Here is a 55,357-nt window from a genome sequence, read left to right on the forward strand (position 1 = left end):
CTGCTGCGGACCCGGTCCTCGGCCCGATGCTGGTGACCGACCGCGGCGCCGTACGGCACGAACCGACCGGTCGGCTGCTGATGGCGGCGACCGCCGCCGCCGGGCTTCCGTAGGACCCCTCGGTCAACGGTCACCGGCAGGCCGTAGCCGCCCGATCCGGGCGAGGGCCAGCAGCAGGAGGTGCTCGACCCGGGGGATCAGCGGCGGTGCCGCCAGGGCGACGGCGATCGAGACGGCGACGCCCGCCCAGGCCACCGGGCCGAGCGGGGTGCACCCGAAGAACCGGCTGACCCCCGGCGTCTGGATGACGGCCGCGAGCGCGGCGGCGGAACCCAGGACGGTCGCGAGGACGAGGGGACTGTGCCGTCGCCCGGTCAGGGTCTGGGCGAGCTGGGCCCCGACCACCCCGCACAGGGCCATGGTGCCGGTGCGCCGGGCGGAGCCGGGGGTGGCGGCGCCGATGAGCCAGGCGGTGGTCGCGCCGAGGGCGGTCACCAGACCCCGGTGCCGGATCCGACGGGCCAGCGGCGCGTCGAGGGCGGCGGTGCCCACGCGCGGGACGCCGTCCTCGGAGGGCGGTTCCTCCCGTGGTGTGACCGCGACGGCCATCGCCGGGAACATGTCGGTGAGTAGGTTGACCAGGAGGATCTGGCGGGTCGACATGGGGGCGTGGCCGGCCAGCAGGGTGGCGAGGACGGAGAAGCCGATCTCTCCGGCGTTGCCGCCGATCAGGATGGTGATCGCGTCCGCGACGCTCCGCCACAGCTCGCGGCCCTCCTCGACGGCGTCGATCAGGACGGTCAGCTCCTCGTCGGTGACCACCAGGTCCGCCGCGTTGCGGGCCGCCGCCGAACCGCGGGCGGCGATCCCGATCCCGATGTCGGCGGAGCGGATGGCGGCGGCGTCGTTGGCCCCGTCCCCCACCATCGCCACGACCCGCCCCGCCTCCCGCAGCGCCTCGATGACCAGCACCTTCTGCTCCGGTGCGACCCGGGCGACGACGTCGCAGTCGCGCAGGCGCCGGGCGCGGTCCCTCCGGTCGAGATCGGCCAGCTCGTCCCCGGTGGCCAGCTCGACGTCCTCGGGCCAGCCCAGGGCGACGGCCACCGCGCGGGCCGTGGCCGGGTGGTCGCCGGTGAGCATGACCGGCCGCACCCCGGCCCGTCGCAGTCCCTCGACCAGCGCGGCGGAGCCGGTGCGCGGGGTGTCCGCCAGGGCGACGAAGCCGATGAGCTCCAACTGCTCCAAGGGCCGGTCTATCGCTTCACCACCGCCGGAGCCTTCGCCGCCGGAGCCTTCGCCGCCGGAGCCCTCGCCGGTGAGGGTCCGCGTGGCGACGGCGAGGACCCGCAGGCCGTCCGCTCCGAGGGCGGCCACGGTTGCGGTCCCCTCCTCCTCGGCGCCGGTGCCGGTACCGCTGGCGCCGGTGCAGGCCGGCAGGACGCTCTCGGGCGCCCCCTTGACCACGAGCAGTTCGCGACCGTCGTCATCGGTGCCGGTCGCGGCGGCGTAGCCGCGGCTGGCCTCGAACGGCAGCACCTGCGCGGGCGTCCAGCCGAGCTCGTCCGGGGCGGCGGCGACGATCGCCTCGTCGGTGGGGTGGGCGTGGACGGCGGTGTCGTCGTCGGCGGGCGGGCAGGCTCGGGCCGCCATCCGCAGGACGGATGCCGCCGCGGGGTCGTCGGCGGGGTGCCGGGCGCCGTCGGCCGTGGCGACGCGGGCCACCGTCAGACGGTTCTCGGTGAGCGTGCCGGTCTTGTCGAAGCAGACCGTGTCCATCCGGCCGAGCGCCTCCAGCGCGCGCGGGGTACGGACCAGCACGCCGTTTCGGCTGAGTCGGCGTGCTGCCGCCAGCTGGGCGACCGTCGCCACCAGCGGCAGTCCCTCCGGCACGGCGGCCACGGCGACCGCGAGCCCGCCCCGGACGGCCTGGCGCACCGGGCGCCCGCGCAGCACCGCCAGGCCCGTGACGGCGGCTCCGCCGAGGAGGGTGAACGGCAGGCTGCGGTCGGTCAGTTCGCGCAGCCGGGCCTGGACGCCCGGCGCGGGCGGCGTGCGGGCGGCGAGGTGCTCGGCTCGCCCGGCCTCGGTGTCGTCCCCGGTGCCGACCACGGCGGCCCGGGCGTGTCCGGCCACGACCGTGGTGCCCTCGAAGACCATGCAGCGGCGGTCGGCGACGGCCGCCTCCGGGGTGGCGTCGAGCTGCTTCGTGGTGGGGAGGGACTCGCCGGTCAGCGAGGACTCGTCGACCTCCAGGTCATCGAGGTCGAGCAGCCGGGCGTCGGCCGGCACCACATCCCCGGTGTTGAGCTCGATCACCTGACCGGGAGCCAGATCCGTCGACTTGACCGAGCGGGTCCGGTCCCCGTCCACCACCGGGACGTTCCGACGCTGGGTCACCTCGAGTGCGGAGAGGGCGCGTTCGGCACGTGTCCGCTGCACCGCGCCGATCAGCACGTTCACCGCCAGCGCTCCGACGACCAGCAACGCGTCCACCGTCGAGCCCAGCAGGGCGGACGCGGTGGCCCCGACCAGCAGGACCGGCGTCAGCGGGTCGTCGAGTTCCGAACGCATCGCGCCGACCAGCCGGCCCGCCCGGCGCACCGGGGCGAAGGCCGGCAGCCGCCGGGCCCGCCGGAGGGCGTCCGACAGCGTCCGCAGGCCGGCGGGGCGCGCCGGGCGGCGGACGGCCTTGAGCCGGGCCAGCGCTTCCTGAGGTGCGAGGGCGTGCCAGGCCGTGCGCGGCGGCGGATGGGGAGCGGTGCGGACGCTGATGCGCAGGGCGGCCCGCCCGCCCGAGACGAGGGCTGCGGCGGTCGCGGCGTTGACGGGCGAGAGGCGGACGCCGACCGGAATCATGCCGTGCGGGCGTCGCCCGCGGGCGAGGACCAGGAGCCCGGACAGTGCGGCGCTCGCCTGGGCCAGGGTCTTGGAACGCGCGGCGACGGTACGGGCGGCGGGGATCGCGGCCAGCAGCCGCCACGCGGACTCCAGTCCACCCGTCAGGAGGAGGTCCGCGCCCCACACCACCGCGCTGCGGTCATCGGTGACCGCGACCGCGAGGTCGCTGCGCAGCAATCCGGCGAGCAGTTCCCGGGCGCTGTCCGGGAGTTCCGAACGACCGTCGGCCGGAATGCGCGCCACCGTGAGCACCACCCGTCCGCGGTGCTGGAGTTGTCTGATCACCTCTGCCAACGGCCGCTCGGCGCCGACCAGTTGATCGGCGAGGGCGCCGAACTCGCCGAGCGTGCCGTCATCGGTCACCAGGACGCGCAGTCCGGCGCGTCGGGCGGCGTCCAGCGCGGCCTCGGCGAGCGGAGCGATCTCCCAGCCGACCAGGACGGTGCCCACGTCCGCCCCGTCGGCGGCGGCGACCATCAGGCCCGTCCCCGTGTCCTGACGGCCGGACGGGTCGGAGTCATCGGGCACGTGGCGCAGTTCGAGCTCCGGGCGGTCGTCCCCGTCGCGGGCGTCCCGGGCGTTCCGGTTGTCCCGGGCGTTCAGGGCAGCGGCGGCGGACTGCCAGAGCCGGTCGTGGTCCCAGCCCGGCGCATTGGGGTGGACTTCCAGGACGGTCCGCGTCGTGCCGCGCAGGGAGTCGGAGTGCAGCACGACGGTGTCGACCAGTTCCAGTCGGCGCAGTCGCTCCACGTTGCGGACCAGGATGCCTTCGCGGGCGAGTCCGGTGCCCAGCACGGCGGTGAACGCGGCCGGACCGTAGCGCGCGGCCTTCGGGTTTCCGGCCACCAGGCCCTCGGCCGCCTCCGCGGCGTCGCGGGTGAACAGCAGGGCGGCGGCGGAGCCGAGGAGGGTGCCGCCGACCGCCTGGTCCGCGTACTCCTCGCCGGGCAGCGCTCGCAGCGCCGGGCGGACGGTGTCCTCGCCGGCCACGCTCAGCCGTCCGCGTGCGCAGAGCGCGTCATGGGCGGCGTCGAACGCGGTGGCGCCGGCGATCGTCTCCATCAGCCGACCCGTGCGCAGCACCGCGTCCAGGACCAGCGCGGTGGGCGACTGCCCCACGCCGTACGCCGCGGCCCCGGCGGCCGCCAGCGCGAGGTCGGCGCCCGTGTCGCCGAGGCGGCGGCGGAGCAGGGTGCGGACCTCCGGGTCCTCCCGCACCAGGGCGGTCACGGCGGTGGCCAGCCGCGGTGGCTTCCTCAGCCGGACCGTCCGCGCTCCGACGGCGGTCGCCAGGCCCACCGCGTCACAGGCGAGGGCGATCGCCTGCGCGCGCACACTGCCGGCCCGGCCGGGATGCGAGGTCTCCAGGACCTCCTCGGCCACCCGTTCCAGGCGCTCCTCGGCGGCGAGTTCGCCGACGCGGTCCACCACGCGCTCGGTGACCGCGTCCTGGGTCAGCTGCACGACCAGCCGGCCGAGGCCGCCGTCCCAGTAGGCGGCGACCACGTCCGGGCGCTTCGCCAGCGCGAGCGCCACCTTCCGCGCCGCCGCCTCCACGCTCCGTCTCCGGCCGGTGGCACCCGGCCGTGGGCGGAGCGGCAGCTGGAGCCGGGAACCCGCCTGCCAGTAGCCCCGGCCCGCCTCCGCAGCGTTGCACGCCACCCGGCCCACGCGCCGCGCGGTACCGGCAGCCGTGACCGCGGTGTGCGCGGCGGACCGGGCCGTGGCGCGGGCCGTGGGGACGGCCGTACGCGCCAGCGCGACCGGTACGGCCAAGGTCAGCCCCAGGCCGGCCGCCGGCAGTCTGGTCAGCAGCCGCAGCACCGCACCTCCCGTTCCGCCGACCCCACCCGGGCGCGTTCGCGCCCGGGTTCTGATGAATGGCCCGACCATGACGCCGGCCCTACGGCGCGCGTACCCGGGAAGCCGGCGGACAATCCCGCTGTCCGCTCCGGCTTCAGGCGTGGGCGTGCGAGAACAGCACGGCGTGGCGGGCGATCGCCGCGGCGCGGTCGGCGCACTGCTGGTAGCAGCAGGCCAGCAGCACGAGGTCGGTGGTGTCGACCGGGTCGGACCAGGCCTCGTGCAGCAGCAGCTCGTACAGCAGCCGCTGCCGCTGGCCGACCTCGTGCAGCGAGGTCAGCAGGTCGGCGACGCCCTCGGGGGCCCCGGACTCCAGGACGTCCGCGGACCGTGCCAGCAGGTCCAGTGCCGTCGCCGCGAGCCCGTGCAGCGGAGCCCGCAGCGGTTCCGGGAACGGCTCCCGCCCCTGGCGCGCCCAGGCCGCCTCCAGCAGCCGCTCGGCCATCCGTCCGAGGGTCTCCACCTCGCACCCGACGTGGACGCCCGCGACGACCCCCACCCGGCCCCCGGGCGCGGCGGCGGCGTCCTCCTCGATCCGGTCCAGCAGCTCCGCCAGGGCCTTCTCCGCCGCCGGGATCCCGTCCCCGCGACCGGCCGGGTCCGTGAGGACGGCCGTCGCGCCGCCCAGCGCGGTGTGCGCCAGCCGCACCAGACCGGCCAGCTCGCCGACCAGGGCGCGGTACCCGCCGTCTCCGCCGTCAGACATCCGCACACTCCCGTCCTACGGCCCCTCGACCAGTCTCGCCCCATCGACGGCAGGACGCTTCGGGCGGCTTCGGGGTGCTTGGCGCGGGCGGCCGCGCGGTCACCCCAGGCGGCGGGCGCCGACCTCCTGGTCGAGCCGCCAGGTGCGTCCGCCGTCGGTCGAGCGTTCGTTGCGCCAGCGGAAGGCGCCGGCGGTGATGTCGCTGAAGGTCCAGCGGACGAGGGCGCCGACGGCGGCGCGTTCCATGACGATCTCGTCGCCGATCTCGCGGGCGTACAGGTGCGCCAGGTCGCCCCGGGCGGTGCCGTGGAAGGTGAACCGCCACAGCTGCAGGCGCGGATCCCAGATCCGTACGCACAGGCCGCACTCCTGGTCCGGAGCACGACCGGCGGCGGGGAGTTCCGCGCGCCCGGGCCACTGCCAGACGTCCAGGACCGCCCTGCCCTCCAAGGCGTAGCCGAACTCCCACTCGCCGCTGACGCTCCGGGCCGGTGAGCCGTCGGCGGGGTGGTAGGTGATCCGGGTCGCCCAGTGGCCGGTCAGCCGTCCGAACTGCTCCATCTCGGTCGCGTACGGGGTGCTGGGGCCGTCGGCGAGGAGCGTCTTCATGCGTGGGCCTCCACGGTGGCGAGCGGGGCGAGGGCCTGCGCGGCGGAGACGAGGCAGTCCACGATGGGGGCGGCGTACGCACCGTCCGGGTCGAGTTCCGGGTCGTAGATGGCGAGGTCGAGCCCCACCACCCGGCCGGTCGCGGCGAGGGTCGAGACGAGCTCGGTCAGCCGGGGGAAGTCCAGGCCGGGGCGGCCGGGGGAGTCCACGGCGGGCAGGACGCGTTCGTCCAGCACATCGAGGTCGACGTGGAGCCAGACCCGGTCCAGCCCGCGCCGCTCCAGATGGTGGAGGATCCGCTCGCCCAGCTCGGCGATGCCGATCCGCTGGATCTCCTGGGCGGTGATCCGGGTGACCGGGGGTGTCGCCTCGTCCTCGCGGTCACCGATCTGGATGACGTCCTCGTCGGCGACCAGCGGCCGACCCACCGCGGGCCAGTGGGTGAGCAGCAGTTCACCCCGGCCGGTGGCCAGGGCCAGGTCCATTCCGGCTGCCGAGTCGAGGGACCAGCCGGTGTCGGAGTTCCCCGGGTGCCGGAAGTCGCTGTGCCCGTCGAGGTGGACCAGGCCGCAGCGTCCGTGGCGCCGGGCGCCCAGCAGGCACCCCAGCAGGATGCTGCAGTCGCCGCCCAGGACGACGGGGAACCTGGCGGCGGCGAGCGCGGTTTCGACGGCCTCGCCGAGTCGCAGCGTGTGCTCGCGGATGGTCACCCCGTTGCGGATCCGGGTGGCCGGCTGCGGGTCGAAGTCGTAGGGCGGGCGGTCGAGTTCCACCGTCCGGGCCGGTCGCAGACGCGTTTCCAGCCCTGCCGAGAGGAGCGCCTGCGGCGCTCGCCAGGTTCCGGGCTCATGTCCCGGTGCGGGCGGACGCAGTCCGAGGTTCCAGGGGGCGGTGATGAGCTCGATGGCGGCGGCAGCCATGGGTGACTCCTGTCAGCCGGGAGAAAATCCAACCGGATAACATCAGTACACCGGTTGGATAGACTGGGGCAACACCTGAACGTGGCAGGCTCGGGAACCGGTGCGAGCCCAGGAAAGGCGGTCATGCGTGACGGGAACCAGTCGGCCCCACACCTTCGGACCCCGCGACCTGGTCGGCGGGCACATCGTCATCGACCTGGTGAACACGGTCACGGCGCGTGACGCCGAGCCGATCGACCGGCTCGACGGCTACCCGCGCCTGCTGGAGTGGGCCGCCCTCACCGGTCACTTCGCCCCCGCCGACCTGACCGCTCTACAGCGGCTGGCCGACGCCGAGCCGGGGCCGGCCGCGCTGGCCCTGGACCGCGTCCGCGAGCTGCGCGAGGCGCTGCACGACCTGATCACGGCGCTGGTCCACCGGGACGCGCCGCCTCCCGCGGAGGTCGTCGAGAGGGTGGAGGGCCACTGGAAGCGGGCGGTCGCCGCCGCGCGTCTCACCATCCACGGGAACGCGCCGCACCTCCGGGTCGGCGTCGAGGCGTCGGGGCTCGACTACCTCGACCACGAACTCGCCCTCCAGGCCCTCGACCTGCTCCGGGCGCTGCCGCTGGAACGCACCCGGGTCTGCTCCGGCGGGCACTGCGGCTGGCTGTTCATCGACGGCTCCCGGGCCGGCCGCCGCCGTTGGTGCGATATGGCCACCTGCGGGAACTCCGCGAAGGGCAGGACCCACTATCGACGGAGACGGGCCGGTGAGACGAACGTTGGTTGAAACGGTCCCAGGCGAGCACCCCTCAGGGGGCTCGCCCGGGATTCGGATCGGGTCGCGTCCCGGTCGGGGTCAGTAGACGCTGACGCCGTACCTGGCGAGCGCCTCGTTGGCCGGCTGGAAGAAGGTCGTGCCCCCGCTGCTGCAGTCGCCGCTGCCGCCGGAGGTGATGCCGAGGGCCTTGGTGCCGTCGTACAGCGGGCCGCCCGAGTCGCCGGGTTCGGCGCAGACGTTGGTCTGGATCATGCCGCGGACGGTGCCGCCGTCGGAGTAGCGCACGGTGGCGTTGAGCCCGGTGACCGTGCCGCCGTGCGTGCCGCTGGTCGACCCGGTGCGCTTGACTGACTCCCCGACGTACGCGTTCGGGGCGGAGGAGAACCCGCCGCTGTGGCTCAGCGAGCTGTTGTCGTACCGGACCAGCGCGTAGTCGTTGCCCGGGAAGCTGGAGTTGACGGTGGCTCCGATCAGCGTGGTGTGACCGGAGTTGGTGTACCAGGTGTTCGCGACGTTCCCGCAGTGCCCCGCGGTGAGGAAGTAGTACGTGCTGCCGCTCACCACGTTGAAGCCGAGCGAGCAGCGGTACTGGCCGCCGTAGATGGCGTCGCCGGCGGCGAGCAGCGGGCGCAGGGTGCCGGGCGTGCGCTGGATCCGCAGTCTGGTGCCGTCGGAGCCCGCGGCCTGCTTGATCTTGGCGATCGCGGCGGGTGAGACGGTGCCGTCCGCGGTGACGACGACGCGGCCGGCCGCCTGGTCGACGTACCAGGCGATGCCGTTGACGTCGGTCCGCTGGACGGCGTCGCTCACCGCGGCGAGCGCGGCCGGACCGGCGGACCGGGCGGGGGCGGCGACCGCACTCGGCGCGGCGACCGCGGTGGCGGACAGCAGGCCGACGGCGGCGGCGAGCAGCCGAGTGGTCCTCGCGGTGCGGGTGTGGGGGATGGTGCGCGTGGTCCTCACTGGTCTCCTCCTGGGAGTGAGAGGCCCCTCAGGGTCGGAGGGGCCGTGAGGCGCGGTCAGGGAGTGCGCACACACACGCAGTTGCTCATGGGAGCCACCGCGGATGATCTGCCCCTGACAGGCGCTGCCCGGAAGTATGGGCAGGCCGGTGGCGCGGCACAAGGCTTCGGACAGGCCTGCACACCATCTCGACAATCTTCCGCACCGCCCGCCTCGCGGTGCGGGGTTCCGACCCGCAGCCAGGGGCCGCCGTCACAGCTGCGCGGTGAGCGCGACCAGCAGTGCCGCGAGCCCCACCGCCAGCCACGCCACGTAGTCCCCGAGGAGCCCGGAGTGCAACCGGCGCAGCGGCAGGATGGTGGCCCGGTGGAGCCCGCCGGTGCCGCGCCGCGGGTCCCGGCGGACGGCGGCGGTGGCGAAGGCGGCGGCGAGCAGGGCGGAGAGCAGTCCGAGTCCGACGCCGGAGCCCGTCCACCAGGCCTCGGGCACCGCTGCCGCAGGCGCCGTCACGGACGCGCCCGGTTGCCCCAGGGCGTCGGCGAGGTAGCCGGCGCGGTCGGTGAAGGCCGCCGCCCCCGCCGCGAGCGCCCGGCCGACACCGGGCAGCACGCCGACGGCCAGGCAGCCGGCGAGCAGCAGCCCGGGCACCAGCACCATCGGCGGGGGCAGCCGTCGGCCCGGTGAGCGGATCTCGGGCTCCTCGCCCTCGCCGGTGGTGTCGGTGACCTCGGGGTGCTCCTTCGGCGGCGCGCCGAACCCGCCGAAGACCCGCAGGCCCGCCCGCAGCACCGCCCCTCCGGTGAGCGCCGACACCAGCACGAACACGGCGGGCAGCCAGGCAAGTTCGTGCCCGGCGGCCTCCTCGGCGACGGCCTTGCCCAGCCCGGTGCCGAACGGCGGCAGCCCGGCCAGTGCCAGCGCGCCCAGGCCGAACAACAGCCCGGGCAGCCGCAGTTCACGGGCCCGGCCGTGCAGCCCGTGCTCGTCCACTGAGCCGTACCGGTCGAGCAGGACGCCGGTGAGCCCGAACAGCGCTGCCTTGGCGCCCGCGTGGCCGGCCACGTACACCGCCGAGCCCGCCAGCCCGGCCGGGGTGAGCAGGGCCGTGCCGATCAGGAACAGCCCGATGTGCCCTACCGTGGAGAACGCCAGCATCCGCTTCAGGTGCCGCTGCTGCCAGCACATCACGGCACCGACCAGCGCGGTCAGCACCCCGGCGGCCAGCAGGGTGTCCCGGACGACGGCGTCGGGCAGGCCGCCCGCCCCGGCGAAGACCACCCGGTGGATCCGGGCCACGCCGTACACGCCGAGTTCGACCATCACCCCGGACAGCAGCATGCAGACCGGGCTCGGCGCGACCGCGTGCGCGTCCGGTAGCCAGAAGTGGAACGGCGCCGTCGCGGCCTTCACCAGCGGACCGGCCAGCACCAGGACGAAGGCGAGCACCAGCAGGGCGTCCGGGCCGTGCCCGGGCGCGGCGAGCCGGTCGAGCTCGGCGCCGATCTGCGCCAGGCCCAGCTCGCCGGTGCGGGCGTAGAGCAGCCCGATGCCGAGCAGCGAGAGGTAGGCGGCGGCGGAGTTGACCAGGCCGAAGGCGAGCGCGCCGTGCAGCGGGCGCGGGTCCTCGATCCGGTAGCCGGTCAGCGCGTAGGCGACGGCGCCCATCAGCTCGAAGAAGACGAAGGCGTCGAAGAGGTCCCCGGTGAGCGCGAACCCGCACATCCCGGCCTCGAAGAGCAGCACCAGCGCGGGGAACATCCCGCCGTGCTCGCCGGAGGGCTCGTCGAAGTACCGCCAGGCGTAGCCGAGGACGGCGAGCACGAGGACCGCCGCGAGCAGCGCGAGGCCGCAGCCGAGGCGGTCGGCGACCAGCACGATGCCCACGCTGTGCCCGTCGCTCGGGGTCCAGCCGCCGAGCCAGGACACCGCCCGGCCGTCCGGGCTCGTCCGCGCCCACAGCAGGGCCAGGCAGCCGAGGTCGGCGGCGGCCAGGGCGGTGGCGAGGGCGTCGCGGCCGGAGCGGGGCAGCCACCGCCCGGCGACGGACACCAGGGCGGCGCCCAGCAGCGGGATCGCGACCGCGAGCGGCAGCAGATCGGCGGTGTCCACCGGGCTCACCCCCGCAGCCCGGTGAGTTCCTCCGGGTCCACCGTGCCGTGCCGCTTGCGCAGTTGGATCACCAGGGCGAGGAGCAGCGCGGTCACGGTGGCGCCGACCACGATGTCGGTGAGTGTCAGGGCCTGGACCACCGGGTCCACCACCGGGGCGTCGGTCGGCAGGTCGGAGAAGACGGGGGCGGTGGCGCCGCGGCGGTAGCCGACCGCGAGTAGCAGCACGTACGTGGAGGACTGCGCGACGGCCAGGCAGCCGACCGCCTGCACCAGGTTGCGGCTGGTCACCAGGCCGTACAGCCCGGCGAGCAGGATCCACCCGGCGACCAGGTACGGGAGCACGGTCATGACTTCCTCCGGGGGACGACCTCGACCGCCTGGTCCAGGAAGTGCGCGAGCAGCACCACCACGCCGGAGGCGACCTCCACCCCGACGGCGGCGTTGACCACCGGGACCAGCCCGCCGGAGGAGAGCTGGTTGAACGTCCCGAGCGGCAGGGTGTTGGCGAGGTAGCCGGCCCCGGAGACCAGGCCGACCAGGCCGAGCGCGGCGAACGCCCCGGCGGCCAGCGCGTCCGCGACGTCCAGGGCGGCGAGCGGTCGGACCCGTTTGAGCACCCGGTAGTCGGCGGCGACGTACGCCAGGTGCAGCGCGGTGGCGAGCGCGACACCGCCCTGGAAGCCGCCGCCCGGGCTCAACGCGCCGTGCGCGACGAGGTACCCGCCGGTCAGGACGGCGATCGGCAGCAGCGTGGCGCCGAACAGCCGGGTCGTGGGCAGCACCGGCTCGGCGGCGGGGCGGCGCTTGCGCTCGTCCCGGGCCAGCCGCAGCAGCATGCCCGCGCCGACGACCGAGCCGAACAGGATCGACTCCTCGCCGAGGGTGTCGAAGGCCCGCTGGTCGAAGTTGACGGAGGAGACGATGTTGGCCGTCCGCCGCTCCAGTCCGGCGGCCACCGCGCGTTCGCCGTACGGGTGCCGGAGCCCGCCGAAGTCGGGCAGCCGGTCGACGGCGGCGATCAGCCCGGCGGCGAGGACGGCGGCCGCGAGGAGGAAGAGCCGCAGCCGGGTGGTCCGGCTCACTCGGAGCGGTCCGGGCGGTCGTCGATGTGCTCATCGCGGCGCACCCGGCGCACGGTGAGCAGGATGAGCAGCGGGGTGATCGCGCTGCCGACGCCGAGTTGGGAGAGCGCGACGTCGGGCGCCTGGAGCACGGTGAAGAGCACGGCGAGGCAGAGCCCGAGCAGGGCGAGGACGGCGGCCTGCCGGACCGGGTCGCGGGTGAGCGCCGCCGCGGTGGCGGTGATCCCGGTGAGCAGCAGGGCGATCACGATCAGGGCGTCGGTCACCGCTGCGCCTCCCGCTCGGAGCGGCGAGTGGCCCGGGCGACGGCCATCGTGGTGACGGTGCCGCCGACCGCCAGCAGCAGCCCGATCACCAGCAGCTTGACCGCCGCGCGTCCCGGCCCGGTGTCCACGGCGAGGGCGAACGCGACCAGCGGCGCGCCGAGCGCGGCGGCGGGGGAGAGGGCGTGCAGGCGCAGGTACGGGCCGGGCAGCACGGCCAGCGCGAAGGCGGCGAGCAGCAGGGCGGAGGTGCCCGCGCACAGCAGCACCAGCGCCAGGGAGTGGCGGTCCATCAGCGCTCCTCGCCGGCCAGGAAGCGGGTGAACACCAGCGTCCCGGCGGGTGCGAGCACCGCCAGGTCGAGCGCCAGGTCGGTGTACGAGCTGCGGCTGAAGCCCTGGGCGAGCAGCAGCAGGACGACGCCGGTGACCAGCGCGGCGAGGTTCAGCCCGGCGAGCCGCCGCGGCGGCTCGCCGAACAGCCCGAGCACCAGGCACGGGGCGATGCCGCCGACGGCGAGGAGGGCCGCCGCGAGCAGCCAGGCGTTCACTCGGCACCGGCCGTCAACGCCCGCTCCAGGGAGGAGGCTCGGCGGCCGAGCGCGTGGACGGTCAGGGTGCCGTCCGCGGCGTCCACGGCGTAGGCGCCGGGCGTGGCGGACAGCAGCGCGGCCGCCCAAGCCGGACCGGTGCCGGGTGCGAGCCGGACGGTGCGGAAGCCGGCCTCCCGGTGCCGGGGGGAGACGACGGCGAGCGCCAGCCGCCCGGTGTCGGCCAGCAGGGTCCACGGGAGGGCCCAGAGCGCCGAGGCGAGGCGGGCCGCTCCGCCCGGGGTGGCGCCGGAGGCACGCCGTACGGCGACCGCGCCGACGGCCCCGAGCAGGGCGATGCCGCCGCCCACCGCCACTTCGAGCGGCGACACCGAACTGATCAGCACGGTGTTCAGCAGCAGCAACAGCCCCCACCAGAGCAGGAGTTCGACCGCCGTCCGCATCTTGTCACCCCCGTCCCGGCCCTCGGATCCGCGCCGCCGTCGCGGCGAGCGGCCCCAGGTGTACCGCCCGGGCGGCGACCGCGTCCCGCGCGCAACGCCGCCGCGCGCGGGATCGCCGTGCCGGACCACCCGTTCGCCGGAGCGCGGCACCGGAACCTCCGATGATCGGCCCGGGCCGGATGGGCCTGCGGTTCGGCCGGCCGTCGAGCCGGAGGTTTCAGTCGGGCGGCTCGGCCGGCTCCGGCTCATGTGCGGGCTCGGTCACCTCGTACTCCGGGCCGTCCTCCGGGCCCTTCTCCTCCTCCGGTACGGGCGGAGGCCCGCCCTCGCCGGTCATCCGGGACTCCGGAGTCTCGACGCGCACCGGTGGATCCTTCGGTACGGGCCGGTCCTGGTCGCTCATCCTGCTCGCCTCCCGGGTACGGTCAGTGCTTTCCGGCGTCCTTGACCTTCTCGGCGGCCTGCTTGAGGTCGCTCTTGACCTGCTTGCCCCGGCCCTCGGCCTCGACGACACGGTCGCCGGTGGCCCGACCCGCGGTCTCCTTGATCTTGCCCTCGGCCTTCTCGGCCATGTTGCGCATCTTGTTCTCGGTGCCCATCGTCCGACTCCTCTCGGTGGCGGGGCGGTTGGTGCCCCCGCGCCGCGTCTGCCCAGGCCGGGCGGTTCCACACGCGAACAGTGGAAGGGCTCCGCGAGCGCGCGGATCACCGTCCCCGGGCGAGCGCACCCGCGGCGGTGCCCAGCAGCGCCGCCGCCGCGCCCGCCGCGAGCAGGCCGTGGTGCTGGGAGGCCCACAGCTGGGCGCTGTGCTCGCGGGCCTCGGCGTCGAAGCGCCCGTGCGCGCCGTGGTCCTCGGTAGTGTCCTGGGGCTCCCAGAGGTTGGACCGCTCGTCCGTCCGCCGGCGCCGGTCCTCCTGCTGGGCGTCGATGCCGGTGCGCGCGAGGTAGCGGTCGAGCAGGCCGGGTGCCAGGGCGTTGGCGACCAGCGTGGCGGCGGTGCTCGTGCCGACCCAGTACTCCCGCCGCCCGGGGTGGTCGGCGGCGAACCGGACCGCGCGGGCGGCCAGTTCGGGCTGGTGGACGGGCGGGACGGGCCGGGCGCGGCCGGGCAGCCGGTTGAGCACCCAGTCGAACTGCGGGGTATTGACGGCCGGCAGCTGCACCATGGTCACCCGCACCCGCGAGCCGCGCGCGAGCAGCTCGCAGCGCAGCGCCTCGTGCCAGCCCTGGAGGGCGTGCTTGGCGCCGCTGTAGGCGGTCTGCAGCGGGATGCCCCGGTAGGCGATCGCCGAGCCGACCTGGACGACCGTGCCGTGGTCGCGCGGCAGCATCCGGCGCAGCGCGGCCCGGGTGGCGTTGACGTACCCCAGATAGGTGACCTCGGTGACCCGGCGGAACTCGGCCGGACTGATCTCGGTGAAGGGCGCGAAGACCGAGACGAAGGCGTCGTTGACCCAGACGTCGATCGGTCCGAACTCGGCCTCGGCCCGGTCGGCGGCGGCCTCGCAGGCCTCCGGGTCGGCCACGTCGGCCCGGACGGTGCGCACCTGCGCGCCGCCCGCCCGCGCCTCGGCGGCAGCCGCGCGCAGTCCGGCCTCGCCCCGGGCGACCAGCACCAGCCGGTCGCCCGGGTCGGCGAAGGCGCGCACGCAGGCCCGGCCGACCCCGGCGGTCGCGCCGGTGATGACCACGGTGCGGGGCTTCGGGTGCGTGCGGATCGTCATGGCGGGTGTCCTAGGAGTTGTCCGAAGTCCTACGCGCTGTCCGGCGGCGGGCTGTCCGGCGGGCGGCTGCGATGTCCGCCATTGCGGCGCAGGTGCCGTACGGGCAGCAGCAGCCAGCAGGAGACGAACCAGAGCATGACCGCCCCGGTGATCCAGCCCGAGAGCGCCGAGCCGGTCGCCACCCGGAGCAGGAGCAGTAGGGAGGACCCGATGGTCAGCGCCAGCAGCAGCAGTCCGGCGGCGACCAACCTGGCGGCGGCGTCCACCAGTTGGGGCTTCAGGCGGCGCCCGGCGAAGATCCGGTGGTAGGCCACCGGGGCGGTCAGCGAAGCGGTCGCCAGCGTCCCGAGGACGACGGTGACCACGTACAGCGTCCGGTCGAAGCTGCCGAGCACGGCGAACCGCGGCATGAAGACCACGCTCAGCAGGAACCCGAACAGCACCTGCGAACCGGTCTGGGCGACCCGCACCTCCTGGAGCAGGTCCGTCCAGCGCCGGTCCGCCCGCTCGTCGGGCGATTCCCGCCGTCCGGTCCGGCGTTGGTGGGCGCCACTGTCACGGCGCGTGTCCGGTACCGCCATGGTGATCGCCTCCGCCTCCTCTCCGTGGTGCGTATAGCCGCGACCGCTCCGGGCAAACGGGACCGGTGCGCCCCGCCGTTTCCCGTGCCCCGGCCGTGGTTCCGGCCCCCGGCCGTGGTTCCGGCCCCCGGCCGTGTTTCCGGTGCCGCGCAGTGGACAGCCGCACTGCGGGGGGCCGTCGGCATGAAGGAGGAGCACCGTGTCCCCGAAGGTTTCCGACCAGATCCTGGAACGGCTGCGCGACTGGGAGGTCGAGTACGTCTTCGGCTACCCCGGCGACGGCATCAACGGGCTGCTCTCGGCCTGGGGTCGGGCCGACAACCGCCCGGTGTTCGTCCAGGCCCGGCACGAGGAGATGGCCGCGTTCGAGGCAGTCGGCTACGCGAAGTTCTCCGGCCGTACCGGAGTGTGCGCGGCGACCTCCGGCCCCGGGGCGATCCACCTGCTCAACGGGCTGTACGACGCCAAGCTGGACCACGTCCCGGTGGTCGCCATCGTCGGGCAGACCGACCGCAGCGCGATGGGCGGCTCCTACCAGCAGGAGGTCGACCTGCTCAACCTGTTCAAGGACGTCGCCGCCGAGTACTGCCAGATGGTGACCGTCCCCGAACAGCTGCCCAACGTCCTGGACCGGGCGATGCGCACCGCCGCCGCCCGCCGCACCGTCACCACCGTCATCCTGCCCGCCGACGTCCAGGAGCTGGACTACAGCCCGCCGGAGCACGCCTTCAAGATGGTGCCCTCCAGCCTGGACAGCGCCCGCTGGACGGTCGTGCCCGAGGAGGCCGAGCTGCACCGGGCCGCCGACGTGCTCAACTCCGGCGGCAAGGTCGCCATGCTGGTCGGCCAGGGCGCCCGCAACGCCCGCCGCCAGGTGCAGCAGGTGGCCGAACTCCTCGGCGCGGGCGTCGCCAAGGCACTGCTGGGCAAGGACGCGCTGCCCGACACCCTGCCGTACGTCACCGGCGCGATCGGCCTGCTCGGCACCCGCCCCTCGTACGAGCTGATGCGGGACTGCGACACCCTGCTCACCGTCGGCTCCAGCTTCCCGTACACCCAGTTCCTGCCTGACTTCGGACAGGCCAGGGGTGTGCAGATCGACCTCGACCCGTCCATGGTGGGCCTGCGCTACCCGTACGAGGTCAACCTGGTCGGTGACGCCGCGCGCACGCTGGACGCGCTGCTGCCGCTGCTGGTCCGCAAGGAGGACCGCGGCTGGCAGCGCACCGTCTGCGACAACGCCGAGCGCTGGCGCGAGGTGATGGAGCTGCGGGCCGGCGTCGAGGCCGACCCGATCAACCCCGAGTTCGCCGTCCACGCGCTCGACCACCTGCTGCCCGACAACGCCATGGTCACCGCCGACTCCGGCTCCGCCGCCAACTGGTACGCCCGCCACCTGCGCTTCCGCGGCGACATGCGCGGCTCGCTGTCCGGCACCCTGGCCACCATGGGGCCCGGCGTCCCGTACGCGATCGGCGCCAAGTTCGCCCACCCCGACCGGCCCGCGATCGCGCTGGTCGGCGACGGCGCGATGCAGATGAACGGGCTCGCCGAGCTGATCACCGTCTCCAAGTACTGGCAGCAGTGGGAGGACCCGCGGCTCGTGGTGGCGGTGCTCAACAACCGCGACCTCAACCAGGTCACCTGGGAGATGCGGGCGATGGAGGGCTCCCCGAGCTTCCTGCCCTCGCAGGAGCTCCCGGACGTCGACTACGCGGGCTTCGCCCGCACCCTGGGGCTGGCCGCCGAGCGGGCGATCGCGCCCGAGGACGTGCCGGGCGGCTGGGAGCACGCCCTGGCCGCCGACCGCCCGTTCGTACTGGAGCTGCGCACCGACCCGGCCGTCCCGCCGATCCCGCCGCACGCCACCTGGGAGCAGATCCAGGCCGCCGCCGAGTCCGTCCTGCGCGGGGACGCCGACCGGGTGGCGATGGTCCGCCAGGGCTTCAAGGCGAAGATCCAGGAGCTCCTGCCCTCCTTCGGAGGCCGGCATGGCCATCACTGACGCGGCCCGCCGCGGCACCGACCCGGGCCGCCGCGCCGTCGAGCCGGCCCGGCGCGCCGTGGGCCTCGCGGTGCGCAACGTCCGCACCGGACGCTTCCAGCGCTCGCTCGCCCTGGCCACCGCCGCGGGCTCGGTGATCACCGCCGCCGAGATCTACCTGGAGCACGACCGGGCCGGCTTCGGCAACCGCGTCATGTGGTGGCCGGTCTGGCTGGGCCCGGTCGGGGCGGCGGCCGGGGTCGCCGGGGCGCTCAGCCCGCGCGCGGCGCAGACCCTGCTCCCCGTCGCCTCCGCGGCGATCACCGCGAACGGGCTGCAGGGCACCTACCTCCACGTGCGCGGGATCGCCGAGAAGCCCGGCGGCTGGGCGATGGCCCGCTACAACGTCGAGATGGGCCCGCCGCTGTTCGCCCCGCTGCTGATGAGCCTGGTCGGCGGGATGGGCCTGGTCGCCGCCGTCCTGCGCCGGGAGTCCCGGGATGCCTGACGACCCCGACGAACCGATGCCCGAGGACCCGATGCCCGAGGACCCGATGTCCGACGACCCCGCCCCCGGCGGTGAGCGGAACCGCTTCCCCGGCTACGACGTGCTCGGCCAACTCCCGTACTGGGACGAGGAAACCGCCGCCGTGGTGCTCGCCCGCACCGGCCCGCAGCCGCCGCTGCGCTTCCTCACCCCCGCCGAGGAGGCCACCGCCCGCGCCCTGCTCGACCAGCTGCTGGACCACCCCGACGTCCCGCTGCTCGCCATGATCGACGCCCGGCTCGCCGAGCGGCAGACCGACGGCTGGCACTACGCCGACATGCCGGAGGACGACGAGGCCTGGCGGCGTTCCCTGCACGCCCTGGACGAGGACGCCGACGGCCCGTTCGCCGCACTCACCGAGGTCCAGCAGCGGGCCCTGATCGGCCGCGTCCAGGAGCTGCACGGCGAACGCTGGCACGGCCTGCCCGCCCGCCACGTCTGGAGCCTGTGGACCCGCTACGCCTGCACCGCCTACTACGCCACCCCCACCGCCTGGAACGAGATCGGCTTCGGCGGCCCCGCCCACCCGCGCGGCTACCTGCGCCTCGGCGCCGGACTGCGCGAGCCCTGGGAGGTCGCCGACGCCCATTCCCACCCGCCCCGGCCGCCCGACCACGAGCCGCCCCACCCGGTGCCGCCCGCCACCGACCCCGGCCGGCACTCCCGGCTGCGCGCCGCCGCCGAGACCGTGCGGGCCAACGCCGCCGCCCAACGCGAGGTCCGCCGCAACAACGCCTCCGCCTGGCTGCTGCCCCGCGACGGGCACGGCTTCGACCGCACCCTGCTGGAGAACATGCGGCGCTACGAGGACGCCGACGAGGTCGACCTGCTGATCGTCGGCTGCGGCGCGGGCGGCGCGACCCTCGCCCAGCGGACCGCCCGGCGGGGCTGGCGCGTGGTCGTCCTGGAAGCCGGGCCGTTCTGGGACCCGCTCGGCGACTGGGTCAGCGACGAGGCCGGCTCCCACCACCTGTACTGGACCGAGCCGCGCCTGATCTCCGGCACCGACCCGGTCCCGCTCGGGTCCAACAACTCCGGCCGGGGCGTGGGCGGTTCGATGGTCCACTTCGCCGGCTACGCGCCGCGCTTCCACCCCTCCGACTTCCGCACCCACAGCCTCGACGGCGTCGGCGCCGACTGGCCGGTCGACTACGGCGACCTGCGCGACTCCTACCGCCGCCTGGAATACGAACTGCCCGTCGCCGGCCAGTACTGGCCCTGGGGCGAGCCGCACCCCTACCCGCACCCGCCGCACCCCGTCGGCGGCAACGGAGAGGTCTTCCTGCGCGGCGCCGCCGCCCTCGGCATCCAGGCCAGGGTCGGCCCGGTCGCGATCACCAACGGCCGCTTCGGGCGCCGACCGCACTGCGTCTACCGGGGCTTCTGTCTCCAGGGCTGCAAGGTCAACGCCAAGGCCTCGCCGCTGATCACCCACGTTCCCGACGCCCTCGCGCACGGCGCCGAGATCCGCGCCGACTGCATGGCCGCCGCCGTCGAACTCGACCACGACGGACTCGCCCGCGGCGTGCGCTACTTCCACCACGGCCGCGAACACCTCCAGCGGGCCCGCACCGTCGCGGTCGCCGGCTACGCCATCGAGACCCCGCGGCTGCTGCTCAACTCCGCCTGCCCCCGCTTCCCGGACGGGCTCTGCAACGACCTCGACCTGGTCGGCCGCTACGTCATGGTGCAGGGCGCGCCGCAGACCTCGGGCCGCTTCGAGGAGGAGATCCGTGCCTACAAGGCACCGCCGCCCGAGGTCTCCACCGAGCAGTACTACGAGACCGACCCCGGCAAGCCGTACAAACGCGGCTTCACCATCCAGAACATCTCCCCGCTGCCCATCACCTGGTCCGAGCACGTCATCGCCCAGGGCCACTGGGGCGCCGACCTGCGCCGCTACCTCCGCGACTACGTCCACTGGGCCACCCTCGGCGCGATGGCCGAACTGCTGCCCCAGCCCGACAACCGGGTCACCCTGGCCGAGGAGACCGACCGGCGCGGGCTGCCGGTCGCCCAGTTCGCCTTCTCCCAGTGCGAGAACGACCGCATGCTGATCCGCGCCGCCCGCGAGGTCATGGAGTCCGTCCTGCGCGCCGCCGGAGCGAGCGAGGTCATCACCATCGACCGCTACGCGCACCTGGTCGGCGGCTGCCGGATGGCCGCGGACCACCTGAGCGGCGTGGTCGACCACCGGCTGCGCACCTTCGCCGTGCCCAACCTGCTGATCACCGACGGCAGCGTGCTCCCCACCCAGGGCAGCGCCAACCCGGCGCTCACCATCATGGCCTTGGTCGACCGCGCCGCCGGCCTGCTCACGGCGGGCGAGCGCTCCGGACTGCGAGCCCCGCCGTGACAGGGATCGGAGCCCCACCGTGACAGGGATCGAGCGGATCGGCGTCCGCGTCTACACCGTCCCCACCGACGCCCCGGAGGCGGACGGCACCCTCGCCTGGGACCACACCACGCTCGTCCTCGTCGAGGCCGTCAGCGGCCCGCACACCGGCCTCGGCTGGACGTACGGCGCGCCCGCGACCGCCGCCGTGATCACCGAGGAACTCGCCCCGCTGGTCACCGGCCGCGACCCGCACGACACCGGCGGCGCCTACGAGGCGATGAACCGCGCGGTGCGCAACACCGGCCGCCCCGGCCTGGTCGCCGGCGCGATCTCGGCCGTCGACCTCGCCCTGTGGGACCTGCGCGGCCACCTGCTCGCCCTCCCGCTCGCCCGGCTGCTCGGCGGCGCCGCCCGCCCGGTCGCGGTGTACGGAAGCGGCGGCTTCACCACCTACTCGGCCGAGCAGCAGGAACGCCAACTGCGCCACTGGACCGAGGAGCAGGGCATCCCCCGGGTCAAGATCAAGATCGGTGAGTCCCGGGGCAGCCGCGAACGGCGCGACCTCCGGCGGGTCCGCGCCGCCCGCGCCACCGTCGGCGACCGGGTCGAGCTGTACACCGACGCCAACGGCGGCTACCGGCGCAAGCAGGCCGTCCGGATCGGCACCGCACTCGCCGACGCGGGCGTCACCTGGTTCGAGGAGCCGGTCTCCTCCGACGACCTCACCGGTCTGCGCGCCGTCCGCGACGCCGTCCCACCCGACGTCACGGCGGGGGAGTACGGCTACGACCTCGCCTACTTCGCCCGGATGATCCCCGCCGTCGACTGCCTGCAGGCCGACGCCACGCGCTGCGGCGGCCTCACCGGTTGGCTGCGCACCGCGGCCCTCGCCGAGGCCCACGGCCTGGACGTCTCCGCGCACTGCGCGCCCCACCTGCACGCCCACGGCGCCACCGCCGTCCCCAACTGCCGCCACCTGGAGTGGTTCCACGACCACGTCCGGATCGAGCGGATGCTCTTCGACGGCACCCTCGACCCGTCCGGCGGCACCGTCACCCCCGGCGCCGACGGCGCACCGGGCCACGGGCTTCGGCTGGCACCCGCCCGGGCGGCCGAGTACCGCGTCGCGTGAGAGGGCGCCCTGTCGGCATCAGCGGCCCGGTGGCCGGGCCAGGCGCGCCGCCGCCTCCAGCAGCATCGCGTGCACGAACGCCTGCGGCAGGTTGCCCCGTTGCTGGCGCTGCGCGATGTCGTACTCCTCGGAGAACAGCCCCGCCGACCCGCACAGCCCGCGGGTCGCCTCGAACCAGCGCGCCGCCTCGACGCCCTCGCCCTGCTGGTGCTCGGCGAGCGCCAGCAGGAACCCGCACAGCACGAACGCGCCCTCGGCCTCGGCCAGTGGCCGCTCGTCGTGCCGGAAGCGGTAGGCGTAGTGCCCGTCGGTGAGCTCGCGGCGGCAGGCGCGCAGCGTGGCGACCGTCCGCGGGTCGTCCGCCGCCGGAGTGCCGCGCACCGGCGGCAGCAGCAGCGCGAGGTCGGGCAGGGCGTCCCCGGGGGAGCGCTGCCAGCGGCCCGAGGGGTGCAGGGCGCGGCGGGAGGTGTGGGCCAGCAGCCGGTCCGCCAGCGCGCTCCAGCGCGCCGCCAGCCCGTCGGGCACGCCGGCCGGTCCGGCCGCCTCAGGGCGGGCGATCGCGCGCAGCCCGGCGGCGCAGATCAGCCGGCTGTGCGTCCAGGCGCGTTCCCCCAACTCCCAGATCCCGGCGTCCGGTTGGCGCCACCGGTGGGAGATCGCTTCGGCGGCGGTGCGCACCGCCGCCCGGGTGCCCGGATCCAGCCGGTCCCGCCGGGCGGCCGCCGCGTACAGCAGCAGGGCCTCGCCGAAGACGTCCAGCTGGAACTGCCGGGTGATCCGGTTGCCGATCCGGTCGTGTCCGCCCGGGTAACCGGGCAGGTCGACGGTCCGCTGGTCGGGCACCCGTCCGCCCGCCACCGTGTACGCCGGGGCGAGGCGGGGGCCGTCTTCGTCGAGGCGCGCCGTGGTGAACCGCACCGCGTGGTCCAGGAGCGGGTAGGGTCCGCAGGCCGCCGCCGCCTGGCCGGCCAGGCACTGGTCGCGGATCCAGACGTAGCGGTAGTCGTAGTTGCGGCCCGCCTCGGCCCGCTCGGGCAGGCTGGTGGTCGCCGCGGCGACCATGCCGCCGGTGGCGGGGGAGGTGAGCCCGAGCAGCACGGCGTAGGAGAAACGGGCGTCCCGGTCGTCCAGGGTGTGCCCGAGGTCCGGCACGGCCTCCCGCCAGGCGCGCTCGGTGGCCCGCCAGCAGCGCTCCGGCTCCGGTGGCGGCCCGTCGGGGCGGTGGTCGCAGACCTCCAGGACGAGGTCCAGCCGCTCGCGCGGGCGGAGGACGACCTCGGCGTCGAGCCGCCCGCCCGGTCCGGGCCGGGCCGCCCCGGCGCCCGTCCAGCGCAGCCGCAGCGGTCCGGCGCGCAGCGACCAGCCGTCCGCCGTCCGGCGGGGACCGCGGTCGCGGCGGGGGCCGAAGCCGGTGCCCGGCTGGAGGACCACCCGGAACCGGGCCGGCGCGTACTCGGCGGTGAGCCGGCGCAGCAGCACCAGCCGGTGCGGATCAGCGGGCAGGGCCAGCGCCTCCCGGCACTCCAGCACCCCGTCCCCGGTGATCCACCGGCTGCGGCGGATCAGCCCGCCGTCCTCGTAGTAGCCGCCGGGCACGAACCGGCCGACCGGTGTCACCGCGTACACGCCGGTGCCGCCGATCAGCCCGGCGAACAGCGGCTCGGAGTCCCAGCGGGGCGCGCACAGCCAGGCGACCTCGCCGAACGGGCCCACCAGCGCGCCGCGTTCACCGTCAGCGAGCAGCGCGTACTCGCGCAGGCTCCACGGCGGGAAGGCCTTCACGGCGCGCTCCCCGGCTCAGGCGACCCTCGGCAGGATCTGCTCGCGGTAGAAGTCGAAGAACCCCTCCTGCTCCTGGCCGATCTGCCCGACGTACACCTCGTCGAACCCGGCGCCGACGTATGCGCGCAGCCGGTTCGCATGCGCGTCGGGGTCGTCACCGCAGGTGACCGACCGGTCCACCATCTCCTCGGTGACCAGCTCGGTGGCCTGCTCGAAGTGCCGGGGTGTGGGCAGCACCTGGGCGAGCTCACCGGGCAGCAACTCGGTCGGCCAGAGCCGGTGGACGGTCTTCACCGCCCGTTCGCGCTCCTCCGACCAGCAGACCTTGACCCCGCCGAGCACCGGCCCGGTGCCGCCGGCCGCCCGGTAGCGGCCGATCAGCTCGGTGTCCGGGCTCATGGTGACCAGCCCGTCCGCGAACTCCGCCGCCCGTTCCGCGGCCTTGGGTCCGAACGCCGAGACGTACACCGGCAGCCGCCCCTCCTCCGGCGGCGTGTAGAGCCGGGCGTTCTCGACCGTGTAGTGCACGCCGTGGTGGGTCACGAGGCTGCCGGTGAACAACTCGCGCATCACCCCGACGGCCTCCTCCAGCATGTCCGCCCGGAGGTCGAACGGCGGCCAGCGGTCGCCCAGGACGTGCTCGTTGAGCGCCTCGCCGGTGCCGACCCCGAGCCGGAGCCCGCCCCCCAGCTGGACGTCCGCCGTGGCCGCCGCCTGCGCCGTGACGGCGGGGTGCAGCCGGACGGTGGGGCAGGTGACCAGCGTGGTCACGGGCAGCCGGGTGACCTGGGACAGCGCGCCGATCACACCCCAGACGAACGGGCTGTTGCCCTGGGCGTCGTTCCATGGGTGGAAGTGGTCGGAGATCGCCAGCCGGGTGAAGCCGGCCCGCTCCGCCAGCGTGGCCTGCTCGACCAGCTGGGCGGGGGTGAACTCCTCGCAGGACAGGAAGTAGCCGAACGCGGTCATGGCAGCCTCGGTTCGTCGATTGGCCCTACGCCGAGCGGCTAACCGGAGCGGGCACGGCGAAACCTCGGTGCCACGCGGCGGGTCGTCCCGTGAATAGCTTCGCGGAAGGCGGGGATACGCGAGGCCTGGCGGTGCCGTGCCTTCCCGAGGCCGGGCCGCCACCCGACCCGTCCCGCGACGGAAGGAGGAGCGTCGTGAGCGCCCCCGAGGAGAAGAAGGAAGCACCGGAGGTCGACGAGGAGACGCGGGAGCGCTCCTCGGAGCAGCGGAACATCACCGCCCCCACACCGCCGGACGTCAGAGCCAAGGCGGACGACGACGACCCCGAGCCCCCCGCAGCCGACACCTGGGCACCATGACCACGACCATCGCGGCCTCCGCCGCTACGACCCGGTGGGCTCCGGCCCCGTCTCGCCGGTGCCCTCCGGGTCGGCCGCCAGCGCCTCCCAGAACGCGACGTAGCCCTGTTCGTGGGCGATGCCGAGGGTGAGCAGCCGGGCGCGGGCCGGGGTGTCCGGGGCCTGTGGATCGAGTCCGGTGCGGAGGCCGAGGTAGGCGTCGCGCCACTGCCGGTGCCGGTCCGCTTGGGCCGCGGCCAGCTCGGCGATCTGTCCGGGCGCGCCGAGGTCGGCGAAGGTGAGCTTGAGCAGGGCGGGGTTCCGGGTTTCCGGCTCGGGGGTTTCCGGGTCGGCGAGCCAGTCGCGCAGGGCCTGGTGCCCGGCCGGGGTGAGGTGGAAGACCCGGCGTCGACGGCCGTGCTCCTCGGCGATCTCGCGCAGCAGGCCCAGCTCGGCCAGCCGCGGCGGGTCGCGGTAGAGCTGGGCGTGCGGGATCGGCCAGTACCGGCCCACCGAGGTCTCGACCTTGGACTTGAGGTCGTAGGGCGTCATCGGGCCGTGCCGGGCGATCAGGCCGAGGACCACCAGTTGGGAGGGTGTCAGGTCGGCGGTCACGGCCGGTGCTCCTTCCAGCGTCGTTTCGTTGACACCGTATCACCGAGACCGTTAGCGTCTCCGTGCTTCAACGGTATCAATGAGACTATGGAGTCACCGATGCGCCTGCACCCCGAGTTGGCCCACGTCCTGGACCGTGTCCCGCCCTTCGACCCGCTGGCCGACCCGGTGGCCACCCGGGCGTACGTGCGCTCCCTGCTGGCCGGGGTCCGCCCGGACGACGACCCGCGGATCACCGTCGAAACCACCACGATCCCGGGGCCGGTCGGCGGGCTCGACGTGCGGATCTACCGACCCGCCGTCGGCGACTCGACGCCGCGCCCGGGCGTGCTGTACTTCCACGGCGGCGCCTTCGTCTCCGGCGACCTCGACACCGGCGACGCCAACTGCCGCGACGTCTGCCTCGCCGCCGGGGCCGTGGTCGTCTCCGTGGGCTACCGGCTGGCCCCCGAACACCCCTACCCGGCCGCCTTCGACGACTGCTACTCCGCCCTGTGCTGGACCGCGGAGAACGCCGACACCCTGGACGTGGACCCCGCCCGCCTGGCCGTCGCCGGACGCTCGGCCGGTGGCGCGCTCGCCGCCGCCGTCGCCCTGGCCGCCAGAGACCGCGGCGGACCCGCGCTCGCGTTCCAACTCCTGCTCGTCCCCGCACTCGACGACCGAGGAGACCTGCCGTCGGTCGGCGAGTGCGTCGACGACCGGATCGTCGACGGGCGGGTCACCCGCGGCATGTGGAAGCCGTACCTCGGCTCCACCGCCGCGGATCCGTACGCCGCCCCGGCGCGCGCCCGGGACCTCGCCGGCCTGCCCCCGGCGTACCTCGAGATCTGCCAGGCCGACGCCCTGCGCGACGAGGCCCTGGAGTACGCACGCCGGCTCGTGGCCGCAGGCGTCCACACCGAGCTGCACCTGGTGCCGGGTGCGTTCCACCTCTTCGAGGGCTACGCCCCCGACAGCACGCTGGCCCGCCGCGCCACCGCGAACTGGACCTCGGCCGTCGCCCACGCCCTGCGCCCGAACGGCTCGGCGGATACGGGGACGGCCCAGCTCCCGGCCCCCTAAGGGTCGCGACGGGTCCTTCCCGGAGGGGATCAGTCCATCGCTGAGTGGACGTCAAGGCCCTTGCCCGCGGCCTACGGTCGCCGACATGAGCCGACTTCGCACCACCACTGCCGCCGCTGCAGCGCTGCTGCTCGCGCTGCCGCTCACCGCCGCCGCCGCGCCCGCCCTGGCTGCGCCCGGCGTCCCGGCCGGGGTCTCCGCCGCCGCCCCGACGACGCCCCCGACCGCCGACCGCATCGAACTCCCGCGCCCGACCGGGCCGTTCGCGGTCGGGCAGGAGGTCCTGCAGCTGGTCGACCAGAACCGCCCGGACCCGTGGGTCCCCTCCGCCGGTCCGCGCCGGCTGATGGTCTCGATGTACTACCCCGCGCACGCCGGGACGGGCAGCCCCGCCCCGTACATGACCGCCGGGGCGGCCCGCGGGCTACTGGACGGGAAGCTGCCGGGCAACACCATCGCGACCGAGTCGCTGACCGGAACCCGCACCTGGGCGGAGTCCGGTGCGCGCCCGCAGGGCGGGCACTACCCGCTGATCGTGCTGTCGCCCGGCTTCACCCTGCCCCGGACCTCGCTCACCGGCCTCGCGGAGGACCTGACCAGCCGCGGATACGTCGTCGCACTGATCGACCACACCTACGAGAACACCGGGACCACCTTCCCGGACGGACGGACGCTGCCGTGCGTGATGTGCGGCCGGCCCAAGGACTGGGCGCTGGTGGACGAGAGCCGGGCGAAGGACGTGTCCTTCGTCATCGACCGGCTGACCGACCGCCCCCACCCGGCCTGGCGCCACGCCCGCATGATCGACCGCGACCGGATCGGCATGGCCGGGCACTCGGCCGGCGGCGCGGCCACCGTCCCGGCCCTGCTCACCGACGACCGGATCCGCGCCGGGGCGGACCTCGACGGCACCATGGACGTCCTGGTACCCGCCTCCGGGATCGGCGGCAAGCCGTACCTGATGATGGGCCACCCGCTGGAGGGCGACGCCGATGACAGCAGCTGGGAGTCCAGCTGGCCCAACCTGGACGGCTGGAAGCGCTGGCTGACCGTCGACGGCACCAACCACCACAGCTTCACCGACTTCCCGGTGCTCCTCGAAGGGCTGGGTCTCCCCCAGGGGGCCGGGGCCACCATCTCGCCCGGGCGCGCCGTCGAGCTCACCCGCCGGTACGTCGGGGCCTTCTTCGACCTCCAGCTGAAGGGCGTCGAGCAGCCGCTCCTCGACGGCCCGACCGCCACCGCCCCGGAGGTCCGCTTCCACGCCTGAGCGCCGCGCCCCGAGGCCGCCGACACGCACGGCCGCCCCGGAAGTCGCCTTCCGGGGCGGCGGTGTGAGGGCCACCCGGCTGTTCCTGCTCGCCGTCAGCCTCCTCGCCCTCGCCCTCGCCCTCGCCTGAGCCGACGCCCCGGCGGGTTCGCCCGTCCGGCTGATCGAGGGCGCGGCATGCGGGGGCGGGCGGTAGCGGCCAGCTAGGGTCGGCGGGGCCGGTCCGCCCCAGTACGGGAGAACGATGCCGAGGGTCCCCTGTCTCCGCTCGCGGTGGGCGAGCGCCGCCGCCGGGCTGGCCGTGGTCGCCTCCGCCCTGGCGGGCTGCGGGAGCGGCGGGCAGTCCGGTGCCGTGACGCTGAACTGGTACAACTTCCCGGACGACTCCGGCGCCCTCCAACAGGCCGCCGACCGCTGCGGGCAGCAGTCCGGCGGGCGCTACACGATCCGCTACAACAAGCTGCCCCGCGGCGCGGACGGCCAACGCCAGCAACTGGTGCGCCGGATGGCGGCGCACGACACCGAGGTGGACATCCTCGGCCTGGACGTCACCTGGCCCGCCGAGTTCGCCGAAGCCGGCTGGATCCGCGAGTGGACCGGGGAACTGCGCGACCGGGGCACCGCCGACACCCTCGCCGCGGCGGTGCGCACCGCGACCTGGCGGGACCGGCTGTACGCCGTGCCCTACAACTCCAACACCCAACTCCTCTGGTACCGCGACGACTTGGTCCAGACACCGCCCAAGACCTGGGCCGAGATGCTGGCCAAGGCGGAGGAGCTCGCCCGCGCGGACAAACCGCACTACGTGGAGATCCAGGGCGCCCAGTACGAGGGACTGACGGTCTGGTTCAACACGCTCGTCTCCAGTGCGGGAGGCTCGATCCTCACCCCCGACGCGCAGGCGCCCTCGCTCGGGCCACCGGCCGTCGCGGCCGCCACGGTGATGCACGACCTGGCGACCTCCGCCGCCGCCGACCCCTCGCTGTCGAACCAGATGGAGGACCAGAACCGGCTCGCCATGGAGTCCGGCACGGCCGCCTTCGAGCTCAACTACCCCTTCGTCTACCCCTCGATGAAGGCCAACCGCCCCGAGCTGTTCCCGCACTTCCGCTGGGCCCCGTACCCCGCGGTGACCCCGGACCGACCCGCCCACGTCACCATCGGCGGGATCGACCTCGCGGTGGGCGCCTACAGCCGGCACCCCGACCTCGCCTTCGAAGCCACCCTGTGCCTGCGCGACCGCGACAACCAGCTCACCAACGCGCTCAAGGGCGGCCTCCCGCCCTCGCTGCGCAGCCTCTACCAGGCCGCGGAACTCACCAGCAGCTACCCCTTCGCCGCCGACGTGCTCGCCGCCCTCGACTCCGCGAGCATCCGACCGCAGACCCCGGCCTACCAGAACGTCTCCATCGCCGTCTCCCACACCCTCTCCCCGCCCGCCGACATCCGCCCGGAGCAGGACGTGGCCGACCTCCGCGGGCAGATCCAGGACGCCCTCGGCTCGAAGGGGCTGATCCCGTGACACCCTCCACCGCAGTCGGCGGCGGGGCCGCCCGGACACCGGCCGCGCCCGCCGGACCGTCCCGCGGCGCCCGCCAGGAACGCCGGCTGGGCCTGCTGCTCTGCGCCCCCGCCGTCGTCGTGATGCTCGCCGTCACCGCCTACCCGATCGGCTACGCCGTCTACCTCTCGCTGCAGCGCTACGACCTGCGCTTCCCCGAGCAGGCGCACTGGGTCGGGCTCGCCAACTACGGCGCCGTGCTGACCTCGACGTACTGGTGGCAGGCGCTCGGCGTCACCGTGCTGATCACCGCGGTGTCCGTCGCCGTCGAGCTGGTCCTCGGACTCGCGCTCGCCCTGGTGATGCACCGCGCCGTCTTCGGACGCGGGACCGTCCGCACCGCCGTCCTGGTGCCGTACGGGATCGTCACCGTCGTCGCCGCCTACTCCTGGCAGTACGCCTGGACACCCGGCACCGGCTACCTGGCCGCGCTGCTGCCCGAGGGCAGCGCGCCGCTGACCGATCAGTGGCCCGCGATCGGCCTGATCATCCTCGCCGAGGTGTGGAAGACCACCCCGTTCATGGCCCTCCTCCTGCTCGCGGGCCTCGCGCTGGTGCCCGACGAGACCGTCCGCGCGGCGATGGTGGACGGGGCGACCTTCGGGCAGCGGCTGCGCCTGGTGATCCTGCCGCTGATGAAACCGGCGATCCTGGTCGCCCTGCTCTTCCGCACCCTGGACGCCTTCCGGATCTTCGACAACATCTACGTGCTGACCGGCGGCTCCAACGGCACCGGCTCGGTCTCGATCCTGGGCTACGACAACCTCTTCACCGCGCTCAACCTCGGCATCGGCTCGGCGATCTCCGTCCTGATCTTCGTCTGCGTCGCCCTCATCGCCCTGGTCTTCGTCAAACTGTTCGGCGCGGCCACCCCGGGCGCCGAACCGGAGCGCCGATGACCACCCGCCACATGACCACCCGCCACTCCCGCACGCTGACCGGCTGGGGCGTCGCCAACCTGGTCGTCGTCCTCTACGCGCTCTTCCCCGTCTGGTGGATCGTGGCGCTCTCCTTCAAGGACCCCAGCACCCTCTCCGACGGCAACTTCGTGCCCCGCCAGTGGACCTGGGCGAACTACCGCGGCATCTTCGAGACCTCGGAGTTCACCCGGGCCCTGGTGAACTCGATCGGGATCGCGGTGATCGCCACCACCATCGCCGTCGTGCTCGGCACCATGGCCGCCTACGCGGTGGCCCGGCTGCGCTTCCCCGGCAAACGGCTGCTGATCGGGGTGTCCCTGCTGATCGCGATGTTCCCGCCGATCTCACTGGTCTCACCGCTGTTCGAGATCGAACGGGCGCTCGGCCTCTTCGACACCTGGGCCGGGCTGATCATCCCGTACATGACCTTCTCGCTGCCGCTGGCGATCTACACGCTCTCGGCGTTCTTCCGCGAGATCCCCTGGGACCTGGAGAAGGCCGCCAAGGTCGACGGCGCCACCCCGTGGCAGGCGTTCCGGCTGGTCATCGCCCCGCTGGCGGCGCCCGGCGTGTTCACCACCGGCATCCTGGTCTTCATCTTCTGCTGGAACGACTTCCTGTTCGCCATCTCGCTGACCTCCACCACCTCGGCCCGCACCGTGCCGGCCGCCATCGCCTTCTTCACCGGGAGCTCCCAGTTCGAGCAGCCGACCGGCTCGATCGCGGCCGCCGCCGTGATCATCACGATCCCGATCGTGGTCTTCGTGCTGCTCTTCCAACGCCGCATCGTCGCCGGCCTCACCGCCGGCGCAGTCAAAGGTTGAGCCCGCCGCACCCGGCGGGACCAGGAAGGCGGACCGTGGCCGAGATCGTCCTCGACGGCATCACCAAGCGCTACCCCGACGGCGCCCTCGCCGTCCACGACATCGACCTCACCATCGCCGACGGCGAGTTCGTGATCCTGGTCGGCCCCTCCGGCTGCGGCAAGTCCACCACCCTCAACATGATCGCCGGGCTGGAGGACATCACCGAAGGCACCCTGCGCATCGCCGGACAGGTCGTCAACGACCGCGCGCCCAAGGACCGCGACATCGCCATGGTCTTCCAGAGCTACGCCCTCTACCCACACATGAGCGTGCGCGACAACATGGGCTTCGCGCTGCGCCTGGCCAAGGTCGACAAGGCGACCATCGCCGCCAAGGTCGAGGAGGCCGCCCGCATCCTGGACCTGACCGGGCACCTCGACCGCAAGCCCGCCAACCTCTCCGGCGGGCAGCGCCAGCGGGTCGCGATGGGGCGGGCGATCGTCCGCGACCCCAAGGCCTTCCTGATGGACGAGCCGCTCTCCAACCTCGACGCCAAGCTCCGGGTCCAGATGCGCACCCAGATCGCCGCGCTCCAGCGCCGCCTGGGCACCACCACCGTCTACGTCACCCACGACCAGGTGGAGGCCATGACGCTCGGCGACCGGGTGGTCGTCATGCGGGCCGGCGTCGTCCAGCAGGTCGGCTCCCCGCAGCACCTGTACGACGAGCCGGTCAACCTCTTCGTCGCCGGGTTCATCGGCTCACCCGGCATGAACTTCCTCGGCGCCGCACTGGAGGAGAACGCGCTGCGCACCTCGCTGGGCGCGCTGCCGCTGGACGACCGCACCCGGCGCGCCCTGGAACGCGCGGACGCCCCGCGCGAACTGGTCGTCGGCATCCGCCCCGAGGACTTCGAGGACGCCGCCCTGGTCGAGCACGCCGGGCCCACCGGTGGGGTCACCTGCACCGTCACCGTCGAGGTCCGGGAGTCCGTGGGCTCGGACGTCTACGTGCACTTCGCCGAGCAGGGCGGTCCGGCGCCGACGGAGGAGCTCGCCGAGCTGGCCGAACTCGCCGCCGACTCGGGGCGGGCCGACACCGGCATGCGGGAGCACCGCGTGGTCGCACGGCTGAACCCCGCCACCCGCGCCACCGAGGGCGCCCCGCTGGAGCTGCGGGTTGACACCGCCCGGATCCACGTCTTCGACCCCCGCACCGGAGCCAACCTGACCCACCCGCAGCGCCCGGCCGGCTAGGGCGTGCCCTGGTACCCGGAGCTCAGGCGGTGCCGCCCTCCTGCCGGCTCATCCAGTCCATGATGGCCGCTTCGGTGCGGGCGAGCTTGTCGGTCGGGCTGAACTGGAGCAGTTCGGTGCCGGCGTCGACGTACGGGCGGTGTCCCGGCGGCTGGTAGAACGCGTCGCCGGCCTCGTACACCTCCTCCTCGTCCCCGACGACGAAGCGCATCCGGCCCGCGATGACGTACCCCCAGTGCGGACACTGGCACGATCCCTCCGGCAGCGCCTGCAGCGGCCCGTCCAGGTCGGCGTCGGCGGCGAAGGAGACGAACTCGACGGTGTAGCCCTCCATCTCCGCGCGGCGGTCGGTCACCGGACCGAACTCCTGGACCTGCGGCGCTGACTCCTTGGACACCTTCGGCATCGGTACCACTCCTCTCGGCGACGACCCCGAGACTTCCCATCGCTTCGAGTCGACCACCCCGCACGGCAGGGCGCATCCGGGGTGGTCGACGACGAACGCGGGAGTGGTGTCAGACCGCCGCTGCCGGGGTGGCCGGCGGGCGGCGGGACAGCGCCTCGGAGGCCTTGGCCGTGGCGTACAGGGAGACGGCGAGGGCGACGACCAGGGCGGCGCCGGCGGCGAACACGCTGCCGGAGGAGACGGCCTTGGCGCTGCCGGCCTCGGTCCGGGCTGATCCGGCGAGGAAGGGCAGGACCGCCAGCACCGCGACCCCGAGGACGACCTCGCCCCAGACGACCTTCGGGAAGTGGCGCAGCGTGAGGTGGCGCAGCGAGGCGGTGTCGTCGGCGCGGCGGGCCCGGGCGATGCGCGGCATGAGCCAGAACTGGTTGACGGCGCCGGCGGCGACCAGGCCGAGGACGAGGGCGACCTTGACGAGCAGGGCGATGCCGTAGCCGGTGGTCCAGAGCTGGGACACCGCGCCGACGTGCTTCCAGCTGAGCCACAGGCCGGAGACGAGGGCGGCGCCGACGCAGACCAGGGCGACGAGGCTGAAGCGGCGCCACAGGTCGGCCCAGAGCAGGCCGGCGCCGTCGCCGAGGCGGCCGCGGGTGCCGGCGAGCGAGACGAGCAGGGCGAGACCGCCGAGCCAGACGGTGCCGGAGACGATGTGGACCTGGTCGAGGGCCAGGTCGAGCCAGCGGTCGAGGTCGGCGGGCTTGGTGGTCGGTACGGCGGCGATCAGGGTGACGGCGAGGGCGGCCGGCAGGACGGCGAGGACGATGCGGTCGGTGTGGCGGCGGGCGGCCGGGACGAACAGGGCGACGAGAACGGCGGCCGTGGCGAGGAGGACGACGTTCTGGACCAGGTAGACGGTGCCCTGGGCGATCCAGGCGCCCTTGGCGGCGGGGGCCCGGAGGAAGTCCGCGATCTTGTCCGGGGCGAGCGCCTCGCCGAAGGGCATGCCCTTGCCGGAGCGGGCGACGCGGGCGGCGAGCTGGAAGTAGCCGGCGACCAGCAGCACCACGCCCGCCCAGGCGAGGTGGGTCGCCGATCTGGATCTCAGCACCGCGGCGTCGTCGGTACCACCGTTCGCGGCACTGGCCCTGAGGGCGGGACGGACGGTGGTGGCGTACGTGACGGCGGTGCCGATGGCGCCGCTGAGGCCGATGAAGTAGCCGGTTTTGGTGAGGACCCGCCAGAGCTGGGGCGCGGTGTATCCGGCCGTGTTCGCGGCCAACAGCAGACTGTTCATGAGGAAAGGCTAACCTTCCTAAGGGTAGCCTTTCCTCATTCTGCGTCATCGGTTGTTCGACCGTCATCAACCTGTGATTTCCCGTCCGGTCGGCGCGGGGTCGGACCGGGGTGGAGGGCCACCAGCAGCAGCAGCGCGGCCGCCTGGACGACCGTCACCGCCGCGACCAGGGCGGACACGGACACCTCGTACAGTGCCCCGGTCAGGGCGCCGCCCGCGAGGGTCGCGGCACCGACGACGGCGGCGAAGACGCCGTAGGCGGTGGCCCGGCGGGCGGCGGGCACGAGATCGGCGACAATGGCGCGCAGCGTCGACTCCTGCACGCCCATCACCGCTCCCCACAGCAGGACGCCCGCGACCACCGCGGCCCGCGTGCCGGCGAAGGCGAGCGCGGTCATGGCGGCGACCAGCACGGGCAGCACCGCCAGGACGCGCGGCCCGACGCGGTCGTACAGCCAGCCGGTGGCCAGCGCGACGAGGGCGTCGGCGAGCATCGCCGCCGCGTACAGCACCGGCACCAGCGAGGCCGGCACCAGGTGGCGGTGGACGAGGTGGAAGGAGACCACGCCGAAGGTGGCGAAGCCCGTGGTCGTGGCCGCGGTGAAGGCCGCGTACAGCCAGAACGCGCGTGGCAGCCGACTCCGTCCGGGGCCTCCGACCGGGCGGGCGGGCGCCGCGGCCGACTCGTAGCGGGCGGGTTCGGGCACCCGGGCGCGCAGCCACACCAGCAGGGCGAGCGCCGCGAGGCCCGGGACGGCGAGGACGCCCAGCGCGGGCGCGTAGCTGCCGGTCGCGGCCAGGACCCCGGCCACCGTCAGCGGGCCGATCACCGCCCCGAACTGGTCGAGCGCCTCGTGCACCGCGAACCCCCGGCCCCGGCCGGTGGCGGCGGTGGCGTGCGAGAGCAGGGTGTCCTTGGCCGGGGAGCGGACGGCCTTGCCGATCCGCTCCGCCACCACCAGGACGCACGCCGCCGTGAGCGACCCGGCCACGCCCAGCAGCGGCACCGCGGCGACGGTCAGCGCGTACCCGGCGATGGTCAGCGCCCAGAACCGCCCGGTGCGGTCCGCCAGCGGCCCCGACACCAGCCGCAGGCCGAAGGCCGCGGCCTCCCCGGCCCCGGTGACCACGCCGATCACCAGCGCGGACGCGCCGAGGGAGGCGAGCAGCGGACCGGTGACGGACCGGGCGCCCTCGTAGACGAAGTCCGCGAGCAGGCTGACGACACCGAACCAGACGACGAACCGCCACGGCCGCATGCCGGTCGACCGCTTCGCCGCGGCGGGCCGGTCGGTCCCCCCGGTGTTCGTCCCCACAGGTACACAGGTACCCGTCTCCTGCTCGCGCGGCACCCGGGCACGCGGGTGGGAGCGTCGCGGGTAGGAGCCGCCGTGGGAGGACTGCCGCAGGCCGGGTGCGGTGGGTCGCCGAGGTGCGCGTGCGCAGCAGCGGGAGTTGGCTGGAAACCACCGGGGTTTCGAACCGGGACGAGAGCGAAGGAGCGGTGACATGGCTGTGGTGATGTCGATGCGCTGGGCCGGGGTGACACCCGAGCAGTACGACACCGTGCGTGACGCCGTCCGCTGGGAGGAACTCGCGCCCGCCGGCGCACACCTGCACGTCGCCTGGTTCGACGATCAGAGCCTGCACGTGACCGACGTGTGGGAGTCCCAGCAGGACTTCGAGACCTTCTTCGCCGAGCGGCTGGCGGCCGAGGTGCAGAAGGCCGGAATCGCCGGCGAGCCCGAGGTGGTGTTCAGCCCGCTCCACCGGCGCTTCATCGTGGAGGGCGTCACCGGCGCCGCGTGACGGCAAGACGCGGCCGCTCCCCGTCCTCGGGGGAGCGGCCGGTCAGCAGCCGCCCGGCACCCGTCCGGACCAGGGGCGGGCGCGTTCCAGCTGTCCGGCGAGGCGGAACAGGGTGGCCTCGCCGCCGGGCCGGCCGAGGAAGTGGACGCCCACGGGAAGGCCCGCCCCCGACCAGTGCAGCGGGACGGACATCGCCGGAGCGCCGGTGAGGTTGGCGACGACGGCGGGGAAGGCGATGAACGGCGCACTGTGCCGGGCGGTGCGCCAGGGGTCGTCCTCGGTGGAGGTCAGCAGCACCACCTCGGCGCCCGGCAGCGCGGGCAGCGGATGCCCGTCGGGCAGTTCGACGTCCCGGTAGGTGCCGATCAGCAGCAGCGGCTCGTGCCGGGCGCGCCGGCCCAGGTGGCCGAGCAGCACTACCGAGGCGGCGTCCGCCCACTGCAGGTCGTCCAGGACCGCGACCAGCGGGCGGCCGTCGTCCAGCAGCAGTCCCGCTCCGATCACGGGGCGCGGACGATGACCACAGGGCAGTCGGCGTGCTGCGCGCAGCGGGTGCTGACCGAGCCGAGCAGGGCGCGGGTGAAGCCGCCGTGGCCGTGGCTGCCCACCACCAGGAGCTCGGCGCCCTGCGACGCGTCGATGAGAACGTCCGAAGGGTCGCCCATCACCAGCGTCGAGCGGACCTCCACCGGGCGGTCCGTGCCGAGCACGGTGTGGAGTTCGTCGGTGAACCGCCGCTCGGCGACGTCGCGGTCGAGGGCCATGTCCACCACCGGCGCCGACCAGCCGACGCGGCTCGGCGGCTCCCACGCGCCGATCGCGTCCACGACCCCGCCGATCAGCGTGGCGTGCCGGACCGCCCAGCGCAGTGCGGCGTGCGACGACGGCGAGCCGTCGACGCCGACCACGACGCGGGGAGCGGAGTCGTTAGCGTCCATGGGTAACCGTCCTGTCGATCGACGCCCCTTCTCCCCACGGTGCGGGCCGTCCGACGCCGCCGCCAGTACGGTCCGGCAGCCGGGTGACGGCGGCGGCCACCGTCCCGGCGACCGCTCAGCCGGCCAGGCCCGGCAGCACCTCGGTGCCCGGCAGCCGGGCCAGCGCCCACCCGGGCAGGATCAGCTTGCCCCGGCGCCGACCGCTGCCGACCAGGACGTACGGGGCCGCGACCACCGCCTCGTCGACGAGCAGCGGCCAGGCGGCGGGCAGGCCGACGGGGGTGATGCCGCCGTATTCCATGCCGGTCAGCTCGACCGCGGTGTCCATCGAGGCGAAGGACGCCTTGCGCGCGCCGAGGTGGGTACGGACCGTCCGGTTGACGTCGACCCGGGTGGTGGCCAGGGCGAGGCACCCGGCGTGCGTGACCTCGCCGGCGCGTTTGGCGGCGACCACCACGCAGTTCGCGGAGAGCTCGGGAGGCGCGTCGTAGGCCTCGCAGAACACCGCGGTGTCCGCCTTCTCGGGGTCGGTGTCCACGTAGAGCACGGACGCGGCGGCTTCCCGGTCGTCCCAGTTCTTCAGGGCGTCGGCCACGGGGCCGGCGAGGTCGTCGCAGACCGACAGGGCGGTGAAGGCCGCCGGGAAGTTGCCGAAGGGCGGGGGTACGGACTGGCTCATGCCCGGACTGTACCGGCGCGCGCTACCCCCAGTACCCCGTGTGCACGGCCGCGGCCTCCTCGAACAGGTGCGGACCGGACACCTCCACGGTGTTGCCGCCGGCCGCGAAGACCTGCCGGCACGGCAGTTCGAGCACCGGCTCGTCCGGGTCGACCCCCGCGATGGCGTTCAGCTCGGTGGCGGAGAGCGCGTAGACGACCCGCCGGATGCCGCTCCAGTAGATCGCGCCGGCGCACATCGCGCACGGCTCGGTGCTGCTGTACAGGGTGGCCCTGGTCAGCTGGGTCGGGGCGAGGGTGCGGGAGGCCTGTCGCACCAGGTTGGTCTCCGCGTGGGCGGTGACGTCGCGGTCCGACAGCACCGAGTTCTCGGCGGTGAGCAGGACGTTCCCGTCGTGGTCGGTCAGCAGCGCGCCGAAGGGGTGGTTGCCGTGCGCTCGCGCGCTGTTCGCGAGTTCGAGGGCGGCGAGCAGGTGGGTGCGGGTGAGGTCGGCCATGGCGTACTCCTCGGGTGGGCCGGGGGGGATGGGGTTGAACGTATGACGTCTGCTGTCGGACGAAAAACGGTTCGCGGACCGGTGGGTCGGTGACAGGATGCGCTGATGGACGAGATCATCCGCGCCGCCGAGCGCCTGCTGGACACCGGGCTGTCCGAGCCCGTCGACCTGGGCGGGAGCCCCCGCACCAGCGTGCTGCGCTGTCGGACGGCCGACGGACGGAGCGTCATCGTCAAGGCCTACACCGGCGGTCCTGACTCCCTGCGCGGCTTCACCGCGGAGGCCGCCGGGCTCTCGCTCGGCCTGGCCGGCCCGGAGGTGCTCGGAGTCGACCCGGAGGTGCCGCTGCTGGTGCTGGCCGACCTCGGCGACGCGCCGACCCTCGCCGACGTGCTGCTGGGGGACGACCCGAAGGCCGCCGAGGAGGGGCTGCTGGCCTGGGCGCGCGGGCTCGGCCGACTGGCCGTCCGGTCGGTGGACCGGCGCGAGGACCTGACCCGGCTCTGGGAGCGCTACGACAAGGGCATGCCGACTTGGGAGGACGAGCCGTGGATCGCGCGCAACGCCGCCGTGCTCCCCGGCGTCCTCGAAGCCGCTGGCGTCAGTGTGCCGCCCGGCCTCGGCGAGGAGCTCGCCCGGATCGGGACGGCCGGTGCGGAGGAGTACCCGGCGTTCACCCCGGGTGACACCTGTCCGGACAACAACCTGCTCACCCCGGAGGGCCTGCGGCTGCTCGACTTCGAGGCCGCGAGCTACCAGTCGGTGTTCCTGACCGCGGCGTACTGCCGGATGCCGTTCTCCACCTGCTGGTGCGTCTTCGCCCTGCCGGCTGGGCTCGCCCGGCGGGTCGAGGAGGCGTACCGGGCCGAGGTCGTCGCGGCCTACCCGGCGCTGGCCGAGGACGCGGTGTGGGAGGCCGGGATGCGCCAGGCCGTCGCCGTGTGGACGGTGGACGCGACCGCGCGCCTGCTGCCGCGCACGGCCGAGGACGGTCCGCTGCACCGCACCCGGCGGCCGGTGGCGACCAGGCGCCAGCTGCTCAGGCACCGCTGGGAGACGGCGGCGGGCCTCGACGGGTACCCCGCGTTCACGGAGACCATGCGGCGGCTGCTGCGGGAGGTCGCCGACGGCTGGCAGGTCGACCCGCTGCCCGGCTACCCCTGTTTCGCGCGGGAGGGCGGCGTCGGCGACAGCTGACGGGCCGCTCCGGGCGACGGGGATGGCGACGGGGACGGCGACGGCGGTCGGGATGGGCGGAGGCACCCCGGATCAGCCGTACGGGACGACGGCGACCGGGCAGTGCACGTGGTGGATCGCGGCGTGTGCCACCGGGCCGAGATGGTGGCGGCGCAGCGGGGCCCGGTGGCTGCGGCGGCCGACGACGAGCAGCCGGGACGCCGCGGCCGCGTCCACGAGTTCGACGGCGGGCTTGCCCCGGACGAGGTCGGTGGTGACCGCCACCTCGGGGTGGCGCGCCCGCCAGGACTCCAGGGCCTCGGCGAGATCGGCCCGCTGGTTCCCGGCCACCTCGCCCTCCAGCCCGCCGATGGCGCCGTAGGACATGTGCTCGGTGCCGGCCGGCGGGGACCAGACGTGGATGACGCGCAGCGGCGCCGAGCGGAGCGCGGCGGCCTCGAAGGCGAAGGCCAGCACCGGCTCCGCCGGGTGCGCCAGGTCGAGGCCGACCGTCACCGCGCCGCCCGGCTCCTCCTCGCCCGCCCGTACGAGCACCACCGGGCAGGCGGCCCGGCGCAGCACCTCCTGGCTGACCGAGCCGACCAGGAAGCCGCGCAGGGTGCCCAGCCCGCGCGAGCCGAGCACGAGCACGGCGGCGTCCCGGGCGGCGGCCTCCAACGACTCGGCGGGGTCGGTGGTGACGGCCGAGGAGGAGACCGCCACCCCGGGTGCCAGGGTGCGCAACGCGGCCTCGCGCTCGGCGAGCCGGGCCAGGGTCTGCTGGTACCGCTGGTCGCTGCCGACCACGTCGTGCTTCGGCCAGGGCCAGGCCTCGAGGATCTCCAGGGGGAGGCCGCGGCGCCGCGCCTCGGCGGCGGCCCACTCGGTGGCGGCCAGGCTCTCGGGCGAGCCGTCGAAGCCGACGACCACGGATCCGGTCATGGCGTCCTCCTCGGTTCCGCGGTGGATCGAGGCGGTGCCCGGCCGCCTCGGGTGCGGCCCCAGTATCGGCAGTGGGCGCGACCGGCGCCTCCCGAGGAGCGCGTCGGGGGCTTCGGCACGGTGCGGCTGACGTCCGGCGGGTCAGGAAGGCCTGACCCGCCCCGCCCGTCCGCCGGTTCCGCCTCAGGCGCGGAATCGGCGGAAGACGACCACCAGGATGACGGCGGTGAGCGCCAGCAGGATCCCGGCCTCGACGAGCTGGATCGGCACGAGGTGGTCGGCCGGGTGGTACCGGAGCCAGGTGCCGGTGGCTCCGTCGCACCGGTCGGTGAACAGACATGCGTCGGAATCGACGCGGCTGCCGTCCGCCATGACCGCACCCCGGTCGATCAGCCAGGCGTTGGTGGGCTGCGCGACGCCCAGTCCGTTCTTGTCGGGCAGGCCGGTCACCGCGTCCACGACGGGGTGGAAGGACGGTCGGGCCCAGCGGATCACCCCGTGGACGCCCGCGACCAGCGCGCCGGTGAGGAACATCGCGGGCAGCGTCCGGCGCACCAGCCCGCCGACCAGGACGCCCAGCGCCAGCGCGAACAGCGACCAGGCGACCGGCGCGACCCCGAGGGCCGGGTACGTGAAGGACTGGAACGGCGGGTCGAAGGCGACCGGACCGTGCACGATGTCCGTCCACCACACCCAGGTCATCAGCGAGGCGATGACGCCGCTGAAGACCAGCACGGCGAGCGCCGGAACCGCGAGGCGGGCGGCCAGCCAGCGCACCGGGCTGACGGACTGCGCGCGGATCAGCCGGATCGTGCCGCGCTCGTACTCCTGGGCCAGCAGCGGCGCGCCGATGAAGACGCCGATCAGCAGCGGGACGGCGGTGACCGCGGGCTGGAGGACGGAGAGGAACCAGAAGTTCGGCCGGTCGATCGGTGTGAGCAGCGCCCAGCACCCGGTGTCGGACCAGGTCTCGGGGCTGTAGCAGCCGGTGCGCCGCAGGACGCCCACGGTGTGTCGGGAGACGATGTGCAGCCAGAGGAGGTCGGCGGCCACCAGGACCAGCAGTACGGCCAAGGTCCGGAGGACCAGGCGGTTCTGGCGGATCGCCAGCCAGAGCATTCCGCGCAGCCTCGGGGCGGCGGGGCGCGGGCCCGCCGGGGCGGTGGTGCGGTCGGGCAGGACGTTCGTGCTCATGCGGCGGCCTCGTGGTCGGTGTGCCGGTCGTCGGCGGGGTGGGAGCCCGGCTGCGGGTCGGCCGGTGCGCGGAGGTAGCCGAGCAGCAGCTCCTCCAGGCTCGGCCGCTCGCTCTCCCACGGTCCGTCCACCGGCTCCCCGGTGCGGACCAGCACGGTGGCCCGGCGGCCGCCGACGCGCTGCTCGACCACCAGCTCGGCCGGGAGCGCGGCGGCCTCGGCGGGCCCGGTGAGCAGCCGGTGCCCGTCCAGGATTTCGTCCAGGTCGCCGGCCAGCCGGATCCCGCCGAGCTCGACGAGCAGCAAGTGGTCGATGACGCCGTCCAGTTCGGGGAGGATGTGGGAGGAGACCACGATGGTGGTGCCGCGCTCGGCGGCGGCCGACATCAGGGTGCCCATGAGCTGGTGCCGGGCGAGCGGGTCGAGATCGGCCATCGGCTCGTCGAGCAGCAGCAGGTCGGGGAGCTTGCCGAGGGCGAGCGCCAGCGAGACCCGGGTGCGCTGGCCGCCGGAGAGCGAGCCGATTCGCGCCTTCGGCCGCAACTGGCCCTGGTCGACGATGCGTTGGGCCGCCTCCTGGTCCCAGACCGGATTGAGCTCGCGGCCCATCCGCAACGTCTCGGCGACGCTCAGGCCCGGGTAGAGCGGCTTGTCCTGCGCCACGTACGCGACCCGCGCGCGCTGCTCCGGGGTGCCGGACGGCTCGCCGAACACCAGCAACTCACCCTCGGTGGAGGAGAGTTGGCGAGCGGCGAGGGAGAGCAGGGTGCTCTTGCCCGCGCCGTTGGGGCCCACCACGCCGCAGATCCGCCCGGCCGGGACGGTGAAGTCACAGCCGCGCAGGGCCCAGCCGCCCCGGTACCGCCTGCCGAGGCCGACGGCCTCCAGGGCGGGAGTCATGGTCGTCGGGTCTTCCACCCGGTCCCCCCACAGTTCTCAGTTCGGTGTTGCCGGGGAGACCCCGGTGTCGAAACGCTGCTCCAGCACGGAGGCCATCAGCGCGGCGATGTCCTCGCGCTCCAGCCCGGCCTCCCGGGCCCGGTCCACCCAGCCGACCAGCTCCGCGCGCAGCGGACCGTCCGCCGCCGCCTCCGGCCGGGCGAGCGAGCGCCGGACGAAGGTGCCGAGCCCCGGACGGGGCTCGACCAGCCCCTCGCGTTCGAGTTCGCGGTAGGCCTTCAGGACGGTGTTGGGATTGATCGCGGTCAGCTCGACCACCTCGCGGGCGGTCGGCAGCTTGTCCCCGGGCTGCAGCAGTCCGAGCCGCAGGGCCTGCTTGGTCTGCTGCACGATCTGCTGGTAGGTGGAGACGCCGCTGCGCCGCTCGATGCGGTACTCGATCACCGCGTTCAGGCCTTTCACTAGTTCAATAGTGGAATGGTGGCCCACGGCGGCGCAAGGGTCAAGCCGGACCCGGGGGGAGGGGTGGGAGGAACCGGCCCGGTCAGGGGCGTTGGAGCAGGAGCAGGCCGTCCTGGTCGACCAGCCGGCGGTAGCCGAGGCTCTGGTACCGCGTCAGCATGCGGGCGGTGTCGGCGGTGGCGCACGGGGCCCGCACGCTCGGATCGCGCAGGTCGACGGCCACCCACTCCGGGCCGGGCCGGACCGGCTCCCGGCACACCAGGGTGACCTCGGCCCGGTTGGTGAGCTGCGCCGCCAGGCGGTTGGAGGCGGCGACCTCGGCGTCGTCGGGTATCAGCCGGAGCATCGTCCGGATCTCGGTGAGCCGGGGCGAGGTCTGCCAGGCCTCGGGCATCACCACTTCGTGCAGCGGGTAGAGCGGCAGCGTCACCGCCGTCACCAGGGCGCTGACGGCGAGCGCCCGCCGGGCACGCCGCGCCCGGCCGGGGTCGACGGCGCGCGGGCCTCCGAAGCGGCGCAGGGCGTCGACCAGGGCGGCGACCGCGATCGGCATCAGCACCGCGCTGTAGTGGTAACTGACGCCCCAGTAGTGCGGGTTGGCCGAGAACAGTCGCCAGGCCAGGGTCGGTACGCAGAGCAGGAGGAGCGGCGAGCGCAGCCCGAGGAAGCCGGCCGTGGCGGCGAGCAGGAACAGCAGCAGCCACTTGACCGGCGGCCAGCCGAGCCGCAGCGGCAGGGCCCAGAGTGAGGGCTGCCCGCCGCCGTCCAGCTGCTGCCAGTAGTCGAAGCCCCCGCTCGGGTTGAAGGCGGGCAGCACCACGAGCACGGTGAGCGCGGTCGCGGCGAGGCCGACGGCGGCGAGAGTCAGGCCGGGCAGCGGGGTTCGCCGGTCCTGCCGGGCCTGCCGGGCGACCAGCAGGCCGACGGCGGCCACCGTCAGCCCCAGGTCTTCCTTGACCAGCAGCAGTGGCAGCGACCAGAGCGCGGCGGCCAGCGGTCGGCGCCGGCCGAGTGCGGTGGCGGCGAAGGCGAGCAGCGGGACGGCGAAGGCGATCTCGTGGAAGTCGTCGGCCGCCGCCCGGACGATCCCCCAGGAGGCCCCGGTGGCGCAGCCGACGAGCAGCGCCACCCGCGGCCCGGCCACCTCGTGGGCCCAGCGGGTGAGCGGAACGACAGCCAGTGCCATGAGCAGCGCCTGGGTGACCACCAGGGTGAGCGGGGTCGGGAAGGCGCGGTAGGCGGGGGCGAGGGCGGCGATCAGCGGGTGGAAGTGGTCCCCGAGCAGGTCGTAGCCGGGCCCCTTGAGCGGCACGACCGGCGCCCGGAGGTGCGCGTACGCCCGGACGGCCTGCTCGAAGATCCCCAGGTCGTAGGCCTTGGTGAGGCCGCGTCGGTGCCGGTTGGCGGCGACGCAGACGTAGAGCGCGGCGAATCCCGCCGCCAGGCCCCAGGCCAGTGCGGCGGGGTGGCGCGCGAGCCGGGCGAGCCCGGCGGCGCGTCGGAGCGGAGGCGCGGGCGGCAGGGGCCGGGGCGGGCGGTGCGGGGAGAGGGCCAGAGGCATCGGCAAAGTACCCTTTCACTATTCGATTAGTGGAAGGGTGGTGGAAGCCTGAGCGGGCGTCAAGCCGGTGACGCACGCGGGGGCGGCTACCCGCCCGGCTGCCCGTGCCGCAGCAGGGCGTCGACCTCCACCGCCGCGGACAGCAGGTCCCGGTCGCCCATCCGACGTCCGATCAGCTGCAGACCGACCGGAGGGGAGACGGTGACCGGCAGCGGCACCGTCACCGAGGGCAGGCCCGCGGTGGCGGCGGGAGAGGTGTTGCGGATCAGAGTGAAGAAGGTGGGCGCGTCCTGCCCGTTCAGCGGCAGCGAGTCCTCGAACCGGCCGAGCGGCCGGGCGCACACCGGGACGGTCGGGCTCAGGACGGCGTCCAGGCCGTTGCCAGCGAACAGCTCGTCGTAGGCGGCCTGCATCACCCGGCGCTGCGCGAGCGCCCCCTGCAGGGCGGCGGTCCCCGGGTACCCCGGACCGGTGGGCAGCGCGGTTGCCTTGAGCATTCCCCCGATGACGGGATCGCCGACCGCGTCCAGGACCTCGGCCGGGGTGCGCCCGACGCGGTGTTCGTCCAGGTAGCGGCCGAGGGCGGCGGCGAACTCGCCGAAGACGAGGGGGAATCCGATCCGGGCGTCGTACTCGACCAGGTGCGCCGTGTCCACCGGGACCCAGACGTGCCCCGCCACGGCGAGGCCCTCGACGGCCGCCTCCCAGGCGGCGCGGACCGGGCCCTCCAGGTCCTCCGTGAACACGTGCCTCGGCAGGCCCAGCCGGAGCGGGCGTCCCGGTTCCCGCGGGCTTCCGGTCTCCCCGGTGACGAGGGTGTCCAGCGTCAGGAGGCGGTCCAGGGTGTTCGCCATCGGTCCGGGCGTGTCCCGGGTGGGGCACAGCGGGGTGAGGCCCGCCGAGGGGTAGCGGCCGGTGCTGGGGCGCAGGCCGTAGATCCCGTTGAGAGCGGCCGGGATGGTGACGGAACCACCGGTGTCCGAGCCCAGCCCGGCCGCCGCGACGCCCGCCGCCACCGCCGCGGCCGTACCGCCGCTGCTGCCGCCCGCGAACAGGGCCGGGTCGGTGCCGTTGCCGACGGCACCGAAGGTGTGGTTGCAGGAGGTCGCACCCAGCGCCAGCTCGTGCATGTTCGTCTTGCCGAGGACGATCGCCCCCGCCGCGCGCAGCGCCCGGACGACGGGCGCGTCCTCGGCGGGCACGAAGTCTGCCAGCGCGGGAGTGCCCGCGGTGTTGGGCAGGCCCGCGACGTGGACGTTGTCCTTGACGACGACGCACCAGCGCGGGTTCCCGTTCTGATCGCCCCGATCGCTCCGGGCGTCGTGGCGGGCCGCCTCGGCGAGCGCCCCCTCGGCGTCGAGCGTGATGAACGCGTTGAGGTGCGCGGTCGCGGCGGCCCGGTCGAGCGCCGCCGAGACCGTTTCCTGTGCACCGCCCTGACCGGACGTGTCCGGGTCGACCATGAAGTCGTCTCCTCCGTGCTGTGTTGACGTACGTGAACGAGTCCGCCGTGGACGGTAGCGGCGACGCCGCTCCGGGACCACCGGATAACCGGCACGGGGGAGGGCGGCACCGGCGCCCCGCCCGTGCTCCACCGGGGCGGTCGCCCCGCCGAACGGGCCCTTGCCGCGGGCGCTGCGCCTCGCCGGGGCCGCTGCCTCAGTTGCCCGGGACACCGGGTGCAGGACACTGCTGGCATCCGGTGGGTCCGTCGGTGAGGAAGGGTGTCCATGGCTGCGGAGAGTGCGCGGAGAGCCTGGTGGCGCCCCCGGTCCGGTCCGGCGGAGCGGCAACTGGCGCTGGCGGGGCTGTGCGCCCTCGTCTGCCTGGTGACCGGCGGCCTGTGGGTCGGCTACGTCCTGAGCCACCAGGGCGCGCCCGGGATCGCCCAGCCCGCCCACCACCTGGCGGTCCTGGGCTCCGGGCTCGCCGCCGTGGCGGGCGGGGTGCTGCTGCACGCCCACCGCCCGGGCAACCAGCTCGGCTGGGTGCTGCTCGTGTACGGGACGGCGTTGGTCGTCCCGCTCGCCGTCCAGACCCCGGTCTGGGTCGAGGTGGACGACCCGCGGGTGGTCGGGGCGGTGGTGGTCCTGGTGTCGGCCGGGTACACCGTCAGCGGCACGCTGTGGCACGCCCTGCCGCTGTGGCTGCCGTACGGGACGCTGCCCAGCCGCCGGTGGTGGTACGCGATCGGCGCGGTGGGCCTGTGGATCCTTCCCCAGTCCTGCTACTACGTCTACCAGCCCACGGTGTTCGGCCGGCCCAACCCGCTGGCGGACAGCGCCGTCGCCGACTGGCTGCGGACGTTCAACGACCGGCTGCACATCACCCAGCTCATCGTGTTCGTCGTGCTGACCGTCGGGGTGATCGCCGTCCCGCTCGTCCGCACCCGCGGGGTGTCCCGGCAGCGGAGGCTGAACGTGCTGATCGGCCTCGGCGTCTACGTGCTCTGGGACGGCGCCGAACTCGGCTACTACTTCGACGAGCAGAGCACGTCCTCGTACCTCGCGTTCACGGTCGCCTCCGCGCTGTGGACGCTCACCCTGGCCGCCGTCGTCATCCGCGACGGCTCCTGGCGGCTGGACCGGGCGGCCCGCCGGGTCCTGGTCGGCCTGCTCGTCGCCGTCGGGCTGGTCGTGGTGTTCGTGCTGGTGGCCTGCGTGCTCTCCACCATGCTGATGCCCGGGCGGCGCGGCGCCGGGGCGCTGCTGCTGGTCGCCGTGGTCTTCGTGCTCGCGGCGGGCTTGCCCCGGGGCGTGCGCTGGGCCTCCGGCGTCGTCGACCGCTGGTACTACGGCGCGCGGGCGCAGCCGTACCAGGTGCTGCGCAGCCTGGCCGGACGGGTCAGCCAGACCGTCGACCCGCAGGACGTTCCGGCCGTGCTGTGCGCCACCGTCGGGGACGAACTCCGGCTCTCCGGCGTGGCGTTGACTGTCTCCACCCGCGGCGGCGAACGCCCGCTGGCCGCCGTCGGGGACCGCTCGGGCAGCGTGGAGGGCTTCGCCCTGGTCCACCGCGGAGCCGAGATCGGGCGGCTCACCGTCGCCCCGCGCCCCGGCCAGCAGACCCTCGACGACAGCGACCGCGACATCCTGCGCTCGCTGGCCGACCAGGCCGCGCCTGCCGTCGCCTCCCTGCAGCTGATGGAGGACCTCCGGGCCAGCCGCGAGCAGATCGTGGCGGCCCGCGAGGAGGAGCGCCGGCAGCTGCGCCGCGACATCCACGACGGGCTCGGCCCGATGCTGGCCGGTCTGCGGCTGCGGCTGCAGGGGGCGGCCGCGGTGGACGACCCGGCGCTGTTCTCCGGCGCGCTGGAGCGGGTCGGGGACGACCTGGCCTCGGCGGTGCGGGAGGTCCGGCGGATCACCGACCGGCTCGGGCCGACGGCGCTCGGCGACTACGGGCTGTCCCGGGCGCTGGGCCGGCTCGCGGAGACCTTCAGCGGCGCCGACCTCGCCGTCACGGCCCGGCTGGAGCCGGACCCGCTGCCGGAGCTGCCCGCCGCCGTGGAGGTCGCGGTGTACCGGATCGCCGCGGAGGCGCTCAACAACGTGCTGCGGCACGCCCGGGCGAGCAGTGCCACGGTGTCCGTCCGGGTCGACACCGGGGCGCTGGAGCTGGTGGTGGAGGACGACGGACGGGGCCCGGGGCGCAGTTGGCCGGCGCACCCGGGGGTGGGGCTGCGGTCGATGTCCGAGCGGGCCGCGGAGATCGGCGGCAGCTGCACCGTCGACGCCCTGAACCGCGGCACCCGGGTGCACGCGGTGCTCCCGCGCCGGCCCGCGAGCGGCTGACCGGGCCCGGCGGCAGGAGCCCGCCCCCGGCACGACGGGGGTCGGCCGGGGGCCGGACCTTCAGCGGGGACAGGGGTGATCGGCGCGCCGTCAGTTGCAGTTGGGCGGGTTGGGGCACTTGTGGGTGGGCCGGGTGCCGGCGGGGGCTTGTGTGCGCGGGTGCGCGAGGCGGGACCGCCGCCCCGGTCCGGGGCCGCCCTCGCTGCTCCCGATCGGGCACTTGCACGCGCGGACCGCGGCGGCGAGGCTGACGGCGGCGAAGACCGCCGCGGCGCCGGCCGCCAGCAGTGCCGCACTGGCCGTTCTCTGGGGCATGGTGACTCCACGGGGGTTCCGCAGGCCGGTCGGCTCCGACCTGCTCCTCCATGCCACCGCCGGTGCCGCCCCGTCCACACGGGGCAGCGGTCCCGTCCCGGTCCCGCCGAGCGAGTGCGCGGTCACGGTACGTGACGGGGGCCGGACGGTGGGAACCTCTGTTCGAAGCGTATCCGCGCGGACACGTGCCGCAACTCGGCTGCCGCGGCGCGCGGGGTTGGGAGGGGAACGGGTTCGTTCACTAGCATCGGGAGTAGCCCCGTGACCAGGGAAAGCCTGGGACCAGGAAGGGTGACCGAAGAAGGTGCGCAGCCATGATCGCTGAAACGGACGCCGTGCGCGGACCGGTGACGGGCGCCCCACTGCGGCGCCGCGGCGAGGCGCTGGAGAGCGCCATCTACGAGGCGGTGCTCCGGCAGCTCACCACCGACGGCTACGCCCGGCTGACCATGGAGGGCGTGGCCGCCGCGGCGCAGACCGGCAAGGCCGCGCTCTACCGGCGCTGGTCCTCCAAGGAGGAGCTGGTGATGGACGCGCTGCGGGCCAGCCTGCCGCCGGGCGGGCCCGCCCCCGACACCGGCAGCCTGCGCGGGGACCTGCTGGAGGTGGTCGCCAGGCTGCGTGCCGCCATGTTCAGCGAGCTGGGCGCCGCCGTCCGGGCCATCATGAGCGAGCTCGACCACCAGCGGGCGCACGCCTTCGTGGCGATCGTCTTCGAGCGGGTGGTCGAGCCGACGACCGCGCTGATCGCCGAGGTGCTCGACCGGGGCATCGCGCGCGGCGAGGTCCGCCCGGGGGCGGTCACCCCGCTGGTCACCGACGTGGTGCCGGCGCTGATGCTGTACCGGATCAAGATGTGCGGCGGGGACGTGGTGCAGCTCGACCCGGAGGAGATCGTGGACGAGGTGCTGCTGCCGATCGTCCGCCCCTGACGGTGCCGTGAGCGGTGCTCCGGTGTTCACGCCCCGCTGTGGCGGAGCATCTCCTCGCGCTCGACGACCTTGACCCGCTCGCGCCCCTCGGCCTCGCCGAGTGCCCGCTCGTGGGCATCGAGCAGCTGCCAGCCCGCCCAGGTGGTGTACCGGACGCCCTGGCCGCGCAGGTGCTCCTCGACCGCGGCCCGGTCCGGCTCGACGGCGCCGGGCAGGCGGCCCGCCGCGTGGTCGGCCAGCAGGCAGGCGACGGTCTCGTTGGCGTCGCCCTTGGTGTGGCCGATCAGGCCGACCGGACCGCGCTTGATCCAGCCGGTGACGTAGGTGGCGGTGCGGTGCGAGCCGTCGCCGTCGAGGACCCGGCCGGCCTCGTGCGGGACGGTGCCCGAGACCGGGTCGAAGGGCAGCTTGGGCAGCTCGTCGGAGTAGTAGCCGACGGCCCGGTAGACCGCCTGCACGTCCCAGTCGGTGAATCGGCCGGTGCCGCGCACGTTGCCGGTGCCGTCCAGCTCGGTGCGCTCGGTGCGCAGCCCGACCACCCGGCCGTCCTCGCCGAGGACCTCCACCGGGGACTCGAAGAAGTGCAGGTGGATCCGGTGCGGGCGGTCCCCGGTGTCGCGGATCGCCCAGTTCTCCAGGGTCGCCGCGACCAGGTCGACGTGCTTGACCGCGCGGCGCTCGGCGATCGAGCCGGCGTCGTACTCGATGTCCTCGGGGTCGACGATCACCTCGATGGTGGGGGAGTGGTCCAGCTCCCGCAGCTCCATCGGGCTGAACTTGGCCTGGGCCGGGCCGCGACGGCCGAAGACGTGCACCTCGCGGGCGCGGTTGCGCTGGAGGCCCGCGTGGACGTTCGCGGGGATCTCGGTGGGCAGCAGCTCCTCGGCGGTCTTGGCGAGGATCCGGGCCACGTCCAGCGCGACGTTGCCGACGCCCAGCACCGCGACCTTCTCGGCCTCCAGCGGCCAGGTGCGCGACACGTCCGGGTGCCCGTCGTACCAGGAGACGAAGTCGGCCGCGCCGTAGGAGCCGTCCAGCCCGATGCCGGGCAGGTCCAGCGCGCGGTCGGCCATCGCGCCGGTGGCGAAGACCACGGCGTCGTAGAACCGGTGCAGGTCGTCCAGGGCGAGGTCGGAGGGGTAGTCGACGTTGCCGAACAGGCGGACCTGCGGCTTGTCGAGCACCTGGTGCAGGGCCGTCACGATGCCCTTGATGCGTGGGTGGTCGGGCGCGACGCCGTAGCGGATCAGACCGAACGGGGCGGGCATCCGCTCGAACAGGTCGATCGAGACGCCGGGCGTCTGGGCGGCGTCGGACTTCAGCAGGGCGTCGGCGGCGTAGATGCCGGCGGGGCCGGCACCGACGATCGCGACTCTGATCGGGCGGGGCATGCGGGGTCCTCCGGTCGGGCGCAGCGGGAGGTGGTCTGGACCCTTGCAGCCAACCCGGAGGTGGGGCGGGGGTGTAGCCGGTTCCGGTCTATGACGTCATAGAGAGGACCTATGGGTGGGCGGCCGGTCCGGGCGGGTGCCCGGGCCGACCGCGCGGCGTCCTCAGCTCCCGTCGGAGGGGGCCTGTGCCGGTACGGCGGTGCCGGTGCCGCCGGTTCCGCCGCCGGTTCCGCCGCCGGTTCCGCCGTCGGTGATGCGGGCGGCGGAGGCCTCGAAGAAGCGCAGCAGCTCCACCGGGAACGGCAGCACCAGCGTGGAGTTCTTCTCCGCCGCGACCTCGACCACCGTCTGCAGCAGCCGCAGCTGCATCGCCGCCGGAGTCTCGGCCATCTTGGTGGCCGCCTCGGCGAGCTTGGCCGCGGCCTGGAACTCGCCGTCGGCGGTGATGATCCGGGCCCGGCGCTCGCGGTCCGCCTCGGCCTGGCGGGCCATCGAGCGCTTCATCGAGTCGGGCAGGCTGACGTCCTTGATCTCCACCCGGTCGATGTGCACGCCCCAGCCGGTCGCCGGGCTCTCGAGCATGACCTCCAACCCCTGGTGCAGGTTCTCTCGGCCGGAGAGCAGGTCGTCCAGCTCGCTCTTGCCGATGATGGAGCGCAGCGAGGTCTGGGCGACCTGCAGCATGGCGAAGGCGTAGTTCTGCACGTCCACGGTCGCCTTGATCGGGTCGATCACACGGAAGTACAGCACCGCGTCGACACTGACCGACACGTTGTCCTTGGTGATGCCCTCCTGCGCGGGCACCGGCATGGTGACGACCTGGACGTTGACCTTGCGCATCCGGTCCAGCACCGGCAGCAGCATGGTGAGGCCCGGCTCGCGGACCCGCCCGCGCACCCGGCCGAGCCGGAAGACCACACCGCGCTCGTACTGCTGCACCACCCGCACGCCGGTCACCAGCCAGAGCAGGAGCACCACGGCGACGATCACGACAACTGGCACGATTCCGACCTCCCCCCGTCGCGGCGCAGCCGGGCCGGGACCGGAGTGGCCCTGTCGCACGGTGCGAGCCGCGCAGGACAGTATGCGCTCGGGGTGCCGGGCGTGACAGGCGTGTGCGCAGGGGTTTTGACGGATTTTCGGCGGGCCGGTCCTCCCGGGGGCCGGCAGGGCTCCCCGGTCGCCGGTGGCCCTCAGTGGGCGGCGGCCCGCTCGGGCTCCCGGACGGCCGGGGCCGGGGCCGGTTCGCCGCGGCGCGGTCGGCCCGCCACCGCGTTGAGCGCCGCGACGGCCAGGCCCAGGCCGAGCGCGACCAGCCAGGCGCGCCGCTGGTCGAGGTGCGGGCCGGCCGCGACCGAGGCGAGCACGGCCACCCCCAGGGTGTTGCCGAGCTGCCGGGAGGTGGTGGCCAGGGCGGAGGCCACGCCCGCCTGCTGCGGCGGCAGACCGGTCACCGCGGTGTGGGTGATCGGCGGGTTGACCAGGCCGATCCCCAGCCCGAGCACGAGGTACCCGGCGGCGTACGGCAGGTAGGCGTCGCCCCCGGACGCCAGCGCGAGCCGCCCGGAGCCCAGGGCCAGCAGCAGCCCGGAGCCCGCCAGCAGCCGGCGCGCCCCGACCACGTGGAGCATCCGGCCGCTCAGCGGCGACACCACGACGATCGCCAGCGTCGCCGGGAGCAGCGCGAGCCCGGTCTCCAGCGCGGAGGCGTGCCGCTGCTGCTGCCAGTACGCGCTGGACACGAACAGGAAGCCGGCCAGGATCGCGAAGACCAGCACCGCGCTGACCGTGGCGGCGGTGAAGGTCGGGCGGCGCAGCAGCGCGAGCGGGAACACCGGGTGCGCACGGCGCCGTTCGAACCTCGTCTGGCACCCGCGCCGGGACCAGGACCCGCTGCTGCGGCTGCTGCGCGAGAGCCTGGGCGCGCTCGCCGCGGAGCTCACGGGGGAAGGGGACGAGCCGCCGCACTGATTCCGAGATCCGGGGCGGTGCGCAACGACACGCACGGGCCGTGCTGTTGCTCGACTTGCCGCAGGCCGGGCGCTTGGATGGGTCCGCCCTGGTCAACCGGACGGACCCGTACCGGATTCCGCCCGGACGCGGCCCGAACGCCCCGGCAAGCCGAGGAGTCACCACCGTGCACGACACCCCCGACCCCGCCGTCGTGGCCCGCCGGATCGCCGAACGGTGCGAGCAGCTGGGCTTCAGCGAGGAGGAGCTGGCACGTCGGGCGGCGATGGCTCCCCGCTACCTGCGGCACCTGCTGGAAGCCGGTCCGGGCTTCGACCCGGCGGGCTTCGTCCGGATCGCCGCCGCCCTCGGCAGCAGCAGCGACGAGCTGCTGTCCGGGCGGGCCGACGCCCCGCCGGGAGAAGGCGGCCCCGGGCCCCGCCCCCGGCTGCAGAACCTCACCGATGCCGAGTGCTGGGAGCTGGTCGGCACCCACGGGGTCGGGCGGATCGGCCTGTCCGTCGAGCCGGGCCCAGTGGTCCTGCCCGTCAACTACGTGGTCGACCAGGCGTCCTTCGCCTACCGCACCGGCGAGCACGACGCCACCGCCCCGGACGAGGGCAGCGCGGTCTCCTTCCAGGTCGACCGCATCGACGAGTACCTCGGGCGCGGCTGGAGCGTCCTCGCCCTCGGCCCGGCCCACTACGTGGACGACCCGGCCGAACTCGAACGCCTGGCCGGTCTCCCCGGCGCCTCGCCGTGGGCGGGCGGCGACCGGCCGCGCTGGGTGCGGATCCGCCCGCAGGAGATCAGCGGCCGCCGCCTGGTCACGGGCTGACGTCCGTCGACCGTACGGTCATCCGACGGACGCGCCCCATCGTGGACCACCCCCGGAGGATCCACAGCCCTCCCGCTGCCGTTACCGCTGTCGTGTGGTCGGTGCGGATCGACACCCTGCGGAAGGTGTGTCGGAGGGCCGCAGGCCGTCCCCCGGGCCATAACTAGAAAATATGCCTGGCTGGAAGCTGTCCTTCTGCGCGACTGCCGCCGGCCTGGTGCTGGCCGGATCGCTCGCCGGTCCGTCGCCGGCTCGTTCGGAAACGACTTCCCGGCGGTGCGGTGCAACGTGGTGCCCGGCATCGGCGAGCTGTTCGTGATGCCGGCCCTGACCATGTCGGGCCCCTGCGACATCGTGCTCTGGGAGGCCGTGCCGGGCGGCCCGGCGGACGCCTTCGACGGGGTCCGAGACCCGGCCGAACACCTGCGGGTGACGCTGGAGTTGATGAAGACCTTCACACCTTCGGAGTGCGACCGCACCCGGTCCGGTGTCGAACTCACCGACAGCGGAGGCATCCTGGCCGGCCGCTTCACCCCGGTGGTCCGTCGCCCGGTCGGCGAACTGCCGGGCGGCGGCGCGGTGCTGGGCGTCGCGGTCGTGGTCGTCACCAACGACCCGATCACCGGCCAGGGCGCCAACAACGCCGCCAAGTGCGCGGCGGTCTACCTGGAGGCGATCCTCGCCCACGGCGACAAGCCCTTCGACCGGGACTTCCAGCAGGCCGCCTTCGACGCCTTCTGGGAGACCGCGGGCCCGGTCACCACCTGGTCCAACGCGATGCTCGCCCCGCCGCCCCCGTTCGTCCTCGACCGGCTCGTCGCGGCGGGCGGACACCAGGCGGTGGCCGACCGGTTCGCGAACAACTTCAACGACCCGGCGGACGTGGAGCGGTGGTACCTCGACGCGGACAAGGCGGCCGCCTACCTGGCCTCGGTCACGGGGGAGGGATGAGCCGGCAACCGATCCGATAACCGAACGGTCAAATCTTCCCAAGTCCCGTGCGAAGGCACGTCGATCATGGTGGGTTCGTGTCAACCCCTCACCGAAGGGGGTATTCGGCTCGGAACACGAGCGGTACGGACAGACGGACAACAGGAGACACGTGGTGGCGGTCGACGGGGGCAACATGGCCCAGGCTGTGATCGATACGGCGTACAACGAGCGCAAGCGGCTGCACACCGGCCGCAGCCGGACCACCGCCGTGGTCGTCCTGGGGCTCCTGGCCGCGGTCGGGCTCTTCCTGGCCCTGGTGGTCGGCAAGTCGGACCCGGACTCCCCTCCCACCTGCGACGGCCACACCATGACCCGGCACAGCGAGTGCCGGATCTGGTCCAACCACGGCGGCGGGGGCACCTACTCCTACGACGAGATGATCGACCGCCGGGAGTCCTCGAACGGCACGTGGCGGGTCGTCGGCTTCGGCGGCGCCGCCCTCGCCCTCGTCCTGATGGCGGTCTCCTTCAACAAGCTGAACCCGAACCGCCCCTGGGGCACCCCGGTCAGCGCCGCCTGCCCGCGCTGCCGGGAGCTGAACCTGCGGGAGAAGCTCACCGTCCACAGCGTCACCAAGGGGCGTACCACCTACCGCTACAGCGGCATCGTCACCCTCTGCACCCCGGCCTGCGGCTTCTCCACGATCCGCCAGCGCTGACCCGCCCCGGCCGCGCGGGCGCCGCCCCGGACGGGGCCCGAATAGGCCGTCCGGCTCCCACCTACTACGCTCGATCCCGATCGAACACACGATGGGGTGGACCGAGTGAGCAGGTGGGAGCGGGCGCTGGACGCGGCCGACGTACACGACCCGGGGCTGCGGGCCGACTACGACCGACAGCGCCGACAGGTCACCCGGTACAAGCGGGAGGTCACGCTGGCGGCCGGCCTGCTGCTGCCGGACCGCATGGTCCCGCCCGTGATCGCGGCAGCCGCCTTCATGCACCGCACCGACACCCTCCTCGACAGCGGCCCGCTCCCCGAGCGCCGGGCCGCGTCCGCCCGCTGGCAGCGGGAGGTCACCGCGAGCCTCGTCGCCGGGCGCACCGACAACCCCGAGCTGCGCCCCCTGCTGCACAGCATCGGCGCGCACCCCGTCCTGCGCGACCGGGTGCTGGACTTCCTCGCCGCGACCGACGCGGACCTCGACTTCACCGGGTTCGCCACCGAGGAGGAGTACCAGGCCTACGTGGACGGGTACTCGCTGCCCGGCTTCATGGTCGTCGCC

At 74.4% G+C, this 55,357-nt stretch carries 56 protein-coding genes and 1 pseudogene (2 of these 57 only partly in view); 21 read left to right on the plus strand and 36 right to left on the minus strand.

Features of this window, described 5'->3' with window-relative positions; translation table 11 throughout:
• Positions 1-113 carry the 3' portion of a Rossmann-fold NAD(P)-binding domain-containing protein gene (locus tag ACZ3TI_RS19405; RefSeq protein WP_465727657.1) on the plus strand. Its footprint begins 1,069 nt before the window's first position, so 113 of the gene's 1,182 nt are visible here — the last part of the coding sequence; the start codon falls outside the window, past its left edge; its stop codon occupies positions 111-113.
• A gap of 10 nt (positions 114-123) precedes the next feature.
• Here ACZ3TI_RS19405 and ACZ3TI_RS19410 read toward each other — a convergent pair whose 3' ends face one another.
• The 4 genes from ACZ3TI_RS19410 to ACZ3TI_RS19425 all read right to left on the minus strand — a co-directional run bounded on the left by ACZ3TI_RS19410 (position 124) and on the right by ACZ3TI_RS19425 (position 6,999).
• Complete coding sequence (locus tag ACZ3TI_RS19410; RefSeq protein WP_465727659.1) at positions 124-4,725, minus strand: HAD-IC family P-type ATPase; 4,602 nt, start codon at positions 4,723-4,725, stop codon at positions 124-126.
• 133 nt (positions 4,726-4,858) lie between these two features.
• Positions 4,859-5,470: a hypothetical protein gene (locus ACZ3TI_RS19415; RefSeq protein ID WP_465727661.1), complete on the minus strand. Its 612-nt coding sequence runs from the start codon at positions 5,468-5,470 to the stop codon at positions 4,859-4,861.
• 99 nt (positions 5,471-5,569) lie between these two features.
• Positions 5,570-6,079, minus strand: a complete 510-nt coding sequence (locus tag ACZ3TI_RS19420) for a hypothetical protein (protein ID WP_465727663.1) — start codon at positions 6,077-6,079, stop codon at positions 5,570-5,572.
• Positions 6,076-6,999, minus strand: coding sequence for an arginase family protein (locus tag ACZ3TI_RS19425; protein WP_465727665.1), 924 nt, complete (start codon positions 6,997-6,999; stop codon positions 6,076-6,078). Before ACZ3TI_RS19425 ends, ACZ3TI_RS19420 begins: the two co-directional genes overlap by 4 nt.
• A gap of 127 nt (positions 7,000-7,126) precedes the next feature.
• Between ACZ3TI_RS19425 and ACZ3TI_RS19430 the strand changes: the two genes are divergently transcribed.
• The gene (locus tag ACZ3TI_RS19430) at positions 7,127-7,771 is read left to right on the plus strand and encodes a CGNR zinc finger domain-containing protein (protein ID WP_465727666.1); all 645 of its coding nucleotides are present in this window, start codon (positions 7,127-7,129) and stop codon (positions 7,769-7,771) included.
• Positions 7,772-7,840: 69 nt separating this feature from the next.
• Here the strand turns inward: ACZ3TI_RS19430 and ACZ3TI_RS19435 are convergent, their stop codons facing one another.
• The 12 genes from ACZ3TI_RS19435 to ACZ3TI_RS19490 form a co-directional block, all read right to left on the minus strand.
• Positions 7,841-8,725, minus strand: a complete 885-nt coding sequence (locus ACZ3TI_RS19435; RefSeq protein WP_465727668.1) for a S1 family peptidase — start codon at positions 8,723-8,725, stop codon at positions 7,841-7,843.
• A gap of 252 nt (positions 8,726-8,977) precedes the next feature.
• Positions 8,978-10,834 (minus strand): complex I subunit 5 family protein, encoded by a 1,857-nt coding sequence (locus tag ACZ3TI_RS19440; RefSeq protein ID WP_465727670.1) that lies wholly within the window; start codon positions 10,832-10,834, stop codon positions 8,978-8,980.
• 5 nt (positions 10,835-10,839) lie between these two features.
• Positions 10,840-11,184 (minus strand): sodium:proton antiporter, encoded by a 345-nt coding sequence (locus ACZ3TI_RS19445; protein WP_465727672.1) that lies wholly within the window; start codon positions 11,182-11,184, stop codon positions 10,840-10,842.
• Complete coding sequence (locus tag ACZ3TI_RS19450) at positions 11,181-11,918, minus strand: MnhB domain-containing protein (protein WP_465727674.1); 738 nt, start codon at positions 11,916-11,918, stop codon at positions 11,181-11,183. The genes ACZ3TI_RS19445 and ACZ3TI_RS19450 overlap by 4 nt, the downstream gene beginning before the upstream one ends.
• Positions 11,915-12,184, minus strand: coding sequence for a Na(+)/H(+) antiporter subunit B (locus tag ACZ3TI_RS19455; RefSeq protein WP_465727676.1), 270 nt, complete (start codon positions 12,182-12,184; stop codon positions 11,915-11,917). The genes ACZ3TI_RS19450 and ACZ3TI_RS19455 overlap by 4 nt, the downstream gene beginning before the upstream one ends.
• The gene (locus ACZ3TI_RS19460) at positions 12,181-12,474 is read right to left on the minus strand and encodes a cation:proton antiporter (protein WP_465727678.1); all 294 of its coding nucleotides are present in this window, start codon (positions 12,472-12,474) and stop codon (positions 12,181-12,183) included. The genes ACZ3TI_RS19455 and ACZ3TI_RS19460 overlap by 4 nt, the downstream gene beginning before the upstream one ends.
• Positions 12,474-12,731, minus strand: a complete 258-nt coding sequence (locus ACZ3TI_RS19465) for a monovalent cation/H+ antiporter complex subunit F (RefSeq protein ID WP_465727680.1) — start codon at positions 12,729-12,731, stop codon at positions 12,474-12,476. Before ACZ3TI_RS19465 ends, ACZ3TI_RS19460 begins: the two co-directional genes overlap by 1 nt.
• A complete protein-coding gene (locus tag ACZ3TI_RS19470; protein WP_465727682.1) occupies positions 12,728-13,174 on the minus strand; it encodes a hypothetical protein in 447 nt (148 codons plus the stop codon). The genes ACZ3TI_RS19465 and ACZ3TI_RS19470 overlap by 4 nt, the downstream gene beginning before the upstream one ends.
• A 217-nt stretch (positions 13,175-13,391) precedes the next feature.
• Complete coding sequence (locus ACZ3TI_RS19475; RefSeq protein ID WP_465727684.1) at positions 13,392-13,538, minus strand: hypothetical protein; 147 nt, start codon at positions 13,536-13,538, stop codon at positions 13,392-13,394.
• 61 nt (positions 13,539-13,599) lie between these two features.
• Entirely contained in the window at positions 13,600-13,773 is a 174-nt protein-coding gene (locus tag ACZ3TI_RS19480; RefSeq protein WP_465727686.1) for a CsbD family protein, read from the minus strand.
• Positions 13,774-13,879: 106 nt separating this feature from the next.
• The gene (locus ACZ3TI_RS19485; protein ID WP_465727688.1) at positions 13,880-14,899 is read right to left on the minus strand and encodes an SDR family oxidoreductase; all 1,020 of its coding nucleotides are present in this window, start codon (positions 14,897-14,899) and stop codon (positions 13,880-13,882) included.
• Positions 14,900-14,928: 29 nt separating this feature from the next.
• Positions 14,929-15,480: a DUF6328 family protein gene (locus ACZ3TI_RS19490; protein ID WP_465727690.1), complete on the minus strand. Its 552-nt coding sequence runs from the start codon at positions 15,478-15,480 to the stop codon at positions 14,929-14,931.
• 199 nt (positions 15,481-15,679) lie between these two features.
• Between ACZ3TI_RS19490 and ACZ3TI_RS19495 the strand changes: the two genes are divergently transcribed.
• The 4 genes from ACZ3TI_RS19495 to ACZ3TI_RS19510 are packed head-to-tail and all read left to right on the plus strand — an operon-like array spanning position 15,680 to position 21,481.
• Positions 15,680-17,485, plus strand: a complete 1,806-nt coding sequence (locus ACZ3TI_RS19495) for a thiamine pyrophosphate-requiring protein (RefSeq protein WP_465727692.1) — start codon at positions 15,680-15,682, stop codon at positions 17,483-17,485.
• Positions 17,472-17,972: a hypothetical protein gene (locus ACZ3TI_RS19500; protein ID WP_465727694.1), complete on the plus strand. Its 501-nt coding sequence runs from the start codon at positions 17,472-17,474 to the stop codon at positions 17,970-17,972. Before ACZ3TI_RS19495 ends, ACZ3TI_RS19500 begins: the two co-directional genes overlap by 14 nt.
• Complete coding sequence (locus ACZ3TI_RS19505; RefSeq protein WP_465727696.1) at positions 17,965-20,367, plus strand: GMC family oxidoreductase; 2,403 nt, start codon at positions 17,965-17,967, stop codon at positions 20,365-20,367. Before ACZ3TI_RS19500 ends, ACZ3TI_RS19505 begins: the two co-directional genes overlap by 8 nt.
• Before the next feature lie 28 nt (positions 20,368-20,395).
• The gene (locus ACZ3TI_RS19510; RefSeq protein ID WP_465727942.1) at positions 20,396-21,481 is read left to right on the plus strand and encodes an enolase C-terminal domain-like protein; all 1,086 of its coding nucleotides are present in this window, start codon (positions 20,396-20,398) and stop codon (positions 21,479-21,481) included.
• 18 nt (positions 21,482-21,499) lie between these two features.
• Here the strand turns inward: ACZ3TI_RS19510 and ACZ3TI_RS19515 are convergent, their stop codons facing one another.
• Positions 21,500-23,263, minus strand: coding sequence for a glycoside hydrolase family 15 protein (locus ACZ3TI_RS19515; RefSeq protein WP_465727698.1), 1,764 nt, complete (start codon positions 23,261-23,263; stop codon positions 21,500-21,502).
• Positions 23,264-23,278: 15 nt separating this feature from the next.
• Positions 23,279-24,232: a TIGR03557 family F420-dependent LLM class oxidoreductase gene (locus ACZ3TI_RS19520; RefSeq protein WP_465727700.1), complete on the minus strand. Its 954-nt coding sequence runs from the start codon at positions 24,230-24,232 to the stop codon at positions 23,279-23,281.
• Between the two features lie 194 nt (positions 24,233-24,426).
• On the opposite strand from ACZ3TI_RS19520, the gene ACZ3TI_RS19525 reads away from it, so the two are divergent.
• Positions 24,427-24,591, plus strand: coding sequence for a hypothetical protein (locus ACZ3TI_RS19525; RefSeq protein WP_465727702.1), 165 nt, complete (start codon positions 24,427-24,429; stop codon positions 24,589-24,591).
• Positions 24,592-24,615: 24 nt separating this feature from the next.
• On the opposite strand, the gene ACZ3TI_RS19530 is transcribed toward ACZ3TI_RS19525, so the two are convergent.
• Positions 24,616-25,185 carry a PadR family transcriptional regulator gene (locus tag ACZ3TI_RS19530; protein ID WP_465727704.1) on the minus strand — a complete coding sequence of 190 codons (570 nt, stop codon included), beginning with the start codon at positions 25,183-25,185 and terminating at the stop codon, positions 24,616-24,618.
• A 99-nt stretch (positions 25,186-25,284) separates the two neighbouring features.
• Here ACZ3TI_RS19530 and ACZ3TI_RS19535 point away from each other — a divergent pair, with 99 nt between their 5' ends.
• From ACZ3TI_RS19535 to ACZ3TI_RS19560, 6 genes are all read left to right on the plus strand, one after another.
• Positions 25,285-26,250: an alpha/beta hydrolase gene (locus ACZ3TI_RS19535; RefSeq protein WP_465727706.1), complete on the plus strand. Its 966-nt coding sequence runs from the start codon at positions 25,285-25,287 to the stop codon at positions 26,248-26,250.
• 85 nt (positions 26,251-26,335) lie between these two features.
• Positions 26,336-27,520, plus strand: coding sequence for an alpha/beta hydrolase family protein (locus tag ACZ3TI_RS19540; protein WP_465727708.1), 1,185 nt, complete (start codon positions 26,336-26,338; stop codon positions 27,518-27,520).
• Between the two features lie 244 nt (positions 27,521-27,764).
• Positions 27,765-29,042: an ABC transporter substrate-binding protein gene (locus ACZ3TI_RS19545; RefSeq protein ID WP_465727710.1), complete on the plus strand. Its 1,278-nt coding sequence runs from the start codon at positions 27,765-27,767 to the stop codon at positions 29,040-29,042.
• A gap of 86 nt (positions 29,043-29,128) precedes the next feature.
• Positions 29,129-29,980, plus strand: coding sequence for a carbohydrate ABC transporter permease (locus ACZ3TI_RS19550; RefSeq protein ID WP_465727944.1), 852 nt, complete (start codon positions 29,129-29,131; stop codon positions 29,978-29,980).
• Positions 29,977-30,825, plus strand: a complete 849-nt coding sequence (locus ACZ3TI_RS19555) for a carbohydrate ABC transporter permease (protein ID WP_465727712.1) — start codon at positions 29,977-29,979, stop codon at positions 30,823-30,825. The genes ACZ3TI_RS19550 and ACZ3TI_RS19555 overlap by 4 nt, the downstream gene beginning before the upstream one ends.
• 35 nt (positions 30,826-30,860) lie before the next feature.
• Positions 30,861-32,063, plus strand: a complete 1,203-nt coding sequence (locus ACZ3TI_RS19560; protein WP_465727714.1) for an ABC transporter ATP-binding protein — start codon at positions 30,861-30,863, stop codon at positions 32,061-32,063.
• A 22-nt stretch (positions 32,064-32,085) separates the two neighbouring features.
• Here the strand turns inward: ACZ3TI_RS19560 and ACZ3TI_RS19565 are convergent, their stop codons facing one another.
• The 3 genes from ACZ3TI_RS19565 to ACZ3TI_RS19575 form a co-directional block, all read right to left on the minus strand.
• Positions 32,086-32,469, minus strand: a complete 384-nt coding sequence (locus tag ACZ3TI_RS19565; protein ID WP_465727716.1) for a cupin domain-containing protein — start codon at positions 32,467-32,469, stop codon at positions 32,086-32,088.
• Positions 32,470-32,578: 109 nt separating this feature from the next.
• Positions 32,579-33,763, minus strand: a complete 1,185-nt coding sequence (locus ACZ3TI_RS19570; protein ID WP_465727718.1) for a copper resistance D family protein — start codon at positions 33,761-33,763, stop codon at positions 32,579-32,581.
• A gap of 35 nt (positions 33,764-33,798) precedes the next feature.
• Entirely contained in the window at positions 33,799-35,022 is a 1,224-nt protein-coding gene (locus tag ACZ3TI_RS19575) for an MFS transporter (protein ID WP_465727720.1), read from the minus strand.
• A gap of 250 nt (positions 35,023-35,272) precedes the next feature.
• On the opposite strand from ACZ3TI_RS19575, the gene ACZ3TI_RS19580 reads away from it, so the two are divergent.
• Entirely contained in the window at positions 35,273-35,572 is a 300-nt protein-coding gene (locus ACZ3TI_RS19580) for a hypothetical protein (RefSeq protein WP_465727722.1), read from the plus strand.
• A gap of 42 nt (positions 35,573-35,614) precedes the next feature.
• Here ACZ3TI_RS19580 and ACZ3TI_RS19585 read toward each other — a convergent pair whose 3' ends face one another.
• The 4 genes from ACZ3TI_RS19585 to ACZ3TI_RS19600 all read right to left on the minus strand — a co-directional run bounded on the left by ACZ3TI_RS19585 (position 35,615) and on the right by ACZ3TI_RS19600 (position 37,685).
• Positions 35,615-36,076 (minus strand): amidase family protein, encoded by a 462-nt coding sequence (locus tag ACZ3TI_RS19585; protein WP_465727724.1) that lies wholly within the window; start codon positions 36,074-36,076, stop codon positions 35,615-35,617.
• The gene (locus ACZ3TI_RS19590; protein WP_465727726.1) at positions 36,073-36,510 is read right to left on the minus strand and encodes a universal stress protein; all 438 of its coding nucleotides are present in this window, start codon (positions 36,508-36,510) and stop codon (positions 36,073-36,075) included. Before ACZ3TI_RS19590 ends, ACZ3TI_RS19585 begins: the two co-directional genes overlap by 4 nt.
• Before the next feature lie 115 nt (positions 36,511-36,625).
• Positions 36,626-37,189: a YbaK/EbsC family protein gene (locus ACZ3TI_RS19595; RefSeq protein ID WP_465727728.1), complete on the minus strand. Its 564-nt coding sequence runs from the start codon at positions 37,187-37,189 to the stop codon at positions 36,626-36,628.
• A 22-nt stretch (positions 37,190-37,211) separates the two neighbouring features.
• Positions 37,212-37,685: a nucleoside deaminase gene (locus ACZ3TI_RS19600; RefSeq protein WP_465727730.1), complete on the minus strand. Its 474-nt coding sequence runs from the start codon at positions 37,683-37,685 to the stop codon at positions 37,212-37,214.
• Between the two features lie 105 nt (positions 37,686-37,790).
• On the opposite strand from ACZ3TI_RS19600, the gene ACZ3TI_RS19605 reads away from it, so the two are divergent.
• Positions 37,791-38,882, plus strand: coding sequence for a hypothetical protein (locus ACZ3TI_RS19605; RefSeq protein WP_465727732.1), 1,092 nt, complete (start codon positions 37,791-37,793; stop codon positions 38,880-38,882).
• 72 nt (positions 38,883-38,954) lie between these two features.
• Here the strand turns inward: ACZ3TI_RS19605 and ACZ3TI_RS19610 are convergent, their stop codons facing one another.
• The 6 genes from ACZ3TI_RS19610 to ACZ3TI_RS19635 all read right to left on the minus strand — a co-directional run bounded on the left by ACZ3TI_RS19610 (position 38,955) and on the right by ACZ3TI_RS19635 (position 45,382).
• Positions 38,955-39,803 carry a universal stress protein gene (locus ACZ3TI_RS19610; protein WP_465727734.1) on the minus strand — a complete coding sequence of 283 codons (849 nt, stop codon included), beginning with the start codon at positions 39,801-39,803 and terminating at the stop codon, positions 38,955-38,957.
• A gap of 183 nt (positions 39,804-39,986) precedes the next feature.
• On the minus strand, positions 39,987-40,997 hold the full coding sequence (locus tag ACZ3TI_RS19615; RefSeq protein WP_465727736.1) for a hypothetical protein: 1,011 nt from the start codon (positions 40,995-40,997) through the stop codon (positions 39,987-39,989).
• Positions 40,994-41,896 (minus strand): ATP-binding cassette domain-containing protein, encoded by a 903-nt coding sequence (locus tag ACZ3TI_RS19620; protein WP_465727738.1) that lies wholly within the window; start codon positions 41,894-41,896, stop codon positions 40,994-40,996. The genes ACZ3TI_RS19615 and ACZ3TI_RS19620 overlap by 4 nt, the downstream gene beginning before the upstream one ends.
• Positions 41,897-41,932: 36 nt before the next feature.
• Positions 41,933-42,340: a GntR family transcriptional regulator gene (locus ACZ3TI_RS19625; RefSeq protein WP_363574366.1), complete on the minus strand. Its 408-nt coding sequence runs from the start codon at positions 42,338-42,340 to the stop codon at positions 41,933-41,935.
• Between the two features lie 100 nt (positions 42,341-42,440).
• Positions 42,441-43,919 carry a DUF2079 domain-containing protein gene (locus ACZ3TI_RS19630; RefSeq protein ID WP_465727740.1) on the minus strand — a complete coding sequence of 493 codons (1,479 nt, stop codon included), beginning with the start codon at positions 43,917-43,919 and terminating at the stop codon, positions 42,441-42,443.
• 86 nt (positions 43,920-44,005) lie between these two features.
• Positions 44,006-45,382 (minus strand): amidase family protein, encoded by a 1,377-nt coding sequence (locus ACZ3TI_RS19635; protein WP_465727742.1) that lies wholly within the window; start codon positions 45,380-45,382, stop codon positions 44,006-44,008.
• 267 nt (positions 45,383-45,649) lie between these two features.
• Here ACZ3TI_RS19635 and ACZ3TI_RS19640 point away from each other — a divergent pair, with 267 nt between their 5' ends.
• On the plus strand, positions 45,650-47,713 hold the full coding sequence (locus ACZ3TI_RS19640; RefSeq protein ID WP_465727744.1) for a sensor histidine kinase: 2,064 nt from the start codon (positions 45,650-45,652) through the stop codon (positions 47,711-47,713).
• A gap of 90 nt (positions 47,714-47,803) precedes the next feature.
• On the opposite strand, the gene ACZ3TI_RS19645 is transcribed toward ACZ3TI_RS19640, so the two are convergent.
• Positions 47,804-48,028, minus strand: a complete 225-nt coding sequence (locus ACZ3TI_RS19645) for a hypothetical protein (RefSeq protein ID WP_465727746.1) — start codon at positions 48,026-48,028, stop codon at positions 47,804-47,806.
• Between the two features lie 314 nt (positions 48,029-48,342).
• On the opposite strand from ACZ3TI_RS19645, the gene ACZ3TI_RS19650 reads away from it, so the two are divergent.
• Positions 48,343-48,960 (plus strand): TetR-like C-terminal domain-containing protein, encoded by a 618-nt coding sequence (locus ACZ3TI_RS19650; protein ID WP_465727748.1) that lies wholly within the window; start codon positions 48,343-48,345, stop codon positions 48,958-48,960.
• Between the two features lie 26 nt (positions 48,961-48,986).
• Here the strand turns inward: ACZ3TI_RS19650 and ACZ3TI_RS19655 are convergent, their stop codons facing one another.
• The 3 genes from ACZ3TI_RS19655 to ACZ3TI_RS19665 all read right to left on the minus strand — a co-directional run bounded on the left by ACZ3TI_RS19655 (position 48,987) and on the right by ACZ3TI_RS19665 (position 52,294).
• Positions 48,987-50,351, minus strand: a complete 1,365-nt coding sequence (locus ACZ3TI_RS19655; RefSeq protein WP_465727750.1) for an FAD-dependent oxidoreductase — start codon at positions 50,349-50,351, stop codon at positions 48,987-48,989.
• 162 nt (positions 50,352-50,513) lie between these two features.
• Positions 50,514-51,353 (minus strand): slipin family protein, encoded by an 840-nt coding sequence (locus ACZ3TI_RS19660; RefSeq protein ID WP_465727752.1) that lies wholly within the window; start codon positions 51,351-51,353, stop codon positions 50,514-50,516.
• Between the two features lie 191 nt (positions 51,354-51,544).
• Positions 51,545-52,294 carry an MFS transporter gene (locus ACZ3TI_RS19665; protein ID WP_465727754.1) on the minus strand — a complete coding sequence of 250 codons (750 nt, stop codon included), beginning with the start codon at positions 52,292-52,294 and terminating at the stop codon, positions 51,545-51,547.
• A 194-nt stretch (positions 52,295-52,488) separates the two neighbouring features.
• On the opposite strand from ACZ3TI_RS19665, the gene ACZ3TI_RS19670 reads away from it, so the two are divergent.
• The 4 genes and pseudogenes from ACZ3TI_RS19670 to ACZ3TI_RS19685 all read left to right on the plus strand — a co-directional run.
• Positions 52,489-53,139 carry a helix-turn-helix domain-containing protein gene (locus tag ACZ3TI_RS19670; protein WP_465727756.1) on the plus strand — a complete coding sequence of 217 codons (651 nt, stop codon included), beginning with the start codon at positions 52,489-52,491 and terminating at the stop codon, positions 53,137-53,139.
• Positions 53,140-53,403: 264 nt separating this feature from the next.
• A pseudogene (locus ACZ3TI_RS19675) lies at positions 53,404-54,090 on the plus strand (styrene monooxygenase/indole monooxygenase family protein); the annotation flags it as partial.
• Positions 54,091-54,244: 154 nt separating this feature from the next.
• A complete protein-coding gene (locus tag ACZ3TI_RS19680) occupies positions 54,245-54,790 on the plus strand; it encodes a hypothetical protein (protein WP_465727758.1) in 546 nt (181 codons plus the stop codon).
• Positions 54,791-54,895: 105 nt separating this feature from the next.
• A protein-coding gene (locus ACZ3TI_RS19685) for a phytoene/squalene synthase family protein (protein WP_465727760.1) crosses the window boundary here: on the plus strand, positions 54,896-55,357 show its 5' portion. Its footprint extends 450 nt past the window's final position; 462 of the gene's 912 nt are visible here — the first part of the coding sequence; it begins with the start codon at positions 54,896-54,898; its stop codon lies beyond the right edge, outside the window.

The organism is Kitasatospora sp. NPDC023120 (assembly GCF_055560835.1).

Bases quoted from the DNA above. Each gene is read 5' to 3' on its own strand.
- ACZ3TI_RS19565 (WP_465727716.1), bottom strand. From the start codon at position 32,469: ATGCCGAAGGTGTCCAAGGAGTCAGCGCCGCAGGTCCAGGAGTTCGGT.
- ACZ3TI_RS19630 (WP_465727740.1), bottom strand. From the start codon at position 43,919: ATGCCTCTGGCCCTCTCCCCGCACCGCCCGCCCCGGCCCCTGCCGCCC.
- ACZ3TI_RS19610 (WP_465727734.1), bottom strand. From the start codon at position 39,803: ATGACCGGATCCGTGGTCGTCGGCTTCGACGGCTCGCCCGAGAGCCTG.
- ACZ3TI_RS19480 (WP_465727686.1), bottom strand. From the start codon at position 13,773: ATGGGCACCGAGAACAAGATGCGCAACATGGCCGAGAAGGCCGAGGGC.
- ACZ3TI_RS19470 (WP_465727682.1), bottom strand. From the start codon at position 13,174: ATGCGGACGGCGGTCGAACTCCTGCTCTGGTGGGGGCTGTTGCTGCTG.
- ACZ3TI_RS19655 (WP_465727750.1), bottom strand. From the start codon at position 50,351: ATGCCCCGCCCGATCAGAGTCGCGATCGTCGGTGCCGGCCCCGCCGGC.
- ACZ3TI_RS19575 (WP_465727720.1), bottom strand. From the start codon at position 35,022: ATGCGGCCGTGGCGGTTCGTCGTCTGGTTCGGTGTCGTCAGCCTGCTC.
- ACZ3TI_RS19540 (WP_465727708.1), top strand. From the start codon at position 26,336: ATGAGCCGACTTCGCACCACCACTGCCGCCGCTGCAGCGCTGCTGCTC.
- ACZ3TI_RS19595 (WP_465727728.1), bottom strand. From the start codon at position 37,189: ATGAGCCAGTCCGTACCCCCGCCCTTCGGCAACTTCCCGGCGGCCTTC.
- ACZ3TI_RS19605 (WP_465727732.1), top strand. From the start codon at position 37,791: ATGGACGAGATCATCCGCGCCGCCGAGCGCCTGCTGGACACCGGGCTG.
- ACZ3TI_RS19535 (WP_465727706.1), top strand. From the start codon at position 25,285: ATGCGCCTGCACCCCGAGTTGGCCCACGTCCTGGACCGTGTCCCGCCC.
- ACZ3TI_RS19645 (WP_465727746.1), bottom strand. From the start codon at position 48,028: ATGCCCCAGAGAACGGCCAGTGCGGCACTGCTGGCGGCCGGCGCCGCG.
- ACZ3TI_RS19580 (WP_465727722.1), top strand. From the start codon at position 35,273: ATGGCTGTGGTGATGTCGATGCGCTGGGCCGGGGTGACACCCGAGCAG.
- ACZ3TI_RS19420 (WP_465727663.1), bottom strand. From the start codon at position 6,079: ATGAAGACGCTCCTCGCCGACGGCCCCAGCACCCCGTACGCGACCGAG.
- ACZ3TI_RS19425 (WP_465727665.1), bottom strand. From the start codon at position 6,999: ATGGCTGCCGCCGCCATCGAGCTCATCACCGCCCCCTGGAACCTCGGA.
- ACZ3TI_RS19490 (WP_465727690.1), bottom strand. From the start codon at position 15,480: ATGGCGGTACCGGACACGCGCCGTGACAGTGGCGCCCACCAACGCCGG.
- ACZ3TI_RS19640 (WP_465727744.1), top strand. From the start codon at position 45,650: ATGGCTGCGGAGAGTGCGCGGAGAGCCTGGTGGCGCCCCCGGTCCGGT.
- ACZ3TI_RS19505 (WP_465727696.1), top strand. From the start codon at position 17,965: ATGCCTGACGACCCCGACGAACCGATGCCCGAGGACCCGATGCCCGAG.
- ACZ3TI_RS19635 (WP_465727742.1), bottom strand. From the start codon at position 45,382: ATGGTCGACCCGGACACGTCCGGTCAGGGCGGTGCACAGGAAACGGTC.
- ACZ3TI_RS19620 (WP_465727738.1), bottom strand. From the start codon at position 41,896: ATGACTCCCGCCCTGGAGGCCGTCGGCCTCGGCAGGCGGTACCGGGGC.
- ACZ3TI_RS19555 (WP_465727712.1), top strand. From the start codon at position 29,977: ATGACCACCCGCCACATGACCACCCGCCACTCCCGCACGCTGACCGGC.
- ACZ3TI_RS19570 (WP_465727718.1), bottom strand. From the start codon at position 33,763: ATGAACAGTCTGCTGTTGGCCGCGAACACGGCCGGATACACCGCGCCC.
- ACZ3TI_RS19485 (WP_465727688.1), bottom strand. From the start codon at position 14,899: ATGACGATCCGCACGCACCCGAAGCCCCGCACCGTGGTCATCACCGGC.
- ACZ3TI_RS19590 (WP_465727726.1), bottom strand. From the start codon at position 36,510: ATGGACGCTAACGACTCCGCTCCCCGCGTCGTGGTCGGCGTCGACGGC.
- ACZ3TI_RS19500 (WP_465727694.1), top strand. From the start codon at position 17,472: ATGGCCATCACTGACGCGGCCCGCCGCGGCACCGACCCGGGCCGCCGC.
- ACZ3TI_RS19615 (WP_465727736.1), bottom strand. From the start codon at position 40,997: ATGAGCACGAACGTCCTGCCCGACCGCACCACCGCCCCGGCGGGCCCG.
- ACZ3TI_RS19545 (WP_465727710.1), top strand. From the start codon at position 27,765: ATGCCGAGGGTCCCCTGTCTCCGCTCGCGGTGGGCGAGCGCCGCCGCC.
- ACZ3TI_RS19415 (WP_465727661.1), bottom strand. From the start codon at position 5,470: ATGTCTGACGGCGGAGACGGCGGGTACCGCGCCCTGGTCGGCGAGCTG.
- ACZ3TI_RS19650 (WP_465727748.1), top strand. From the start codon at position 48,343: ATGATCGCTGAAACGGACGCCGTGCGCGGACCGGTGACGGGCGCCCCA.
- ACZ3TI_RS19520 (WP_465727700.1), bottom strand. From the start codon at position 24,232: ATGACCGCGTTCGGCTACTTCCTGTCCTGCGAGGAGTTCACCCCCGCC.
- ACZ3TI_RS19460 (WP_465727678.1), bottom strand. From the start codon at position 12,474: ATGGACCGCCACTCCCTGGCGCTGGTGCTGCTGTGCGCGGGCACCTCC.
- ACZ3TI_RS19445 (WP_465727672.1), bottom strand. From the start codon at position 11,184: ATGACCGTGCTCCCGTACCTGGTCGCCGGGTGGATCCTGCTCGCCGGG.
- ACZ3TI_RS19600 (WP_465727730.1), bottom strand. From the start codon at position 37,685: ATGGCCGACCTCACCCGCACCCACCTGCTCGCCGCCCTCGAACTCGCG.